The sequence below is a fragment of the Dysgonomonas termitidis genome, from assembly GCF_042654545.1.
GTDB lineage: Bacteria > Bacteroidota > Bacteroidia > Bacteroidales > Dysgonomonadaceae > Dysgonomonas > Dysgonomonas termitidis.
In genome coordinates this window covers 1-40996 of record NZ_JBHSGN010000042.1, presented here as the reverse complement: position 1 = coordinate 40996, position 40996 = coordinate 1, and the positions used below count along the sequence as shown (strand labels likewise).

Genomic DNA, 40996 nt, shown 5'->3' with positions numbered 1-40996 from the left:
CTATTTTCTTCAAAACGTAGAAAACAAAAAGTGATCGGAATTTCTTCCGACCACTCCTGGCCATCCGGCCGGCTTTATTTTTTTAACACTGTATTATCTGCTAATAGCAGCCATGAAGTTCATAAGAATCCATTTCCAGCTTTTCTTTGGAATGTCCGTGGCCTATATAAGATTTGTAAATAGAAGAGTTCAGTGTCCACTCCAAATCGAATTCTTCTAACAAACGAACTATCATATAAATAAGAAAGTTCTTCTTGTTTTTGATGCTTTTATTGAGATTCATTCTAATAATGTTTATATGATTTAACTATATCAAGGTAATATAACCCTACTACCATTTTAGACGAATAACTCAGTTACATATTTTAAGAAGAAGCTCTTTTTTGAAAAAAAATCAGATCAGGGCGGAAATATAAAAATATCATAATAGTAAAAAAGGGCCTTCAGTTGAAAGCCCCTTTTCCGGTTATTTAGTTTCTCTTATATACCACCCGACACTCTATCCGCCATTGCTGAGGGAATAAATTATCCCGCATATATCTGTAAGGATTACCTTGAGCCAACTGCATAAGCTTCAGTTCGCGACCGGTAAAAATACCTGTATTGTTTATGATATTCAGCACTTCTTGTTGATACGGCATGTTTGATTGCTTAACAAGTTCGGTTAATCCCGGCCAGTCCTCTCCTTTCCATTCTGTAAAGAACAAAGCATCCGGATAGTTATTTCCGGCTTGCAGGGTCCTCTTAAATGCCAGAGACTGCCCTTTCGTTAGTTCATCATTATCCATATAGATTCCATCAACAGATGTATAAGAAGTAATATAAACACCGATAAGCGAAATATTCTCATTCGTCATTGCCCAATCGATCAATGCCCTGATCTTATTTACTTCCTCCTGATTAGCTACGACAAATGATTTCTTTCCAGAAAGGCGTAAATCGAAAGTAGCGCTTTCGCGGGAAAAATCTGCCGGAACGGAAAAGGAGTTTTCGGTGCGTGACGGTGAATTAACCCTGAATTCAGAGTTAGCAGAAACAATAGGATTTTCCTTCCTGGCTCCTTTAGGGTTGATATTATTTCTTAGAGCTTCTGCATAGCTGTATAAGGGAAGCCCACCTATCTGGCTCAAGTCAATTTTCATATCCAATCTTGAATTATTCATCCACGACTCGTATGGGACTGTAGCCTGATATAATTCATTATTTTGATTCGATATTCTAAGGAACCTATATGAGGTTGCGTTTGCCAAGCTCCTGTTAAATAAATGAAAACCTTGCTTTCCCTGCCCTATCAATACGAGATAAGGTAGTTCCAAAGCATTCGCATTTGCACTTATCAGAGGTGTCAATGTCAGAGAATCTCCTAATTCAACATAGTAGTCCTGCAAATTAAGATAAACACGTACATAGACATTCTCGTTATCGTATTCAAATTCAATGTCTTTGTATTTGGCACTATTGTATTGTTGTGCATAAGTTCTCTGGAGAAAACAAACAAATGTCATCATCAGAAAAATGATAAAAATTTTCTTCATATTTATATAGTGTTATAGGTATCTGTCCTCACCCGCTAAAGTCTTCATCCCCCAAACAGGGTAATATAAAAATGGAATATACCAAAGTATTCTTGTTTGTGTGAATATTAAATTGTCTTGTGTTTCTACCTAGTTTTATGGCCGAAAGATAATAAAAATATTTCAAAAATTTACTTTGTATAAATCAAATAAGCTATATTTATTGTTATATATCACAGATAATGTAATTGTAAAGAATATGACAAGAAAGAAAAAAAAGAATTTTGTATTAGATACAAACGTAATACTACATGATTTCAGATGTTTAGATAATTTTGAGGAAAACGATATATATCTTCCTATCGTAGTGCTGGAAGAGTTGGATAAATTTAAGAAAGGAAATGACCAGATAAATTATAATGCCCGCGAATTTCTCCGCCAGCTGGATGCTATCACTGATGACAATTTATTCACAAAAGGAACACCCTTAGGTAGCGGCATGGGAAATCTGTTTGTAGAAACAGGGATTAAAGCTCAAAATAAGGTATATGAAATATTTCCCGAACGAATTCCTGATCATCGTATTTTGTCTGCCGTTGTAGAACTAACAGAGCGCGACCCGAAAACAAAGACAATACTGGTTACCAAAGATATCAACCTGCGGATGAAAGCGCGCGCCATCGGCCTGCTGGCTGAAGACTATATCAATGATAAAGTGGTGGATGTATTCATGTTTGAAAAACAGCACAAAACCTTCAAAGATATGGATTCTTCCGTCATTGATAATCTGTATGCCAATCCGGATGGGATCGACCTCGACGAATTCGATCTGGAGAACCCGGTTATCGCAAATGAGTGCTTTGTGATGAAGAACGGGAAAAAGAGTGTTTTAGCCCGCTACAATCCTTTTACCAATAAGATAAAGAAGATTGAAAAACAAATGGCTTACGGCATACAGCCACGCAATGCTGAACAAACATTTGCACTGGAAGTATTGATGGACCCGGATATAAAGCTGGTAGCCCTGACAGGAAAGGCGGGTACGGGAAAAACATTACTGGCTCTGGCATCGGCTTTGAAACAGAATGAAAATTTCGATCAGATATTGCTGGCGCGTCCAATCGTAGCCCTTGGCAATAAAGAATTGGGTTTCTTACCGGGCGATGAAAAGCAAAAGATCGCCCCATATATGCAGCCGTTGTTCGACAACCTTTCCGTAATAAAAAATCACATACCATACGGTGGTGTGGAATATCGCAACATTGAAGAGATGCAGAAAAATAAAAAACTGGAAATAGAAGCCCTTGCTTATATCCGCGGACGGAGCCTGTCGGAAATGGTATGTATCATAGATGAAGCGCAGAATCTGACTCCCCATGAGATAAAAACAATTATCACCCGTGCCGGGGAAGGTACTAAAATGATATTTTCCGGAGACTTGCAGCAGATAGATTCTCCATATCTCGATGCCCAGTCGAACGGATTGGCGTATATGATAGATAAGATGAACGGACAGGATCTGTTTGCTCACGTAAATCTGGTGAAAGGCGAAAGGAGTAAACTGTCGGAAGTCGCAAGCACATTATTATAATTAAAAAAAGCAGTGATCTGATACAGATTGTACCGAATCTTGTATCTTTGCACCAATTTTTAAATAATACAGGAAATGAGAATTTTGATACTTGGAGCCGGAAAGATGGGTTCTTTCTTCGGCGACGTGCTTAGCTTCGACCACGAGCTTGCTGTATTTGATATTGATCCGCAAAAACTGAGATTTATATACAATACAGTAAGGATGAGTGATCCGGAGGAAATTGCGGATTTCAATCCCGAACTTGTTATCAACGCCGCTACAGTTAAATATACGATAGATGCATTCAAGACGGTATTGCCGTATATCAGTAAAGATTGTATCATCTCCGACATAGCATCCGTAAAGACCGGGTTGAAAGAGTTTTATGCAACCGTGGAGCAACCTTTCGCCTCGTCCCATCCTATGTTCGGCCCCACATTTGCCGACCTGCGCAACCTGAGTACACAAAGTGCTATTGTTATCTCGGAATCGAGCCAGGAGGGTAAGAAGTTTTTTCTCAACTTATACAACAGTCTGAATTTAAGAGTATTTGAATATACATTTGAAGAACATGACGAAACAATAGCCTACTCGCTGTCCATACCTTTTGCATCCACTCTTGTTTTCACTTCGGTGATGAAGCATCAGGAAGCGCCGGGAACAACATTCAAGCGGCATATGGATATTGCTAAAGGTCTGTTGTCGGAGGACGATTATTTGCTCACTGAAATCCTGTTCAATCCATATACTCCTGCACAGGTTGAAGGTATCCGCAAGGAACTGAAAAACCTTCTGGAGATAATAGAGAAAAAGGATAGTGCGGCGATGCTTGATTTTCTGACCAAAGCAAGAAAGAATATAGCTGAAAAAGACTAAGTAACTGTTTCAAATTAGCGGAAAAACAATATGGACTGCATCTTGAGTAATCAGGATGCGGTTTTTCGTTTTACCCGATATTGATAATATTGCAATACATTAAGCAACACCGATGTAACCATCAATATTTCGAACGGATAACTGAACCGTGAATTTGTTCCGTATGTTGCGAAAGCCTGAAGAAGTGAAGCAAATAATACAATCAAGGATATTATCGATTCGGGCGTCAGCCTCCTCCTGCGTATAGCAACTATAATATTGTATGGGATAAGTAACACAAAAAGTATTTTCACCAGCTGCAGGACAATACGCCCCGCGTAGCATACATACATGACTACGACATGCGATTCGGGTACAGAGAAATTATAAACCTCCCAATATAGCGAAGTTTTCCAAAAATCTCGCCATGAGATAAGTACCTGCTCAAGATAAAGCCCCGGATTCTTCTTAATAGTAGCAATGCTGTAGTCGTACATTTTTTTTGATAAATCGGGGAATGATAAGCCTGTACGGGCTTTCAGTTCGGGATAAGCCTCCCAGATAGTCATAGCGATTTCTTTATCTTTAGGGCTTTCATATCTGTATCTCACATACACATCTCCGATTTCCTTATATTCTTCGGTCGTATTATCTGCAAACCAGACACAATTCTGCGCAATATTGAAGCCATAGAAAGTAGAAGAAACAAAGAGTCCTGTATTCAGTTTATTTACATAAGACCATCCTAAAAACACCAATAAGGGTATCAGCAATACCAGAACATATTTACGAACAATAACCCTTAACGACCGGCAGTGCAGTCCGAGTATTATAAACAAGAGGATAGCCAGATAGATATAAAACATCTTTATCAGCACCAGATAGCCGCAGAGCAAGGACAGCCACAGATAACTTTCCGGCTTACTATCCTTATCCTTGATAATACCAAAGAATATATAAAATATAAGCGTGACAACCAGCAATGTAAATGTCTCGGTAAGTATAGCGAACTCAAAGAAAACCGAGGGCAGATAAATTGTCCCGAAAAGAGTCACTACCAATGCTATCCGTTTCTCCACATTTAGTAATAATAGGGTTTTATAAGCAATAACAAGTGCGAAAACGCCCATTATCAATTGAAGTATAACCGTAATCAAACCGGACAAACCGGAAAGACAAAGCAACAACGGATAGCCCGGGGGCCTCCCCCCTTCGTATCCTGCAAGATTAAAATTTAGAATACGCCCAGCCAACGCCTGATAATCTTTACTATCAGGATATAATGTAATATGCCCGTAAAGGATAGCTATCAATAAACGGACGGATACCGCGGCGATAATAATCGCTTTTACAGGGTTGTTGATACACCACAGCCATATTTTAGTTGTTTGCTCCAAATTATCCGACTTTTAATGATTATAACTAACAGAGCCTGATTATGTTCGCCAAGATATTAATATTTTGTGAAAACATTCCCATTAAAACTTTAATACTTTATATCTTTACAGACACAATTTTTATAAACATGGCAATAGTACTCATATCGTGGTTCATAATTTTCTTCGTATTACTCACTTCCGGAGATTTTTTTATTTCCATATATAATCTGATTTGCAAACGAAAAGAAATATATTCTATTCCCGATACAATTCTATTTGGCCTGTTTTTTACAATCATCCCTCTTTCTGTCACCTCTTTCTTTGTCCCTTCCAATTATTATATCTTATTCGCCTGTATTGCATTATGCACAGGATACTGGGTTTGGAAAAAAGAAAGAATAAGTGCATTTCTGCAGAAAATAAAAAAAATATTCCATAATCTTCATTTCTATCAAAAAGTTTTACTCGTATTTCTCTTTTTATCCGTCATCTTAATCGCAGTGTGGTCACCAGATGGCTTCGATGCCATGTCGTACCATTATGCGAATATCCGCTGGAACGAAGAATACCCCGTAACACCGGGTATAGCAAACCTTGAAGACCGTTTCGGATTCAATTCCAACCTGTTCTTATTAGATGCCATTTTCACATTCAGGCTTTTCCTCGGCTATCCGGTCTATACAGTCCAGTCATTAATCGCCATACTCATATTCTCATGGATACTCCTGGAAGCTTTCAGGTCAAAATTCGAATTGAGACGGGTAATTCTCTTCATCATATCAGTCGTTTATTTCTATTATGAACATAGAGGCATCAGCGATACATCCACCGATATACTCCCCGGGCTGATTACGTTTTACCTCGTTGCCAAAATCATTCTATATCCCGATTCTTTCAGGCAGAATTATTTATTATATATCTTCGTTCCGTTTGCCCTGGCCGGATTCAAAGTATCAGCCGCACCAGTTGCCCTGCTCAGTGTCTTCCTCGCTATTGTTATTATCCGGCGAAAAGAATATAAGCCGCTGATCTTTATAGGCTCCCTCCTATTCCTATACTTTGTTTTATGGATGGCACGGACCGTAATTGTATCGGGTTACCTTATATACCCGCTTCACGAAATCAACCTTTTTGCTTTCGACTGGCAGGTACCAGTGGAGACTGCGGCCAAACAACGTTTCCTTATCGGCTATTATGCAAATGAATACATGGCAGAAGCCTTCCGAAACGGGATAGCAGTACACAACAAATATTATATAATCCTTTCATTTATCTATTTGCTTACGGTATCATCTGTCGCCGTTTCCCTATATACCGCCTTTAAGGGCAGGAATACGATCTATAAATATGTATTGGCAACCCTGATACTCGGCCTGTGCTACTGGTTCTTTTTCGCGCACGATTTCCGTTTTGGCAGCGGCTATGTATTCGCGGCCATATTTACAGGTACAGCGTGCCTATTTGGAAAAAAGGAACATTTCTTTCCCCGGTTAAGCATTATCGGCATAGCCTTACTCGTTTTGTGGATGACTGTCTTTTCGTTCCGTTCAGCCTCTTATTACGATGAATGTCTGAGAGACCAGTTGCATGTGGCTGAAAAGAGCACTCGTATAACAAGAATATTACTGCATCCCTACTCAGCCAAAGACAAAATGGCGGCATTAAAAGAAAGCGAAGCTACGGATGAAGACTTTTCCGTCAGGCAACATAAGCTAAACAATTCGGTATCCATCGGTATCAGCACCTATCCCAACGGATGGTATGGCGACAGCATACCCTGTATAGCCAATAAGGAAGGTACGCCGGATTTCTGGACAATCCCGGATATCAGGTGGATAGAAGCAAGAGGAAATTCAATAAAAGATGGGTTCAGAAGGAAAAGGGAATTTATAAATAAATGATTAATTTTACCCTCTATTTCACGAACTTTTTATTCTCTGAGTTTTTATATAAATAATAAATAGGTTTATGACCTTATTCTGAAATCTAAATCAATAATCCGATGTTCGACAACGAAAAAAGGGCTTTTATCGCCATATCACAAGATGCAGAGGTTTGTCTGGTTCCTAAAATGGCAAACCGTCACGGGCTTATTACCGGAGCCACCGGAACAGGGAAAACCGTTACCCTGCAAACATTGGCGGAAACATTCAGCAAAATGGGTGTACCTGTTTTTGCCGCCGACGTAAAAGGCGACCTATCCGGCGTTGCCGCCATTGGAGGGAACAAGGATAGCGTAGTACAACGCGTAGAGTCATACCATCTGGCTGACAAAGGATTCAAATTTCAGGCATTCCCCGTACAGTTCTGGGATGTATTCGGTGAACAGGGAACTCCTATCAGAGCTACAGTGGCCGATATGGGTCCACTGCTGCTTAGCCGCCTGCTTTCGCTGAACGACACTCAATCTGCCATCCTGACTATTATATTCAAGATAGCAAAAGACGAGTCTCTGGAAATAATTGATCTCAAAGATTTGCAAAAACTTCTCGAATATGTAGGGAACAACTCCAATAAATATACAACATCATACGGAAATATATCGACGGCCAGTATCGGGGCCATCCAGCGTGGGCTGATAACACTCGAACATGACGGGGCCGACCGGTTTTTCGGTGAACCTAACCTAAATATCGACGACCTGATACAAACAGAGGGGGAAAAAGGAGTAATCAACATTCTTGCGTCGGACAAGCTGATGAATTCACCGAGGGTGTACACAACCTTCCTGATGTGGCTGATGACAAAGCTATTCGAGGTAATGCCCGAAGTAGGAGACCCGGATAAACCGAAAATGGTTTTCTTTTTCGATGAAGCCCATTTACTATTCACAGATGCGCCCAAAGCATTATTGGAAAAGATAGAACAGGTAGTACGGCTCATCCGTTCGAAAGGAATAGGTATATATTTCATTTCCCAAACGCCTGCCGATATACCCGATTCTGTATTAGGACAATTGGGTAACCGTGTACAGCATGCGCTCAGGGCATATACGCCGAAGGACCAGAAAGCGGTAAAAGTAGCAGCACAGACTTTCCGTGCCAATCCTAAATTCGATACGGAAACCGCTATCTCCGAACTGGGAACGGGTGAAGCATTAGTCTCTTTCCTCGACGAAAAGGGACGGCCAAATCAGGTGGAAAGATCTTATATACTCCCTCCCGAAGGACAGATAGGTCCGCTCGATACCGATACCAGAAAGAAAATGATAGCCGGTTCATTGCTGTACAGGCATTACGCACAGGTACAGGACAGACAATCTGCTTACGAAATACTTACCGAACGCCTGCAAGGCATCCTTAGCGAAAAAGAACAGGCAGCACAAGAAAAAGCGGATGCCAAAACTCAAAAAGAACAGGAAAAAATACAGAAAGAACAAGCAAAAATAGAACGGCAGGAAGCTGCACAAAAAAAGAAATTCTGGGGAGCAATAGCAACTACGGTCGTAGTTCCCCTGGCAAAGCAGGTTATTAGTGCTTTCTTCAAAGGTTCATCGAAGAAGAGATAAGATTTTCTAAACGATATAAAAATCAGAGATAATGCAGCGAATTGTCTCTTCCGGGCATCTTATTCTTATAAGAGAGGATATTTCATTGTGGTTTACTATAATAACCTAAAACGATATACTATGCACAAATATTTTTTAATAGGAATAATACTGTCAACCTGCCTGTTTTTCCCATCTTGTGCATCCATCCTGAAAAAAAAGAATGTCGATATATTCGTATATACTAAAAATCCGGCAGAAATTATCTATAAATCGGATACAATAAAAACGGAGAAAGAAAAAGAGTATGGCAGCATAAAAATGAGGGTTCCCAGAAATGAGGACTCTTTACGGTTTATAATAAAAAACAATGGCCTGAAAAAACAAATAAGCGTAAATCCTAAAATATCCGATTTTTACGATGCCAGGCTACTCTTGTTCGATGACAGCCTGAATTTGTTTTTAATTAAAAACAGAGTTATTAGCGCAACCCAAAGAGACAGATTAGATTTTGTAAGAAAAAATTATGAATCCAGATATGAACATAAATACAGGTCTTCCATACCTGAAAGAAAGAAACAATATTTTAGTAAAGAAAACTTTGCCCAAAAAGGCGATTTCTATCTCAACCTTTCCTCCCCTTTTTTGTATCCGGGCTATACAATACTAAAGCTAACACCCGGCCTGTATATGGAGAGAGGTTCCGGCCTGGGTTTCGCTGCGGGTTTTGATTATTATTACAATAATAATAAATTCATTAATCTGACGACAAGTGCCACACTGGGAGGAGATATCCCTTTCGGTTGCGGATGGGATATAGGTTATAACGACACAGAAAGATTTAATATATATCACATCACTGTTTCCAATAACCATAAGTACAAATCTTTTTCTTTGGGCTATGGTATAAGTTATGCATATACAGATTGGTGGGCAACCAAATATCATAACAATAAAAATACTTTGATAAACACAGACACAGACTATTATACAAGATTAGGCATAATGAGGCAGGATCAGGAACGGAAATATGCAGCTGTGGGATTTGTGCTTAATGGATACGTTTATTTTTTCAATTCATTTACATTTGGTATTATTTATAAACCTACCTTTGTACGGTTAAATTCCATTATGGAAAAAAGATTTTGTTACGAACACCAGATCAGTTTTGACATGGCGTTTAAAATCAGGCTATACCGAAAAAAATGAATATGCAACTATTACAACCTCAGCACTGGATCGAGTACGAACTGATCGATTCGGGAGAATATGAAAAGTTAGAGCGATTCGGCAAATACATTATACGCCGCCCCGAACCACAAGCCGTATGGCGCAAATCATTATCGGAAAAAGAATGGGAAAATATGCCGGATGCCATATTCAAAAGGGAGAAAGGAAAAACTTCCCAGGATGGTAACGATAAAGGCGTGTGGACTCAAAAAAAAGGAATGCCTGACCAGTGGTTCATCAATTATAAGTATAAGGAAATGAACCTTAAATTCCGTCTGGGGCTGACCTCATTCAAGCACGTCGGCATATTTCCCGAACAGGCTGAAAACTGGAACTTCATCTACGATACAATCAAAGCAATGAAAGTGGAGGAACCTAAAGTTCTCAATCTCTTTGCATACACGGGCGGAGCCTCTATCGCCGCTAAAAGTGCCGGATCAGATGTAACACATGTGGATTCGGTGCGGCAGGTGATTACATGGTCGCGTGAAAATATGGAAGCTTCAGCACTGGATAATATTCGCTGGATAGTAGAAGACGCCCTTAAATTCTGTCGCAGGGAAGTAAAGCGTGAAAAGAAATACAACGGTATAATACTTGACCCTCCCGCTTATGGACGCGGACCCGACGGGGAAAAATGGATACTGGAAGAGAATATTGCCGAACTGATGCAGTTATGCCGGGAACTATTAGCGCAAAAAGATTCATTCCTTATACTCAATCTTTATTCGATGGGGTTCTCGGCTGTCATCGCTGAGAATCTGATAAAAGATTATTTTCCGGATGTGAAAGACTGCCAGTTCGGCGAACTGATTGTGCCGGAAAAATCGGGAAAAAATCTTCCACTAAGCGTATATGCCCGATTTAAAAAGTAAGGTCTTGCTTTAATCCGTCAAGAAATTTTGTAACGAAACTTAAACCGGCCTTAAAACAAACACAAAAACTTTCCGTTATATTATAAGAGTCTGTTTAAATTTTATTCGTTCCAATTTTTAGAGTTATTTTTGACATGTTTTTTCGTTCGCGAAACCATAATAACGGATTATTTGATGAGCTGAGTGAACAGAAAAAACAGCTAAAAAGAAATGAAAAATGAACGGAAAGAAAGTCATAATAAAATATTCAGTCAGAATTTAAACATACTCTAAATATGCAAACAGAACAAATTACGAAAAATCAATGAATTATGAAGAAAGTATTAACCATTATTGGCGTAGTGTTGATAGTCATTATAATAGCAATGATATCAATACCTTTTTTGTTTAAGGACAAAATTAAAACCGCGGTACTCAACGTTGCCAACGAACAACTGAATGCCAAAGTAGATATTAAAGATTTCGGTCTCAATTTATTTTCCAATTTCCCCAATGCCACATTATCTCTCGAAGACGCAAGCATTACAGGTATCGGTGATTTCGAGAAAGATACACTAATACAGGCTAAATCTGGTAGCGTGACTATCGATCTGATGAGCCTCTTCGGAAGTAACTACAAGATTTCCAGAATCAATCTGGACAGGGCTTCCGTATATGCGAAAGTGCTGGCCGACGGCCGTACCAATTATGATATAATGAAAACGGATTCTACTGCGGCTGGTGCCCAGGCTGAAAACAGTACTCCGTTTAACCTGAATCTGAAAAGAATTACAGTGAATGACTGTAACATAGTTTATCAGAACGATTCCACAAAAATGAAACTCGTGCTCAACAAATGGAGCGGTGAAATATCCGGTGATTTCTCTGCCAGCGAAACAACGATAAAAACGACCTCCGAGATCAGTGAAATTTCATTCTATATGGACGGCATCCCTTACCTGAACAAAGTAAAAGGAAATGCGGACGCTACCATCAACGCGAATTTCGACAATATGAAGTTCACATTCGACAAGAGTGAAATCAGGTTAAACGAACTGAAAGCCTCTATCGACGGATGGTTTACAATGCAGGGCAAAAACTATGAGGATATGGATTTTGACCTGAAACTGAATGCTCCCGACACACAATTCAAAGATATACTCTCCCTTGTTCCGGCCATGTACACAGCCGACTTCAAAGATGTGAAAACATCGGGGACAGCGACTCTGGACGCCTATATCAAAGGGCTTTGGCAAGGGGAGAATTACCCTGCTTTCGATGTGAAGATAGGTATAAGCAATGCTATGTTCCAGTATCCGTCATTACCAAAATCGGTGAACGACATCAATGTGGCAGTGAATATAAACAGTAAAGGCGGTTCGCTGGATAATATGATTATCGACATCAGCAAATTCAGCTTCAATCTGGGAGGAAATCCGTTCAGCGGAAACCTGAATATTACCACCCCGATGAGTGATCCTAACCTGAAAGCGTATGCCAACGGTACAATCAATCTGGGTATGATAAAGGAAGTGTATCCTTTGGAAAAAGGTACGGAACTGAATGGTATAATCACAGCCAACATCAATCTGGCCACAAAAATGTCGGCTATAGAAAAAGAACAATATGAAAATGTATCGGCAACCGGTAAGCTGGAATTAAATAATATGGCATACAAAGCTACCGATATGCCGGAAGTATTGATCAACAATGCATCCCTCGAGTTTACCCCGCGTTATGTAAATCTACCTTCGCTGGAAGTAAAAATCGGCAAGAACGACATCTCGGCAAACGGCCGCCTGGAAAACTTTATCGCTTATGCGCTGAAAGACCAGACACTGAAAGGCCAGTTGAATATAAAATCAAATTATCTGAATGCCAACGACTTCATTAGCAGCGAAACATCGGGTACAGCCACGGCAGATAGCACATCGGCGACTTCAGAAGACATCATTATCCCTAAGAATATAGATTTCACACTAAGTGCTGTCCTTAACCAAATCGTATATGGCAAAATGAACATTACAAATATGGCGGGCAACATGACTGTAAGGAACGGAATACTGACGCTGAATAACGTCAGTGCCAACGCATTGGGCGGTTCCGCTAAGGTCAACGGGTCATATAACACGTCCGACCCTAAAACACCGAAAGTAGATTTTGACATCGCGTTGTCAAAAGTATCATTTGCAGAAACATTCAAATCGGTGGAATCAATCCAGAAATTCGCCCCTATCTTCGAAAGCCTGATCGGTACATATTCCATGAATCTGAAATTCAATACTTCACTGGGACAATCCATCATGCAAACCCTTGCAAGTCTTACCGGTAGCGGCGCTTTACAGACAAGCGATGTAAAGGTAGAGAATGTAGCCGCACTTACAGCCCTTTCATCCGCATTGAAAACCGACGCGCTGAAGTCTATATCCCCGAAAGATTTGAATCTGCCGTTCAATATCGATAACGGGCAGATTATTACCAAGCCATTCAATATAAATATCGGAAACGGAGGTATGATGAAACTGGAAGGTTCTACCGGACTCGACCAAAGTATCAATTACAAAGGAACTGTAACCCTGCCTAAATCCTTGGCAAATAATTATATCAACAATGTGCCTATCACTATCGGCGGTACTTTCTCCAGTCCTAAAATCGGAGTGGACACCAAAGCTCTGGTAACCGATGCCGCATCGTCAATTGTCAGCGGCCTGCTTGGCGGAAAGAATAGTGACGGTACTGCAACTTCCTTATCGGAAGAAAAAGCTAAGCAGATAGAAAAAATCAGGGCTGAAGCAGACAATGCCGCCAAAAAACTCGTAGAAGAAGCACAAAAGCAATCTGATAATCTGGTAGCTAAAGCGGGCAGTAATGTTCTCGCAAAAGCTGCAGCAAAAGGCGCCGGAAAGAAGCTGGTGGATGAGGCCGAAAAACAGGCTCAAAACCTAAGGAACAAAGCCGAAGAGCAAATCAAGAAAATTGAAGGCGAAACGGCTGCGACCACAGAATAAAGACAGAATATATATCTTGCTCAGAGAGGTGCTTTAGCAATTGCTAAAGCGCCTCTTTTTTTGTAATGGGATTCCCTTATGTTTATCTATATATTGGAGAAGTTACGAGTAGACGGGATATGAGTTATTTACAGTTAACTGTAAAAACTGTTACCTATGTTACTTTTTAACTATATATTGTAAATATAGGTTAACTAAAAGCGGTCTTTGAAATGATTATTGTTAATGAAGAGGGGAAAAGGTTACAGTTGAGAAAAAGAGTGTTACCTTTTAACAGTTACAAGTTTGCCTCGCCTTCGCTTCGGCGAATGTTATTTCTTCGCCCTAGGGCAGTTACAAGTTACGAGTAGACAAGATATGAGTTATTTGCAGTTAACTGTAAAAACTGTTACCTATGTTACTTTTTAACAAGTAGTAAGTATAAAGGAGTTCTAATTGTTTACTGGTAACTGTTTACTGATATATCTGTTACCTTTTTTTGAAAGTTACGAGTTACGGGTTAGCAGGCTGCTCACTGTTGACTGAAAACAGTAAAAGACCTGACTAAGAATTAGAAGTAATGTGCCAATTGTCAAATATGCCGATATGCCAATGAATACAAGTTCCGGTATCAGGCAATTTGCTAATTTCCGGATTTACTCATTGGCATATCGGCACATTATTTCATCAGCACATTAAAAAATCAGTTACCAGATATCTGCACGTTTATCCTTAGGAAGGAACAAGGAATCTTTCTCTGTAATACCAAATGCATCATACCATGCATTGATATGTGGCAGAGCACCGTTTACACGCCATTTTCCCAATGAGTGAGGGTCCATTTTGGTACGGCGGAGTATTTCTTCATCACGGATATTACCAGCCCATACACCAGCATAGGAAAGGAAGAAACGCTGGGCAGGGGTAAAGCCGTCTATTTTGGCACCAGCTTTAGCTTCATCAGTCTTTTCGAATGCATTATAGGATATTTGCAGGCCGCCGAAGTCACCGATATTTTCTCCCAGTGTAAATTCACCGTTGGCAAATACGCCCGGTAGGACTTCTATCCTGCTGAAATGTTGGACAAGTACTTGCGCTCTTTCGGTAAACTTCTTGGAATCGTCTGCTGTCCACCAGTTTGCGAGGTTCCCTGCTTTATCGTACTGGCTACCCTGATCGTCGAAGCCATGAGACATCTCGTGACCGATAACAACACCGATTGCCCCGTAGTTTACAGCATCATCAGCATCCAGATAGAAGAACGGAGGTTGCAGGATACCGGCAGGGAAACAGATTTCGTTAGTCGTAGGATTGTAATATGCATTCACCATTTGCGGCGGCATATGCCATTCTTCCTTATCCACAGGCTTATTGATTTTCTTAATCATCTCGTTATAAGAAAATTGTTCAGCCCTGACCATATTGGCCCAATAGCTTTCGTCTTTCTTGATTTCGAGGGTTGTATAGTCCTTCCATTTGTCCGGATAGCCGATTTTCACATTAAAAGCATTCAGTTTTTCCTGAGCTTTCTGCTTCGTTTCAAGACTCATCCATGTGAGGTTGTTGATACGCTCACCCAAAGTCACTTGCAGGTTTTTCACCAGTTTCACCATTCTTTCTTTGGCTTCGGCAGGGAAATACTTAGCAACATACATTTGTCCCACAGCTTCGCTCAATGCACCGTCGACAGTGCTTACCGTACGCTTCCAGCGGGGTTGTAATGCCTTACGGCCACTTAGTTGTTTACCATAGAAGTCAAAATTGGCATTTACGAAGTTATCGCTCAGATACGAAGCCGCGGCATCGATCACACACCACGAAAGATATGCTTTCGATTCTTCAAGAGGTAGTGTCTGGATAAGTTTTACGGCTGTAGCAACCGGTTTTACCTGAGCCACATTGATCTCAGTAAAGTCTTTCGCCTCGGCAGCATCGAAGAATGCTTTCCAGTCGAAGTTGGCAACGGATTTGTTCAGTTCCTCAACTTTCATCTTATGATAGTTCAGTTCAGGCTTTCTGGTATCCTCTTTCTTGAAGTGGTCCTGAGCCAAAGCCGTTTCTATTTTAAGAACTGCATCGGCAGCTTTTACCGCATCGGCTTCTGCATACCCTGCATTTACAAACTGTATCCGGATCAAATCGCTATATCCTTTACGGATAGCAACAGAAGTGGAATCGGTAGCAACATAATATTCACGTTCGCCAAGTCCCAGTCCACCCTGATATAGCTGAACGATATTCATCGCACTGTTCTTATCGTCGGCACCCACATAAAGAGCGAGGAAAGGAGAGCTTGCATATTTCCTCAATTCGCCGGATAACTTAATGATATCCGCTGTACTGGCTGCTTTTTTAATCGCGTCAAGCTGCTGTTGAATAGGTTTTGCCCCATCGGCATTGAGCTTTGTGCTATCCATACCGATAGCAAACAAGTCTCCGATCTTTTGCTCTACAGAACCTTGTTTATGCTCTGTCTTTCCCAGGTCTTCAATCAGACCTTTCACTTGTTTCTGGTTCTCTTCTGCCAGCTGGTCGAAAGAGCCGTAACGGGCATATTCATCCTTTATCGGATTGGCTTTTGCCCATCCGCCTGTAGCATACTGATAAAAATCGTTGCTGGGGATAGCTGTAGTATCCAGATTGGCAATATCAAAGCTTTTCACTTCCACGTTCGTCTGAGTATTTGTCTTGTCTTTGCAACTGACGGAAGCAAAGGCGAGAACAGCAATCGGTAAATAATAAATTGTTCTCATTTGTTATAAATTAATAGATATATGATTGTAATTGTTCTTTCCAAACGGCATAACCCGCATCATTCAGATGAAGCCCGTCACCCGTATATCCGGCATTCAGCAAACGTTTCTTTGCAAGGAAGAACGGGTACAGGTCTATAAATGTAATGGATTCTTCTTTGCAGAACCTGCGGATTTCCTTATTCAGGTCTTCGATCTGCTTTTCCTTACCCCTCATCCGTTCATACATGCAGACATCCTTATTCATAGGTAGCAGGCTCTGTACAAATATCTGCGTATCGGGACTTCCGCTTTTTACCTGATAAATGAGGGATTTGATGCCGACCATTATCTTTTCATTCGAACGTCCTAACGAAATATCATTGATTCCCGCCATTAGAAAGAGTTTCATCGGTTTGGCGTCGATTATCTCTCGCAGGCGCCCCAGCATACCGAACACATTATCGCCGGCAATGCCCCGGTTTGCAACATTCATTCCGGGAAAGTATTCTTCCCATTTCCCTGCTTGGGTAAGGCTGTTGCCAAGAAATACGATCTGCCCGTGTTCCAGGGGATTGGCCTTAAATACGGCCATCCGGTCTATATAAATCTGATTATCCAAAATATTCTCTTTAATTTCCTGCCCCATCACGCAGGCCGATAGTGATAACAATAATATCAGCAAATTGGTTCTCATAGTAAATCTTATTATCAGGTTAAGTATTATTCTTCATATTCTCCAGTTCCACCGTCAGTTCCTCCCACCGGATCATATCCTTCTCCAGTTCCTTTGCCAGTTGCCCGTGTTTCTCGAAAAGGGAAGTATCAGCCGTACCTTCGGGCGTAGCCAGTTTCATTTCAATATCTGCTATCTCGCTTTCTTTGTTCTCAATTGTATGCTCAATATCCGAGATTTGTTTTTCTATTCTCTTTATCTGGCGGCTCAACTCTTTACGTTCCCCATAAGAAAGCTTACTTACAGGGTCTTCCGCTATTTTCTCCGGCTCCTCATTTCTGGAAGAGACATTCGCCGACACTTCCAGTTCTTTAAGGCTATCCATCTTTTTGCGTTGCAGGAACTCATAGATTCCTCCAAGATGCTCTTTCACCTGCCGGTTGCCAAATTCATATACCTTATCCACCAAACCGTTCAGGAAATCACGGTCGTGCGATACAACAATCACGGTGCCCTCAAATTCCCTCAATGCATCTTTCAGGACATCTTTCGATTTCATATCGAGGTGATTGGTAGGCTCATCCAGGATCAGCAGGTTTACAGGTTCTAGCAATAAGCGGATCATCGCCAGACGGCTGCGTTCTCCTCCCGAAAGGACCTTCACCTTCTTATCAGAGGCTTCGCCACCAAACATAAAAGCGCCGAGTATATCCCGTATTTTAGTACGAATATCGCCCACAGCAACATAGTCTATTGTTTCAAACACGGTTCTCTCCTCATCGAGCAATTGAGCCTGGTTCTGGGCGAAATAACCGATCTTTACATTATGCCCCAGCTCCAATTTTCCTTTAAAGTCGGTTTCACCCATGATACACTTTACCAACGTAGATTTACCTTCTCCGTTCTTACCTACAAAAGCGACTTTGTCCCCTCTGTTGATAGTGAAGGTCACATCCCTGAATATAAGATGATCGCCATAACTCTTCTCCACATTTTCAGTTATCACGGGATACGAACCGGAACGGGGAGCCGGTGGAAATTTCAGATTCAGCATGGCATTATCTTCGTCATCCACCTCGAGCCGCTCTATTTTATCGAGCTGCTTGATTCGCGATTGTACCTGTACGGCTTTTGTTGCCTTATAACGGAAACGTTCGATAAACTCTTCGGTCTTCTGTATCTGTTTCTGCTGGTTTTCGAAAGCACGCATCTGATGTTCCCTATGCTCTTTGCGCAGTTCCACATATTTAGAATACGGGACTTTATAATCGTAAATACGCCCGAGAGATATTTCCACCGTGCGCTGTGTAACCGCATCCAGAAAAGCCCTGTCGTGCGAAACAAGAATCACGGCATTAGCACGGGTTGCCAGAAAGTTTTCGAGCCATTGAATGGATTCTATATCCAGATGGTTGGTCGGCTCGTCGAGGAGTAAAACTTCCGGTCGTTGAAGCAGCAACTTAGCCAGTTCTATACGCATACGCCATCCTCCGCTGAATTCGCTGGTGGGGCGGGTAAAATCCGTACGGTTAAAACCTAAACCGGTCAGAGTTTTCTCTATTTCAGCCTGAAAGTTATTTCCGCCCGACATCAGAAACTGTTCGTTCAGATGGGCTGATTTCTCTATCAGGTTATGGTATGCTTCCGATTCGTAATCCGTTCTTTCGGCAAGTTGTTGGTTGACATACTCCAGTTCGGCTTCCATTTTCTGAATATGTTCGAAAGCCAGGGATGCTTCTTCAAAAACCGTATTCCCCTCTTTGAGGGTCATATGTTGGGGCAAATAGCCGATTGTTATATCTTTGGGATACGAGATATTGCCTCGTGTAGGTGGTTGCAATCCTGCAAATATTTTGAGCATGGTAGATTTACCCGCTCCGTTTTTCCCCACAAGGGCAATCCTGTCTTTTTTATTCACTACGAACGATATATCATCAAAGAGGGTAAATCCTCCGAATTCTACCGTAAGTCCTTCTACTGAAATCACAATTAATATATTTTAAATCTATGCAAAAGTAGGGAATTTTGTTGATAGCTAAATAGAAACAGGGCTAAATAAGCTATTTGGGAAAATAAAAATATGCTGATCGTCAATATACCAAACAATGTTTGCCGAAGCAACAAGATTGCTGTTACTTGTTAAAAGGTAACAAAAGTAACAGTTTTTTTATGTTACACTGAGAACCACTGAGAAGACACTGAGTCTCACTGAGGCTTTTATTAAAAAGTAACAAAGGTAACAGATATATCAGTTAACAGTAAACAGTTAACAGTCATCAACTCGTATCTGGTATCTTGTTTACTCGTATCTATTTACTTATTACTTAAAACTTATTACTTACTAAAAGGTAACACTCTTTCTGTCTCTTCAATTGTAACCTTTTCCACTCTTCATTAACAATAATCATTTCAAAGACCGCTTTGTGTTAACCTATATTTACAATATATAGTTAAAAAGTAACATAGGTAACAGTTTTTACAGTTAGCTGTATAATCCGTATCTTGTTTACCCGTAACGTATCACTGCTTACTATATAGATAAAGTATTTTCTAAAATCAACTATCATTTGTATGGTAATCTTAGCCCTTGATTTGCAGAATAAAGGAAAGGCTGCATAATGATACAATCATTATACAGCCTTTCTAACCACTTACATACTGAACTGAATATTATTTAACAGACAGCCCAACCTAAAACAACCTTGCCTTAAAATATAACCAAACCAATCTTTTATTTTTTATGCTTAAACAGCCAGGGAACCAACTCCTTTTCAGCGAAAGCATTCACCCAACTGCCATGATTCACTCCTTTATACTCAGTATATTCGACATCACAGCCCAATGTTTTCAGCCGCGCGTAAATATCTCTGGAGTTCGTTACCGGAACCACCGAATCGTCATCCCCGTGGAAAAGCCATACTGCTGTATGCTTCGCATATAACGGAAGCTTGCTTAAATCAGCTCCTCCACATATAGGGAATGCCGCGGCAAAAGTCCCGGGCATACGCCACAATATTTCCAGGGTACCCATCCCTCCCATAGAAAGACCTCCTATATACACTCTGCTCACATCTACCTTACCGGACGATAACCAATCCTGAATAAGCCCCATAACCGTCTTCATCGATTGTGTAGGTTCGTCGGACAATCCGAAGGTCAGGGTCATCTTATCATCGATCTGATGCCTCACTACATTAGACCAGTAACTATTTGCAGGACATTGCGGTACAATAACGACAGCCGGATAGGCAGACTGAAAGTGTTCTGACAAAAACTGCTTGCCATGCGTCAGCTGCTTTTGGTTATCGTCGCCGCGTTCTCCCGCACCGTGCAACATTACTACCAATGGATATTGTTTAGTAGCATCATAGTTTTCCGGAAACATTACCAGATAAGGCAAGGTATATCCGTTTACCATATACGAGGCATTCCTGAACTGGGCAAAGCCATACACAGTACATACAAACAAGATAAAAATGAAGATACTCCTTTTCATAATTATATATTTAATATTAGACTATCAAAGATAGCCATAAAGCCTCAGTTCCGCTCATATTTCAAAGCTCCCGGCCTTATAATAGTTCCTGTTGGATATTTATCCGGATAAAAGGCCGTACCTGGATACGGCCCTTAGCAAAAAAAGAGTATTTATTTTAATGCAAATGATTCAAAACCTAATTTTTTCAGTCCTCTTTGCACATCGGGATGGCTCATAAAAAGATTCCACAACAGTTGCGAACGGTAGTTCTCTATCATAACCGCTATAGGCCCCTGATCGATAGCCAGATAACGTTTCGGATACCAATTATCAGTTTCACTGTATGCATCATAAAACCCATATTGTCCCCATACTTTATCTCCCATATTATACAGATTCCTCATTACTTTCATCGATTCTTCCGGTGTGTAAACAATAGAAGATAATGCCGCAGTAGGAGCTATTACGCCATGATCGCCGGCCTCATCCGGTTCGTGGGCTGCATATCCTTTTACGGAATAACTGGCTGTCAATCCCCAGGCATCTTCACCATATCCCTTATACCCCTTCGGATTGCGGATACAATAAGCCCGGTTAATCAAAGTATAATGCTTCATTTCCTGGAAATAATCGGCATATTTATCTTTCAGTCCTGTAGGATTAAGGCCAAGGAAAGAATAATGCGCCCAGAACAAAGACCCCACTCCGCTATTACTCTGATAACGCATGTTTAATGTATAGCCTTCCAGTTCATGCGTCCCTATTATTTTACCACCTTCGGCCCAGCCTTCATGATATACTTCGGCAGGTACGCCATGTGTAGGTGAGCAAGCCGCCAGTACATATGTAATAAGGCATTCGTTATACCCCCGTATAGGGAAATTCATTTCCCATGAGTGATTGGGACTCCAATGCCAGTACAATACGTTTTTGCTGTTTCGATGCCAGTTCCAGTCTACATTCTTCCATATTTTATCAATACGTGCAGCCAAAGCTCTTTCAGGGTCCGAACCATCAACGTAGTACTGATGCAAAGCCAGTAGTCCTTGTAGCAGGAAAGAGGTTTCCACTAAATCTCCGCCATTGTCCTTATCGCTGAAACCCTTCACTTTTCCGGTTTCGCCATCCCACCAGTGAGGATATACACCGTGGAAAGAGTCGGCCTTTTCCAGAAAATTTACAATCCGGATCATACGCTCCAGACCTTGTTGCCGTGTAACATAGCCACGTTCGATTCCGGCAACCATAGCCATTATACCAAATCCGCTACCGCCGGATGTAACTGTACTTTTGTCATTTTGCGGATATTCTCCGTCTACATGAAAACGTTCGCGTGCCATCCCGCTGTTTGGCTCGGCTCCATCCCAAAAATACAGGAACGTCCTGCGCTGAACACTATCCAGCAAAGCCTCATCTGATATCTCTGTCGAGTCGCTGTTATTTTCCGTCCGATTAGTTGACGGACTACGATTACAACTAACGATAACAGATAGCAAACCAAGCAGGATAAAAGAAAGATGTATCTTTTTCATATTTTTCCTGTTTAATGATTTAATTCAATGTGAATCGCGCCGATTTAACATCATGACTGTTTCCTCCGATCATTACATCGAAATCCCCGGGTTCGAACACATAATCAAGGTTGTAATTATAGAACTTCAATAATTCGGGAGTGATCCTGAAACTTACCGTTTTAGATTCACCGGCCCTGATAAATACTTTTTCGAATCCTTTCAACTCTTTCACGGGACGGGTTACACTGCCTACGAGGTCGCGGATATACAACTGTACAACTTCCGCTCCATCAGCTTTTCCTTTATTGGTTACTGTTACACTCGCTGTCAGTTCCCCTTTGCCATCAATAGATGCAGAACTCAATTTCACATCGCTATATTCGAACGTCGTATAACTAAGGCCATATCCGAACGGATAAAGCGGATCGTTGTCTACATCGAGATAGTTGCTACGGAACTTCTCAAACCATTTTCCCTCCTGAAGCGGACGGCCAGTATTCTTATGATTATAGAATAATGGTATTTGTCCTACATTTTTAGGGAAAGTAGCTATCAGCTTACCGCTTGGGTTAACATCCCCGAACAATACATCGCCGATGGCTTCCGCTGCTTCCGTCCCACCAAACCAAACATTCAGGATAGCGGGTACATTTTCGTTTTCCCATGTCAGGGTTAAAGGGCGGCCTGTGAATAATACCAATACAACGGGTTTGCCTGTTTTTAATAATTCCTTCAATAGAGTTTTTTGTACATCCGGAATATCCAGGTTGGTACGGCTGCTCGATTCACCGCTCATCTCCGACGATTCGCCGAGAGCAGCCACGATTACATCCGCGCTCTTCGCTACATCCAAAGCCTCTTTCAGCATCTCTTCATCCGAGCGTGTCTCTTTATCTCTGTGAAGAGTACGGCCAAACATAGTGGCATGCTCTTCATAAACAGGATCACTTATCAGATGGCTGCCTTTCGCATATACGACCTTTACATTCGCTCCGGCTACAGCCTGTACTCCCTCCACAACTGTCCTGGCAGTATCGAGGTTCACGGCCACGCTCCATGTGCCCGGCATATTTGAACGGGTATCAGCCAATGGACCTACGACAGCAATAGTGCCTTGTTTTTTCAATGGCAGCGTATTGTTGGCGTTTTTAAGCAGTACAAAACTTTCCGAAGCTATTTTTCGCGCTACAGCACGGTGTTCCGGTGTATATATCTCTGTTTTGGCACGATTTACATCACAATATTTATAAGGATCGGCAAATAAACCCAGTTTATACTTGGCTTCCAATACACGGCGGCATGCCTGATCTATTTCGGCTTGAGTAACTTTTCCTTCTCTGAGCGATTTACCTACGGTAGCCAGTCCTTCACTGACCATATCCATATCAATACCAGCCTTTAGAGCGCGGGCCGAAACGGTTTGCAAATCTCCTATACCGTGATCTATCATTTCGCTGATACCTGTATAGTCGGTTACTACAAATCCTTTGAATCCCCATTTGTCGCGCAGTACATCTGTCATCAGCCATTTATTTGCGGTAGCAGGGACTCCGTCTACCTCGTTAAATGAAGCCATCACACTACCGACACCTGCATCCACAGCAGCCTGATAAGGATACAGATATTCATTGAACATACGAATACGGCTCATATCCACGGTATTATAATCCCGGCCGGCTTCACCCGCGCCATATAATGCATAATGCTTCACACAAGCCATTATATTCGAATTGAGCGCATAAGCCTTGTCTCCTACTCCCTGATAACCATGAATCATCGCTTTTGCTATCTGTCCTCCGAGATAAGGATCTTCACCGCTCCCTTCCGAGAAACGTCCCCAGCGAGGATCGCGGGAAATATCCACCATAGGGCTGAAAGTCCAGCTGATACCATCTGCACTGGCTTCAATCGCCGCAATACGTGCCGATTGCTCTATGGCAGCCATATTCCAAGTAGCAGCCAGGCCTAACGGAATAGGAAATACAGTCTCATATCCGTGAATAACATCCATCCCGAATATCAAAGGAATTTTAAGACGGCTTTCTTCTACGGCAATTCGTTGTACATCCCTGATTTTTTCAACACCTTTTATATTGAACAGACCTCCGACTTCTCCTTTCTTGATCTTCTCGGCAATGTTGCTGCTTTTGGCCTGTCCGGTAGTAATATCCCCGGAACTCGGCAGATTGAGCTGTCCTATCTTTTCTTCCAGCGTCATTTTGCCCATCAAGTCACTTACAAACTTATCCATCTTAGGATCCTTCGACACGTTTTTCTGTGCTGTCAAGCCGAGAGTACAAAGGCTTAACGCCAGAACCAATAACCTTTTCATAATTTTTTAACCTTTTTGCCTTTTTATTACCTTTTTCTCCTTTTAAGTTCACATAACGTCAAAGCTGTATCAAAAGCCGTAACCGCAAAGGATGCAAACAATCACGCTAAATTCGCGAAAAACGTTGCGGCCTTTGCGGTAAAGAAAAAAATTCTTTCGATACGCCTTTACCAATCAACCAATAACAATCTTTACAAATAGTCCGGATTTTGCTTCAAAACTCCGTTTGACTTGTCTATTTCCGATTGAGGAACCGGAAGCAGAGCGTGTTTGTTCTGATAATTCGTTTTACCGGCAGCATGTAGCACCTCTGTCGCAGTACCCCAACGTACCAAATCGTAGAAACGATCCGGCTCAAGAGCTAATTCCGCCCTTCTTTCACGTTGTATCGCTTTTCTCAGTTCAACCATATCCGTCGTTGTTACTTTTGGTAAAATAGAAGAACTGGCACCTCTGGCATGGGCTCTTACCATTTCCAGATATTCCAATGCATCGTCCGTGTTACCCGTCTCATTTGCCGCTTCTGCCGCCATAAGAATTACATCCGGGTAACGGATAATACGTATATTAACCCAAAATCCTTCTCTTGTATATTTAGCTCTCATTGCAGGATTCGTATAAGCTTTCTTGTTGAAGTATGCACCCATAGCGGAAGACTCGGGGGATTCCCCGTATGGTTTGTTCGTATTTTCCGGAGTGATCGGTTCGCCCGGTCTTCTGAAATATAACAGTGTAGCATCTTTACGGGGATCTCCGGGCTCAAAAGCTTTTGCCACTTCGCTTGTAGCCATATGCCAGCCCCAGCCAAGATTCCATTCACCGGCTCCTCTGACTCCCTGTACCTGGCAAAACTGGCTACCGATGTCCGTACTGGCTGGTTTAGCCGAAGTAGCTGTACATTGCAGTTCGAATATAGATTCGCCACAGTTTTCACCGGCATCAGTAAATACCTGATCTACTGCGGTATTCAGATTATATATCTTAGAATCAATAACCTCCTTGGAAGCAGCCAGCATGTTGCCCCAGTCGTTACGCATCATGTACGTACGGGCATGCAACGATCTCGCAGCCCCCCATGTCAGGCGGCCTACATATTTAGCCTCCCAACTTACAGGAAGATTAGCAGTAGCATAAGTCAGGTCGGCATCAATTAACTGATATATTGCCGATGCCGGGCTTTTGGCTATATTGGCCTGTGAAGCATCTGTGATCTTGAAATCGATCAAAGGTACGTCGCCCCAGGCTCTCACCAGATTGAAATAACAGTATGCCCTGAAGAACTTAGCTTCGGCTTCCAGGCTATTAAATTCAGGATTATTTATTTTCCGCAAAGTATCGATCACCGAGTTACAATCGTGTATAATGGAATAGTTGTGGTTCCAGTATGTTCCAAGTATACCATTCGACGGAGTGTATTCAAAATCGTCCCAGAACCGGGCATTATCCGGCCCGTCATTATCTGTACTACCCTTTTCCGAGTCTTCGGACCGGAACATGTGCACAGCAAAGGCCGGAATACCAGCTGTTATATTATAGCTTCTCATTTTTGAGTAAACACCGAATACATTTGCTTCCAGGCCACCGCTGGTATCATCGTCTTCAGTAAAGCTTCCCTGAGGGCTTCTGTCCAGAAAATCGCTACACCCGACAATAGATAATGCTATTACAGCGATTATCGTTACATATATATATTTATTAAAAATTCGTTTCATAATATTTTACCTATTAAAATGTGAGATTTAAACCAAATGTATAAACCGCAGGTATTGGATATGGATTAGAATCTATACCGAATGCAGTAGCGCTACCACCTATTTCAGGCGAATACCCGGTATTATTCTTCCAAGTCTTAGGGTTCTGTGCATTTATATATACTCTAAGAGACCTCATGCTTAGTTTCTTCAACAATTCGGAGCTGAATGTATATCCAAATTGTATGTTTCTGATACGGAAGAAACTACCATCTTCGAGAAAATATTCCGACGGATAATCTTTTCCGTTGATAGCGCGGGATCTGTTCAAAACAGGTTCCCAGTTTGATGTTCCTTCTCCGTGCCACCTATTCATACGGCCTTCGAGATAATTGAATTGGGACCATTCATAAATATTCCATGTACGGTATATTTCATTGCCCGCCACGCCCATCATATCAACAGACAGATCGAAGTTCTTATATCCAAGATTAAAGGAAATGCCGTATGTGAAATCCGGGGTAGGATTACCTATCATTGTTCTGTCTGCAGTCGTAATCTCTCCATCACCTGTCACATCTTTGAATTTAAGGTCTCCGGGTCTTACTGTCACTAACTTGTTTACAGGGGAGTTTGCAATATCGTCGGCCGACTGATATACACCTTCCACCTTATACCCGTAGAAATATCCGATCGGGTATCCGGCCTCTGTATACGACATCATCGGAAGTCCGGAAGTACCATCTGTAATCCTGTATCCTTCCTGAACGAGGGATATGACTTTATTCTTGATTGTTGTCAGATTGGCGTTAACCCCGTATCTCCAGTCCGAACCAATCTTGTCGTTCCATGACAGGGATAATTCCACCCCTTTATTTTCTATTTCTCCTAAATTACCAAGCCCCGGCGTAGTTCCTGCGATACCCGGTACTTCGGCCAACAGGTCTTTTGTGTTCTTTTTATAATAAACTCCTTCAAAGTTCAATTTGTTTTTCAGGAAATAAGCTTCCAGTCCGGCTTCCCAAGCTTCAACTTTTTCCCATTTCAGGTTAGGATTAGGAAGATACTGTTTGCTATATCCCGGGATAATATTATCACCGAATACGGCAGATGTGGTATTGGTCAATATAGGTTCAGCCGGATAAACCCTGCTCATATTCTGGTTCCCTAATGTACCCCATGAACCTTTCAGCTTCAGGTAATCAAAAATACCGTTATCCTTCATAAAGTCCTCTTCACTGATGATCCAACCGCCACCGAAAGAGTAGAAATTCTGCCACTGGTTACCGGTGTAGAAGAAAGCGGATGAACCATCGCGGCGGAACGACCCGTTGAACAAATATTTGTTGTTATAGTTATACAACGCCCTTAGAAGGAATGACACTGTAGAACGCTCCCATTGGGTACTTCCCGTAGTAGATGCATCCGGGTCGCCAATACTTACGAACCATTTGTCCGGGTCGTTAGCAATCGGAAGCCCGTTTCCTTCGGCACGCTTGGCGGTAAGGCTTGACAGGCTGTTGTAATAAGTCGTGAAACCCGCTGTTGCTGTGATATTATGCTTATCGAAGGTGTTCGTATAAGTCAAAAGGTAATCGGCCTGAACCTTTGTTTCATTCTGTTTTTGCTGTTCTACGGCTGTTTTTCCATCACCCATTACAACTGCCTGCTGGGTATCCACATCAAACAATGTCCTTTTTGGTGTATACAGCCTGCTGTCATAAGACCCGAAATCCAAAGAGTACATTATCCGGAAGTTGAAATTCTTTAAAAAAGTAAGGTCTCCGTACACGTTTCCGGAAGCCCTGTAATCAATAACTTTGTTCACTCCTTTTTGTAATTCCACAAAGCTCATAGGATTCGACACCTCATTTTTCTGGAAAGCAGGAAGCGTATTGAACAAGCCTTCTTGTTCATTGTATGGTGCTGCAATAGGTGCTGCATACAAAGCCCTCTTCACCCCATCAGTGTATAAGCCGATTGCCGTATTGAGAGGGGTCGCACGGGCTCCGTTAAACTGGAATCCGACTTTCAGATTTTTTGTGATATTATAATCGCTACTCAAATTGATCGTAACCTTATTATATTCCTCGTGCTTCAGGTTACCTTCTTCCGATGTATAACCTACACCCATATAGAATTTATTCTTTTCGGTAGAAGATGTTATGCTGATATTGTTGTTCGTAATGAAACCTGTCTGGAATATTTCATCCTGCCAGTCAGTATCGGCAGTCCATCTTGTATAATCAAATGCTGCTGCGCCCTGATTTGCCAATTGCTCCGAATAAAGTTCTTTAAACTGAGTTGCATCTGCCATCTTAATCTTGTCCACTACTGACTTGAAACCAAAAGATGTATTGATATTAACCAGGGTCTGTCCTTCCTTAGCTTTCTTGGTTGTAACGATGATAACCCCATTGGCACCACGTACACCGAATATAGCAAGAGATGAAGGGTCTTTAAGTATTTCCATCGATTCAATATCGGCAGAATTCAGGAAACTGATATTATCATTGAACAACCCATCTACAATATAAAGAGGTTTGTAACCGTTGATCGAATTCGTACCACGAATCCGGATTTCAGGATCTTGTCCCGCAATACCTGTATTCACCACCTGAACACCAGCCACTTTACCCTGCAAACTAGCCAATGGATTGGCAGATGGTCTGTTTGCGATCTCATCAGCCTTGATACTCACGATAGAACCTGTCAGGTCGCGTTTCTTAGCTGTACCATAACCGATTACTACAGTTTCGGAGAGCAGTTGGGCATCATCTTCCAGTGTCATATTTATTGTAGACTGAGAACTTACTGTAACCAATTGCGTTTTCATCCCTACATAAGAGAATTCCAAGACATCTCCAGATTTGGCCGTCAGGGAATATGTACCGTCAACATCTGTAACAGTACCAGAGGTGGTTCCCTGTATCTTAATACTTACGCCAATCAGAGGTTCGCCGGCGACATCCGCCACCTTACCGGTAATAGTCTTTGTCTGAGCATAAATACTTACAGTACTCACCAGTAAAAGGCAAGCAAGGAACATAAAACTCCTCATAAAGAAGGAGCCGGTTCCTAATGTAATAAATGTTCTTTTAGGTTTACTTTTCATAGTTTTACTTTTTATTTAAACACACATTATCAAACAAAAATCTACTATGAACGACTGAAAAGAAATGGTAATTATTCTTAAAATATTTTTTAGGCTTTAATTTTGGTTGAGAAAAGAGATATTAGATTACCATATCGTATCTATGCCGTGATATTAGATTTTATGTCAAATGTAGATAATCTGACAAAAGTGTTTCGAAAAGTTAATACACCGTAATTACACACCTCCACGTTTTAACAGTACCACAACCTCACTATTACCTCTCAAAATAAAATAATAGATTAATAAACAATGAATTAATACGATCAATCTATTTCAAGAAAAAACTCATTCAAGTTCTGGGAAGGTTGGATATTTAATTTTTTTCGCAGCCTGTAACGGCTGTTTTCTACGGCTCTTATCGAAAGATTCATCAACGAAGCTATTTCTTTTGTCTCCAAATTTAGCTTGAGACAGGCACAAAGCCGGAGGTCATTGTTCGTCAATTGAGGATATAAGGTCTTCATTTTTTTAAAGAATCCGGTATGTTTCTCTTCAAATTTTATAAGGAACATTTTCCAGTCATCTTCAGAGTTCATGTTATTATTGAGGAGAGAATTTATCCTGTGATATAAAGGCAATAACGCATTTATCTTGTTCTTTGAATAGAAATCATCCACTATATCTTTTATTCGCAGAATCAGTTCATTTTTTTGTATGATAAATGAGGTCTGAGTAAGCAATTCTGCGCTTTTCTGTTCCACTTCCTGCTGTAATTCTCCTGCTAATACCCGCAAACGCCTTGTTTCACGCTGCCTGATTTTCTGCAAATGAAGGTTGCGGTAGCGGCGAAGGATCAGCAACCATGTAGTATATAATATTCCGACTATTATCAGTATATAAAGCATATATGCCCAGATAGTCTGATACCAGGGAGACAGTATTTCGAATTCATAGGAAACCGAATCTGAAAAATTACCCAGACTATCTATTGTCCGTATCATAAACCTATATTTTCCCTGGGGAAGCCGGGCATAAGAAACGCTATTGACTTTTTGAGGCACAGACCAGTCCTTATCCACATTTTCCAGCATATACTGAAATGATAAGTTTGAGGCAAACGCATTATTGGATGAAAAGGTAAATGTTACAGTATTGAAACTATAAGATACTTCTGTACTTTTTGTTATATCCTTATATTCTATATGGCCGTCAATATTTACAGTCCGCATAGATTCAAAATACGGAGCTAACAATTCTTTATAAAGGCTATTTTTGCTTTTCGTCGTTTTATTGTATAGCAGAAACCCATTATCGAGACAGATGAGGCTCGTGGTTTCATTTAGTATGGAAACATTCTCATATGCATTAACAAGAGACAAGTTCATTCCCAAATTATAATTCTCTGTTATAGCTATTTCATAACCATCGTAGAAAAACTTATATATAGCAGCCTCTGTCAATGCCCAAAACTGATTTTCTCTTATCGGAATTATCTGCCTTATATTATGCACGGTACTGAAACATTCATTCAGCAAAGAACTGGACACAATCTTGTTTTCAATATCATCATATGTATAAAACCGATTGTCCCCCAGTAAAACTATACGCCCTCCAACCTTAAATATTTTCAGTTTATAAGGTAATCCGTCCTTATTATTACCTCCATAATATGAAAAAGACCGGAAACCCGAAAAATCATCTTCCAGCTTACAACGATATACTCCCCTATTGAAATGTTCGAGCCATATGTTTCCTAAATGATCAAACTCAGCATTTATGATTGGTTCGGATATCTGGCCGGGAGTATAAACCCGGCCTGTTTTCTTATCTACTATCCTTATCGAACTATATGTGGAAAGCACCAATAAATCATGATCCCTTACCTTAGCTTCAGACAAGTTATATATACCCGTACCTATAGCAAATGCGTCGGTAACCGACAGGTTTTTATGAATTTCCTTCAACCCTTTGTTATGGCAACAATATAGAACGCCATCAACAACCTTGAGTGCCCAGACCTGACCCTGTGTCCCATCTATCAGTTTCATATCGGAGAGAGCGTTCGGCTTATTCAATCCCTCTTTCTCTATGTAAAACACACCCTGATTGGTACCAATAAAGAGCTTATTATCCCAAAGCACGGCACAATACACAGCTCCGGTATTTCCTCCGGGATCTGTATAACAACTCATATTCTCAATGTATTGAATATATGCTATTCCACGATCCAGTGCAGCCCAGATATTACCCAGATTATCTTCATACAAAGAAAGCACCGTATTATTCTGGAGTGTATTTTCGGAAGATATATGGTCTATAATCCGCCCATCAATGTCAACCTCGTAGATCCCATCCAGAATAGTACCCAGATAATACGATCCTTTCGAAGACAATACCCCGCAACTCAGTTCCTTTAAATTCATTATACCCGAAAGCTGCGGATTCCACTCTCTAAAGCTCTTCCCGTCATAGATATAAATACCTTTGGATGTAGTGCCTATCAGGTATTGATCTTTCTTGTAAGGCAGAATAACACGGACGTCCGTACCTTCAAAAAACTCGCTCCCCTCTATTTTCTCCAGCCTATCCCCCTTCAGGCGGAAAAGCGAACCCAGCATTTGTTGTACAAGAAATTCATCCCGTACTTTTGAAAGGAACAGGAAGCCTTTCTCGGACGGTATTCGCTTTACCGTATTATAGTCATAAACATATATAGAGCTAAACGACTGGAAATAGACACAATCGCTCGCAATCCAGATTTTCCAGAAATCATCATTTTTGAAGAGCGCCTTATCCAGGCTATCACTTAAGGAAGTGTAAACAAGCTTCCCCGAAATATCTCTATCCCAGCGGCCAAATTCTTCGTAGCTCCCTGTGAATACGGTTTTGTGCGACATTACTGCAACAGACCTGGCGATCAATGAATTCGGTATCCGGTTAAGATTCCATTCTATACCATCAAATTCGAGCAATCCTATATCATTCCCGAAATACATAGTACCTCTTTCATCCTGTCCTATCGACCAGTTTTTGTTATCAGCCTGATATTTTTCCCTGTACAAGTTTATAATATGCGGCTTATTGGAAAAAGCAGAGATGGTAGTTAGCAGCAGTATGATTAAGATAATATATCCGGATAATCGCTTCATAAGGTCCACAGTTTTAAGAAGGGTTCTATTTTGACATTCAAAAATAGCATAATTTTATTAAAATAACATCTCTAAGTCCACTTGGTTCACCGGATGTAAACGGAGCAAAGGCATCCGCTATTGCCAACGGATGCCTTTCATGCATATAAATTGTAAAAAAACTATCGTTCCCATTGCTGCAACTCACTCACAGCTAGCTGATAATCCCTTTCCGTTTCATAATACTTATCTGTCGTTTCATAATATACCGAAAGTTCCAACAGATAGTTTATGAGAGACAACTGGCCTTTATCCAAAGCCTTTTTCAACAAATCGCGATTGTTCGTAACCTTCAGTGTCTCCTGATATTCATTCAGTAATACAGAAAGCTTAGAGGCTTTATCATATTGATTCTTTAATACATTCTGAAATTGCAGTTTGGTATCAGCGTGCTGCATCTGCAAAGCTACAGTCTGCGCTTTACGGTGCTTTACGGTATTCTTTCCTTCCCATAAAGGGATGGAGACACCAACTGTAAAACCCTGCAATGTAGTACCGAGAATACGTTCGCTTGTGTAGCCGGCTGTAATTTTCGGCAGATTCAGTGCGCGGGTCAGTTGCTCCTGTTTTTTACTCAACTCAATTTCTTGTTCGGCCAGACGCAACGAGGGATTGTTTTCTTTTACCCTTTCGAACCATTCTGTAAAATCAAGCGGAAAAAGGTAGTCCGGATAATCACCGAACGAATATGGGACCGGCTCCCCACCATTCAACCGTTGTAGTTCGGCTTTCAGCGTATTTATTTCAACCATGTTTATCTGATACAACTTTTCTGTATTGAGTAAATCCAGTTTGGTTTTATTCCTCTCCAGAACATCTATATCTCCCTGGTTGAAACGTTTCTGGTAAGCATCAGACAATTCCCTGGCAGACTCCAGACGCTGGGCCAGTTGTTCATTCAACTTTGTCCGGTAGGTAAGTTCCACACACAAAGCGCGTGCCTGCTGCATAATCTCCCTGTGTTGTTGGTCATAGGTCAGATCGACCTGCTTATTCTTACCTGCTGCTAACTGAGATTTGTAGCGGTAAGCAGTAGGAAAATCGAAAGATTGCGTTACATTCAGATCCGTACGGTTGCCTTCTCCGGCAGGACTCCCCCAGAGATAACCGAATTCAACTTCAGGATTAGCCATATTTATGCCGGTCCTGTTACCGATCTTATCGGCATTGGCTTGTTCCCGGTACGCCTTCAGTGTTGTATTGTTCGCTTCTATGCTTCCCAACACCTTACTGAATGTATCCTGTGCCTCAACACGAACAACAGACAGCAGCGATAATAAAAGTATATATATTACTGTTCTCATAATTTGATTCTTTTTTGTCAAACAACCTCTTGTTTTACCTCTTTACGGTTTTTCAGCATCCTGTAGATAATAGGTACGACATACATATTCAATAAAGTGGACGTCAGCAACCCTCCGAGTATAACTTTTGCCATAGGGCTTTGTATCTCATTCCCCGGAAGATCTCCCTGAATAGCCAATGGAATAAGGGCTAACCCCGAACACAAAGCAGTCATCAAAATAGGATTCAGACGATCAAGAGATCCTTGCAGAATACTCTTATTCACAGAATATCCATGATTACCCAAATCATTGTAATGCGCCATCAGCAAAATGCCATTCCGTGTCGCAATCCCGAATAATGCTATAAATCCGATAATGGCAGGGATACTTATTTCTCCCGAAGTAAACAAAATAGCATATACTCCCCCGATAAGGGCCAACGGAAGATTTAGAAGTATTACTGCCGATTGAGTGATATTCCGGAACTGATTGAACAACAATAGAAATATAATCATAATAGCAAAAACAGACACAATAAGCAATATTCTCGATGCGGCCTGTTCACTTTCGAACTGTCCTCCATACTCGATGTGATAACCCTCCGGCAACGTAATATCCCCGTCGACCTTTTCCCTGATATCATTAACTACACTGCGCAAATCGCGATCGGCGACATTGGCGGAAACAACAATTTTACGCTGTGCATTTTCACGGTTTACGGTGTTGGGACCTGTGGATGAAGTTACCACCGCAACATATTCAAAAGGTATTTTCTTATCGCCGGCATCTATCATCAGATTCCGTATTTTGTCCGCCTGATCTTTATAATCGTCCGATGCTTTCAATGTGAGGTCAAAGCTTTTACCATCCCTGTAAACTTGCGATACAACTTCCCCGGACAACATGACTGTTACAAAATCGGAGAATTGCGGCAATGTAATTCCGTATTTTGCCAGCATCTCACGCTTTGGAGTTATCTTCAATTGCGGACGCTCTACCTGTTGTTCTACATTCAGGTCGGCAACACCCTCGATACTTTCTATCGAAGATTTGATTTCATTACCTAACGAATACAACTTATTCAGGTCCGTACCAAACAATTTAATCGCAATATTGGCTTTTGTACCCGAAAGCATATGATCTATACGGTGCGATATAGGTTGCCCGATTTCGACACTGATACCGGGAATAGCGTTCAGCTTTTCGCGAAGCTCGGCTATCATCTCATCCTGTGAGCGGTCTTTGAGTATAAACGGGGCTTCTATCTCCGATGTATTTACGCCGAATGAATGTTCGTCAAGCTCTGCCCGGCCTGTCTTACGGCCTACTGTCTGTATCTCGGGTACACTAAGGATGGCCTGCTCGGCCATAGTTCCTATTTTATCCGATTCTTCCAGCGATATACCCGGTAAGGTATTTATCGTAACAGTAAATGAACCTTCATTGAACGGAGGTAAAAAGTTACGTCCGAATGTAAAGAATATGATAATAGCGGACACTAACAATACTCCTGTCACTCCCAGTACAATTTTCTGTTTTTCTAATGCCCAATGCAGGCTTTTTTCATAAACAGCTTTTAATTTAACCACAAAGACAGGTTCTTTCTCCTCCTTATTCTTCTTGTTCTTACCCAACAGATAACTACATAATACGGGAGTCACTGTCAGAGCGACAACGGTCGAGGCAAACAATGCTACAATAAAGGCAATACCCAGTGGCACAAGCATACGCCCTTCCATCCCACTAAGGAAAAACAACGGGATAAAACTGGTGACAATAATCAGTGTAGAATTAAGTATCGGCATACGTACTTCCTTCGAGGCCTCGAAAACGACAGTCAGCACGGAGTGTTGTTCTTCTTTCGGCCTTTGCCTGTTTTCACGCAAGCGTTTGAATACATTTTCCACATCAATAATAGCATCATCTACCAGAGAACCGATTGCGATAGCCATCCCTCCCAGGCTCATCGTATTAATTGTCAGTCCCATTAGTTTCAGAGCAAGGATCGAGGTGAGCAACGACAAAGGCAGAGCCATCAAGGAGATAAATGTAGTACGCCCGTTCATCAGGAATATAAACAGGATAATAACGACAAATATCGCTCCTTCATACAGCGATTTCTGTACATTATTTATCGAGTTGTTTATAAATCGTTCCTGACGAAATATATCTGTGGATATTTTTATATCGGAAGGAATATTCTTCTGTAATCCGGCAAGAGAAACATCCAGTTTATCAGACAGTTCTATTGTATTGGTATTCGGTTGTTTGGTGACAGTTATCAGTATGGCAGGTTTTGTCTTCTCCGAAGCTATTCCCAGTCTCGGAGTTTTTGCTCCTATCTTTATTTCGGCTACATCGCTGATAAGGATAGGACTTTCGCCTACCTTTTTTACAACGGCCTTACCCAATTCCGATATATCAGCGCTTTGGAGTACACCTCTTACAATATATTCATTCCCATATTCGTACAAGATGCCTCCGGACGCATTCTGATTCATATTGCGTGTTACCTGCAATACTTCATCAAGAGTCACACCATAGTGCTTCATACGCCCCGGATCGATGAGTATCTGATATTCTTCTATATCGCCGCCTATTACCGTAACCTGAGCCACACCACCGGTAGATAGAAGCCGTGGACGGATTGTCCAGTCAGCGATAGTCCGCAAGTCGAGCAATGAAGTAGAATCGGAAGTAAGACCGATAATCATTACTTCCCCGAGGATTGAAGACTGAGGTCCCAAAGTAGGTTGGCCTATATTTTCGGGCAGGGCATCACCCAATGCGGCGAGTTTTTCGGTAACAATCTGACGGGCCTTATATATATCGGTACCCCAATCAAACTCGACCCAGACCACTGAAAACCCGGTAGTAGAGGACGACCGCACACGACGTACATCCGTAGCTCCGTTTACAGCCGTTTCTATAGGAAAAGAAACCAGGCGTTCCACTTCTTCGGGAGCCATTCCGTTTGCTTCGGTCATTATCACTACGGTAGGCGCATTCAGATCGGGAAATACATCTATTTCCATATTCTTTGCGGTATAGAACCCGCCTATAAGCAGGAGCACCGCGCCAATCAACACCACAAGACGGTTGTTGAGTGAGAATTGTATTATTTTATTCAGCATAAATAAGTTACAAGTTGACGAGTTACAAGTTACAAGCAATAAGATGGTCTACTGCATGTATTTTTCTGTATCTACTGGTTAATTTGTCCATCATGTGCATATTTGCTAATTTTCACATTGGCATATTGACACATTAATAATTTAGTGTTCATGAGCATGAGGAATAGCCGCTGAAGCCGATGCCAGTTTAATATGATATGCACCTTTACTTACAACCTTATCTCCCGTCTTTAATCCCGAAAGTATTTCTACAAGACTCCCGTCATTTGTTCCTATCCTGACTTCCTGTTTTTTGTAGGCATCGGGATGAGTCTGCAAATAGACGAAATAAACGCCTTGTTCCTCTGTAAGAGCAGAAGCGGGAATCGCCAGGACATTTTCCCTCGGCTGTCCCAACAGATAAACTTCCACATAAGAGCCGGAAACAACCTGCCCTATATTGTCAAACTCAAAGTTAGCTGGTAGATAATACTCCTGACTGTTTGTTGAACGGCCGTATGAGACAATGCGGCCGTTCAGATCTGAAAGACGGTAAACCGTATTGTCATACGAAGTTTTGAAGTTAGCGGATGTAATGCTTCCCAAATCTTTATAATAGCGCTCCGACACATCGGCCCGAAGTTGCAACTTCCTGTTCTGTGTCACAGTCATTAATGGCTGGCCCACATCCACATATTGACCTTCGGATACCAGTTTACTTTTTACAAACCCGCTGATAGGAGCAGAAATACTGATGCCTCTTGCTGTGGAACGCTGACCTATGGCCTGATATGATACTTTTGCATTCTCATAATTCAGCTTTATCTCGTTGTATTCTTTTTGTGAAATCAGTTTATCCCCGATCAGGGATTCTGCGCGTTGGTACTCGCGTTGAGCTATATCATACGCTGTTTTCGCTTTTACGGAAGGGTCTCCATCTACAAGGTTTTTCGAGGAGATGCTGACCAGAGACTCGCCTCCTTTTACAGTTGCACCCTCATTCAGCGATGCTTTATTAAAAGATACGATACCGCTCGAAGTAGCGGAAACAGTTACTTCATCGCCTTGTGCCGATAATATCTGCCCGCCGGTCTTTATCACCTGATGAAACTTGTCAGGCTTTACGTTAAACACTTCCAAACCAGCCTGCCTGGCCTGTTCGGGTGTAAATAATATTTCATCACCATGAGCCTGTTCTTCTTTTCCATGATCGTGATCGCATTCTTCACCCCCGGCATGGTTGTGCTCAGCCTCTTGTTCATGGTCATGATTGCACTCCTCACCTTCTGCATGATTATGCCCCTCTTGCGATTCGGATGTATGATTGTGTCCCGCGTGATCGTCTGTTTTAGGTTTGGAATTACAACTCCATAATATCGCCAACAGACAGGCGAAATAAATTATATATTTTTTCATTATTCTTATTTTTTAGATTTTCTGACATAACAAAGAGTGAGGTTTTTTACTTCCTCTTCTCAATGACATAGATAAAGTTTCTATAAAATATTAACCTAAAAAATAAGATACGGGAGGAGCGCGCAGACTTTTTACTGAGCCTACGAAAGGAGGAATATAGTTTTCTAAATACGGTTTCTGTTGTAACCTCTGTCCAAATTCGGGAGCTTCCAGATAAAGCTCACTCAGAGGATTTATTGTAAACAATAAGGACAAGCAATTAGCGCAGGGAAGTATATCGTCATGAAGATCATTATTCTGTCGAAGAACGATTTCTTTCAGATCGCAGTCTTCTGAAGATGAATGATGGTGATGCTTGTCATGCTCGCAACAGCAGTCTCCTAAGTCGTCATGTTGACCCGAACAATGATGTTGATGAACGATTTCCTCCAGAGAGAAGCAAACGGCACCATCATGATGGGAATGAGGTAAAACAGAATGCGCCAATAAGAATATATTGGCAAGCATCAATAACGTCAGAGTAAGCAGTCGTTTTACCTTTTTCATATATGCAAAGATATGATTTTTTCTTAAAAAAACCTGATATCCTCTTCATCAATCGGAAAATAGCATTGGGTTATGATCCTTTATGTAAGATTCTATTTTCTGGGCAGTAGCATCCTTTAGTAATATGCGCTTATCCTTGTCTAAAAGATAAAGCGTAGGAATTGCTTTCAGATCGTAGACTTTCTTGTTCAACACCGTTTGATTCTTGTCATAACCGTTTATCCATGACGCAGGAATATCCTTCTGGTGATTTTGCCAGATACTTAAGTCTGCATCAGGATAAAAAGTCAATACTTTAAGCCCGCCTGACTCGTGTATCTTATTTATAACGGGGGATTGTTTCAAATAAACTATATTTTCGGCACAGGTATGACAATCGGGATTGTAGAACATCAGCAAAGTATATCCCGCATCTAATCTGTGAAGTGTACCCGTTTTTCCGGAACTCAGGGTATAGGTGATATCGGCGGCTATCTGCCCGGGCCTGTTTTTTTCCATCATTTCCAGCTTAAATCTGATTTTCTCCTTTTCTACATCACCTGTTACAGAATCAGTCAGTATATATTTAGCCACGGGAATATAATACTCTTCATTACGCATAAAGGAATTAGGATCATACAGATACTTCTCGAAGTTATTTGTGAAGAAAAAATACATCTCCGGTGTTTTCTGATGCTCTGCCTTCTTCAATAAAGCGGCTATAGATTGTTCGGCAATATTCTTATCTGCTACAGGCAAAATCTGTACATAATTAGCAAGAGCCTGCTCGGTTATATCAGGCAGATGGATATATGTTGTATCTGAAAAATCGAAATTATCCCAGTAATGGGTAATCAAAAAATTGGCTCTGTCCACAGGCGCGGTAAGTTCTTCCGGTACCTCCGGCAATTCCACAGCCGTTCTCTCCTCAACTTCCGTTTCCTGTGCAGATGCATTATTCTGCAATGGTTTGCTATTACTACAAGAATAAAAACCAAGTACGGCTATAACGGCTATTAGTATAAAGTATTTCATATCCTATATCAATTAAATATCTGCAAAGATAGCATTTTAACATTTTATATTAAAACAAAGAAGAGCAGTAATAGTTTGATTCTCTTCGTTTTTTGTATTATGTCAGATATCATCAAAATAACAGGGGCTAAAGACAAAATCCGGGGATATAACGGGTATTAAATAAAGAGAGCTATATTTATATAACCGAATTTGAAACAGTTTCTTAACCGTCTCCGGGCAATCTCCAGATAAATAATCCCTATCTTTGGTTTATAAATATGACCTAATAAAAAACAATATGAAAAAAATCCTAGTGCTATTATTGTCTGTGATAATACTTACTCCCTCCTGTAGCAACGAATCGGAAACTGAGATCTCACCATCGGGAGAAAGCAATAATGGGCAAAAGACAGAGACTTATGTATTTAGCGGTATCAAGTATTCCTTCCGGGAAGGCGACGGCGTAGAGGAATCTTTATATACAGCCCCTTCTATAGTATTTACCAATAAGACTGCTTCTGAAATAACTGTTTCTTCCGTAAATCCGGTTTGTGAAGACCTGAAGCAGAAATCCCAATTTATGCCTGAGAACAAGCCTGAACAGAATATAGAGATAAACGATTCTATAACAATCGGAATACCGTATAGCGTAGATTCTGACACGTTTGAGAAAGAGAAATGGTTCACTGTCAGCGGCAATACCGAATGGAAATATTCGGAGTTGCCGGAGGAATCTGCAGATACAACTAAGATTGCAGATAAACTGACCGTCCCGTCATTCAAAAGCCTGAAAGTGGACAGGACTTTCAAGAAACGCGTAGTACGGACATCATACATAGCCACATTCGTAGGTAAAGAGACAGGCAAAGTGGTTGAAGTCTACGGAAAATGGGAAGGAGTTGGATATTCCACATTCTCAGTAGAACTTAATGAATTGGAGATTGAATAAAGCGGCACGTATTGATAAACCAGATAAAAAAGAGTACCGTATTGGCAGGAGTGGTCGGAAGAAATTCCGATCACTTTTTGTTTTCTACGTTTTGAAGAAAATA

General features: G+C 41.2%; 25 protein-coding genes. 8 read left to right on the top strand and 17 right to left on the bottom strand.

All coding sequences use genetic code 11. The features are described 5' to 3' along the window. Positions 1-100: 100 nt before the first annotated feature. Together ACFO6W_RS04825 and ACFO6W_RS04820 are read right to left on the bottom strand one after the other, a co-directional pair. Positions 101-283, bottom strand: coding sequence for a hypothetical protein (locus ACFO6W_RS04825; protein ID WP_379994238.1), 183 nt, complete (start codon positions 281-283; stop codon positions 101-103). A gap of 187 nt (positions 284-470) precedes the next feature. Continuing rightward, positions 471-1535, bottom strand: coding sequence for a hypothetical protein (locus ACFO6W_RS04820; RefSeq protein WP_379994237.1), 1065 nt, complete (start codon positions 1533-1535; stop codon positions 471-473). Positions 1536-1773: 238 nt separating this feature from the next. On the opposite strand from ACFO6W_RS04820, the gene ACFO6W_RS04815 reads away from it, so the two are divergent. Next, positions 1774-3105 (top strand): PhoH family protein, encoded by a 1332-nt coding sequence (locus ACFO6W_RS04815; protein WP_379994236.1) that lies wholly within the window; start codon positions 1774-1776, stop codon positions 3103-3105. Between the two features lie 75 nt (positions 3106-3180). Beyond that, positions 3181-3963, top strand: a complete 783-nt coding sequence (locus tag ACFO6W_RS04810; RefSeq protein WP_379994235.1) for a prephenate dehydrogenase/arogenate dehydrogenase family protein — start codon at positions 3181-3183, stop codon at positions 3961-3963. A gap of 50 nt (positions 3964-4013) precedes the next feature. Here ACFO6W_RS04810 and ACFO6W_RS04805 read toward each other — a convergent pair whose 3' ends face one another. Next, entirely contained in the window at positions 4014-5339 is a 1326-nt protein-coding gene (locus ACFO6W_RS04805) for a hypothetical protein (RefSeq protein ID WP_379994234.1), read from the bottom strand. Positions 5340-5467: 128 nt separating this feature from the next. On the opposite strand from ACFO6W_RS04805, the gene ACFO6W_RS04800 reads away from it, so the two are divergent. The 5 genes from ACFO6W_RS04800 to ACFO6W_RS04780 all read left to right on the top strand — a co-directional run bounded on the left by ACFO6W_RS04800 (position 5468) and on the right by ACFO6W_RS04780 (position 13900). Beyond that, a complete protein-coding gene (locus tag ACFO6W_RS04800; protein ID WP_379994233.1) occupies positions 5468-7222 on the top strand; it encodes an LIC_10190 family membrane protein in 1755 nt (584 codons plus the stop codon). A 101-nt stretch (positions 7223-7323) separates the two neighbouring features. Next, positions 7324-8829 carry a helicase HerA-like domain-containing protein gene (locus tag ACFO6W_RS04795; protein ID WP_379994232.1) on the top strand — a complete coding sequence of 502 codons (1506 nt, stop codon included), beginning with the start codon at positions 7324-7326 and terminating at the stop codon, positions 8827-8829. 120 nt (positions 8830-8949) lie between these two features. Beyond that, entirely contained in the window at positions 8950-10017 is a 1068-nt protein-coding gene (locus tag ACFO6W_RS04790) for a hypothetical protein (RefSeq protein WP_379994231.1), read from the top strand. 2 nt (positions 10018-10019) lie between these two features. Then, complete coding sequence (locus ACFO6W_RS04785) at positions 10020-10913, top strand: RsmD family RNA methyltransferase (protein ID WP_379994230.1); 894 nt, start codon at positions 10020-10022, stop codon at positions 10911-10913. Between the two features lie 311 nt (positions 10914-11224). After that, the gene (locus ACFO6W_RS04780) at positions 11225-13900 is read left to right on the top strand and encodes an AsmA family protein (protein WP_379994229.1); all 2676 of its coding nucleotides are present in this window, start codon (positions 11225-11227) and stop codon (positions 13898-13900) included. A gap of 686 nt (positions 13901-14586) precedes the next feature. Here ACFO6W_RS04780 and ACFO6W_RS04775 read toward each other — a convergent pair. From ACFO6W_RS04775 to ACFO6W_RS04710, 14 genes are all read right to left on the bottom strand, one after another. Further along, entirely contained in the window at positions 14587-16632 is a 2046-nt protein-coding gene (locus tag ACFO6W_RS04775; RefSeq protein ID WP_379994228.1) for a M13 family metallopeptidase, read from the bottom strand. A gap of 10 nt (positions 16633-16642) precedes the next feature. Then, positions 16643-17308 carry a GDSL-type esterase/lipase family protein gene (locus ACFO6W_RS04770; RefSeq protein WP_379994227.1) on the bottom strand — a complete coding sequence of 222 codons (666 nt, stop codon included), beginning with the start codon at positions 17306-17308 and terminating at the stop codon, positions 16643-16645. 19 nt (positions 17309-17327) lie between these two features. Further along, positions 17328-19274: an ABC-F family ATP-binding cassette domain-containing protein gene (locus ACFO6W_RS04765; RefSeq protein ID WP_379994226.1), complete on the bottom strand. Its 1947-nt coding sequence runs from the start codon at positions 19272-19274 to the stop codon at positions 17328-17330. A 744-nt stretch (positions 19275-20018) separates the two neighbouring features. Beyond that, positions 20019-20783: a carboxylesterase family protein gene (locus ACFO6W_RS04760; protein WP_379994225.1), complete on the bottom strand. Its 765-nt coding sequence runs from the start codon at positions 20781-20783 to the stop codon at positions 20019-20021. A gap of 152 nt (positions 20784-20935) precedes the next feature. Then, positions 20936-22297 (bottom strand): glucoamylase family protein, encoded by a 1362-nt coding sequence (locus ACFO6W_RS04755; protein ID WP_379994224.1) that lies wholly within the window; start codon positions 22295-22297, stop codon positions 20936-20938. Between the two features lie 19 nt (positions 22298-22316). After that, on the bottom strand, positions 22317-24611 hold the full coding sequence (gene bglX / locus ACFO6W_RS04750) for a beta-glucosidase BglX (RefSeq protein ID WP_379994223.1): 2295 nt from the start codon (positions 24609-24611) through the stop codon (positions 22317-22319). A 191-nt stretch (positions 24612-24802) separates the two neighbouring features. Then, positions 24803-26323, bottom strand: a complete 1521-nt coding sequence (locus ACFO6W_RS04745) for a RagB/SusD family nutrient uptake outer membrane protein (protein WP_379994222.1) — start codon at positions 26321-26323, stop codon at positions 24803-24805. Positions 26324-26336: 13 nt separating this feature from the next. Next, positions 26337-29417, bottom strand: coding sequence for a SusC/RagA family TonB-linked outer membrane protein (locus ACFO6W_RS04740; protein ID WP_379994221.1), 3081 nt, complete (start codon positions 29415-29417; stop codon positions 26337-26339). A gap of 305 nt (positions 29418-29722) precedes the next feature. Continuing rightward, positions 29723-32548: a triple tyrosine motif-containing protein gene (locus ACFO6W_RS04735; protein WP_379994220.1), complete on the bottom strand. Its 2826-nt coding sequence runs from the start codon at positions 32546-32548 to the stop codon at positions 29723-29725. Positions 32549-32709: 161 nt separating this feature from the next. Continuing rightward, complete coding sequence (locus ACFO6W_RS04730; RefSeq protein ID WP_379994219.1) at positions 32710-33891, bottom strand: TolC family protein; 1182 nt, start codon at positions 33889-33891, stop codon at positions 32710-32712. 17 nt (positions 33892-33908) lie between these two features. Then, positions 33909-37007, bottom strand: coding sequence for an efflux RND transporter permease subunit (locus ACFO6W_RS04725; RefSeq protein ID WP_379994218.1), 3099 nt, complete (start codon positions 37005-37007; stop codon positions 33909-33911). A 141-nt stretch (positions 37008-37148) separates the two neighbouring features. Continuing rightward, the gene (locus ACFO6W_RS04720) at positions 37149-38402 is read right to left on the bottom strand and encodes an efflux RND transporter periplasmic adaptor subunit (protein WP_379994217.1); all 1254 of its coding nucleotides are present in this window, start codon (positions 38400-38402) and stop codon (positions 37149-37151) included. Positions 38403-38492: 90 nt separating this feature from the next. Beyond that, on the bottom strand, positions 38493-38948 hold the full coding sequence (locus ACFO6W_RS04715) for a DUF6769 family protein (protein WP_379994216.1): 456 nt from the start codon (positions 38946-38948) through the stop codon (positions 38493-38495). 48 nt (positions 38949-38996) lie between these two features. Further along, positions 38997-39962 (bottom strand): DUF5106 domain-containing protein, encoded by a 966-nt coding sequence (locus ACFO6W_RS04710; RefSeq protein WP_379994215.1) that lies wholly within the window; start codon positions 39960-39962, stop codon positions 38997-38999. A gap of 280 nt (positions 39963-40242) precedes the next feature. Here ACFO6W_RS04710 and ACFO6W_RS04705 point away from each other — a divergent pair, with 280 nt between their 5' ends. Beyond that, positions 40243-40893 (top strand): hypothetical protein, encoded by a 651-nt coding sequence (locus tag ACFO6W_RS04705; RefSeq protein WP_379994214.1) that lies wholly within the window; start codon positions 40243-40245, stop codon positions 40891-40893. Positions 40894-40996: the final 103 nt, after the last annotated feature.

Bases quoted from the DNA above. Each gene is read 5' to 3' on its own strand.
- ACFO6W_RS04725 (WP_379994218.1), bottom strand. From the start codon at position 37,007: ATGCTGAATAAAATAATACAATTCTCACTCAACAACCGTCTTGTGGTG.
- ACFO6W_RS04705 (WP_379994214.1), top strand. From the start codon at position 40,243: ATGAAAAAAATCCTAGTGCTATTATTGTCTGTGATAATACTTACTCCC.
- ACFO6W_RS04770 (WP_379994227.1), bottom strand. From the start codon at position 17,308: ATGAGAACCAATTTGCTGATATTATTGTTATCACTATCGGCCTGCGTG.
- ACFO6W_RS04760 (WP_379994225.1), bottom strand. From the start codon at position 20,783: ATGAAAAGGAGTATCTTCATTTTTATCTTGTTTGTATGTACTGTGTAT.
- ACFO6W_RS04815 (WP_379994236.1), top strand. From the start codon at position 1,774: ATGACAAGAAAGAAAAAAAAGAATTTTGTATTAGATACAAACGTAATA.
- ACFO6W_RS04810 (WP_379994235.1), top strand. From the start codon at position 3,181: ATGAGAATTTTGATACTTGGAGCCGGAAAGATGGGTTCTTTCTTCGGC.
- ACFO6W_RS04740 (WP_379994221.1), bottom strand. From the start codon at position 29,417: ATGAAAAGTAAACCTAAAAGAACATTTATTACATTAGGAACCGGCTCC.
- ACFO6W_RS04790 (WP_379994231.1), top strand. From the start codon at position 8,950: ATGCACAAATATTTTTTAATAGGAATAATACTGTCAACCTGCCTGTTT.
- ACFO6W_RS04755 (WP_379994224.1), bottom strand. From the start codon at position 22,297: ATGAAAAAGATACATCTTTCTTTTATCCTGCTTGGTTTGCTATCTGTT.
- ACFO6W_RS04720 (WP_379994217.1), bottom strand. From the start codon at position 38,402: ATGAAAAAATATATAATTTATTTCGCCTGTCTGTTGGCGATATTATGG.
- ACFO6W_RS04710 (WP_379994215.1), bottom strand. From the start codon at position 39,962: ATGAAATACTTTATACTAATAGCCGTTATAGCCGTACTTGGTTTTTAT.
- ACFO6W_RS04780 (WP_379994229.1), top strand. From the start codon at position 11,225: ATGAAGAAAGTATTAACCATTATTGGCGTAGTGTTGATAGTCATTATA.
- ACFO6W_RS04715 (WP_379994216.1), bottom strand. From the start codon at position 38,948: ATGAAAAAGGTAAAACGACTGCTTACTCTGACGTTATTGATGCTTGCC.
- ACFO6W_RS04785 (WP_379994230.1), top strand. From the start codon at position 10,020: ATGCAACTATTACAACCTCAGCACTGGATCGAGTACGAACTGATCGAT.
- ACFO6W_RS04775 (WP_379994228.1), bottom strand. From the start codon at position 16,632: ATGAGAACAATTTATTATTTACCGATTGCTGTTCTCGCCTTTGCTTCC.
- ACFO6W_RS04820 (WP_379994237.1), bottom strand. From the start codon at position 1,535: ATGAAGAAAATTTTTATCATTTTTCTGATGATGACATTTGTTTGTTTT.
- ACFO6W_RS04795 (WP_379994232.1), top strand. From the start codon at position 7,324: ATGTTCGACAACGAAAAAAGGGCTTTTATCGCCATATCACAAGATGCA.
- ACFO6W_RS04745 (WP_379994222.1), bottom strand. From the start codon at position 26,323: ATGAAACGAATTTTTAATAAATATATATATGTAACGATAATCGCTGTA.
- bglX (WP_379994223.1), bottom strand. From the start codon at position 24,611: ATGAAAAGGTTATTGGTTCTGGCGTTAAGCCTTTGTACTCTCGGCTTG.
- ACFO6W_RS04825 (WP_379994238.1), bottom strand. From the start codon at position 283: ATGAATCTCAATAAAAGCATCAAAAACAAGAAGAACTTTCTTATTTAT.
- ACFO6W_RS04730 (WP_379994219.1), bottom strand. From the start codon at position 33,891: ATGAGAACAGTAATATATATACTTTTATTATCGCTGCTGTCTGTTGTT.
- ACFO6W_RS04735 (WP_379994220.1), bottom strand. From the start codon at position 32,548: ATGAAGCGATTATCCGGATATATTATCTTAATCATACTGCTGCTAACT.
- ACFO6W_RS04800 (WP_379994233.1), top strand. From the start codon at position 5,468: ATGGCAATAGTACTCATATCGTGGTTCATAATTTTCTTCGTATTACTC.